We start from the raw sequence: 56,866 nt of genomic DNA on the forward strand, positions 1-56,866 counted from the left end.
GCAAGGCGAGGACATCGCCCTGGTCAGCAGCGCGCTGACATCGCTGCAGAGCGAGGTGGCGGACAAGGCGAGCGGCTCGGTGGTCGCCGCTCTGTCGCAAGAGGTCGACCAACAAGGCGAGGCCATCGCCCTGGTCAACAGCGCGGTGACGTCGCTGCAGGGCGAGGTGGACGGCAAGGCGAGCGGCTCGGTGGTCGCCGCCCTGTCGCAGGAGGTCGACCAACAAGGCGAGGCCATCGCCCTGGTCAACAGTGCGGTGACGTCGCTGCAGGGCGAGGTGGACGGCAAGGCGGACGGCTCGGTGGTGGCTGCCCTGTCGCAGGCGGTGACGGAGCAGGGCGACAATATCGCAACCAACGCCGCGGCGATCACCTCGGCCAACAGCGCGATTGCCGGCAAGGCTTCGTCTTCGGCGCTCGATACGCTGTCGGCCACCGTCACGGCCCAAGGCGGCAGCATTGCGTCCCAGGCGGACCGGCTGTCGGCCGTCGAGACCAACGTCGGCGACGTGTCGGCGAGTTCGCGGTTTCGCACGGTGGTCAAATCGCAGCCCTCGGGATCCGAGGCGACGATGGCGATGCAGGTGCGCGCCGGCTCGGGCAGCGCCTGGCGGGAGGCCGGGATCTTCCTCAGGGCAGCCAGTGACGGATCGGCCGATGTCATCGTCGCGGCCGATCGCTTCGCCGTGACGGACGCCGGTGGCGAGAGCGTGCCCTTCGCGGTCCAGAATGGCGAAGTGGCGCTGGCGCTGGCGCGGTTTCAGCAACTGACGTCGTTCAACGGCAAGCTGGTGATCGACGGCATCAACGGGACGATTTCGGTCTATGACTAGGCGTCTCTACCTCGCGCAAAACCGCATGGTGATCAGCCTACCCGGCTATGAGGCTGGGCCGGCCACACCGTTTGAAGGCGTCAGCTTCGACAGCGATACGGCGTTCGGCGGATTGATTCTATCGCGCGGCGTCGTGGTCGATACGTCTCCGATTGCAGACGACAACCCGCTGCGAACAAATGATGTTCTGTTTGATATGCCCTGTCCCAACTTGCGGCCGGGTTACAGCACGATCTTGTTCTTAACCTACACATCCCCGGACTTAATTGACGACAGGCAGGGAATCAGACCGCAATTATTAATGGAGGCCAGCTATCTGGATCCTCTAACTTTGCGGATCAAACGCACCCGAAACGTCGGTGATACCTACAGCAGATTTGTGGAATTTAATGGCAACGATATGTACTTCATGGTGCTGGCGTCATGAAGCGTATCGAGTTGGGAGCCTTGACCGGCGGGGGGTTCGGGTTGCGCATCTCGCGCCCGGGCTTCGATGTAACCGACCCTGCCGCCCCATTGTTGTTCGACAGCGCTGTCTCGCCCGCGAGTGTGATTTTCAAGGGGTCTATGCCAGCCGAAGGAACAGAGCGGATTGTCCAGAACGGATCGCTGCCAGGATACCCAAGTAGCACGAATACAACGTTGCGAAGTTGGGCGACCTTCGTTTTCCCGGAGCCGTTACCCTTCGTGCCTTTCGTCAGGGTCTTCAAGCGATACCGGATCGGAAATGACGACTATTACCGAGACGAGTTTCAGCAATACGGAGGTGCTGGTTGTAGCACCTCCGATTGTTCTGCGACTCTGACCGAACAATACGCCGGCAGCTCTCCGAGCTATCAGGATACGCCGACGCACTATTTTCTCATCATGAACGTTCCGGCGAGGTGAGTCATGTCGAAACGGTTCTCAGCCAGCGCCGAGGGCGTCAAGGTGAGCCCGCCGGGTTTTGACGTCGACACTACGCAAGAGTACTTGCTGTTGTTCTCATCCGACCGCTACGCCCTTTCGGGAGCCCTTCGTGGAAGCTTTTTCGTCGAAGAAGGCGAGTGGGATGACGGATGGCCGACGAAGACCTTTCTCATAGATCTGCCGCCCGGATCGGGGGCGCTGATTTCATGGACGTGGACTGTCAAAGCCGACACACTCGCCCCTCTCGGGGCGAGTGGCGCGTCGCTTTTCCAAGACGACATAACAAACCAGCTGGTTTGTACAATCCAGAGGGGGTCGACCGAAAAGATCTTCCACTACCTCATCTATCGAAATCGGACCTGACATGATCCTGATCATCTACGACGATGCGGGCCGCCTGATCCAATCGATCCATGAGCCGATCCCGAAAGGCTACTCTGAGCAGCTGACGGAGCGCGGAACGCCGCACCTGCTGTTGGGCGAGGCTGGCGAGCCGACCCCAGACGTTCACGCGATGTACCGATCAAAGTGGGTCGAAGACGGCGAACTCAGGAACCGCCCCTATCTGCCGGCCTCGCTAGATCGTCAGACGATCGCCGCCGATGGGCAGGACGAGGCCCGACTGACCGGTCTGCCGGTGCCGTGCGATGTGACGATTACCGGGCCGGACGGGCGATCCATCCTGACGGTCGAGGACGGCGAGCTGGCGCTGACCGCCGACGTCGCCGCGACCTATGCGATCGCCATCGACCACTGGCCGCATCTGCCCTGGCGCGCGGAGGTGATCGCGACATGAAGCACCGCCTGACATCCGACCTCGGCGCGCTGCGACTGGCGGCCCGCGACCAGCTCGACGCGGCCTATGCGGCTCTGCTGCCGGATCCTCGCATCCAGGCGATCCGCGACGCCAAGGCCGAGGAGGCCAGGCGGGTTCTCGCCGGCGACGACGATGCGCCGCTGCTGGTGGCCGAGGCAGCGTCGCGAGGCCTCACGCTCGATGCCCTCGCGACGCTGGTGCTCGATCGCCAGCGCAGCGAGCGAGGCAGACGAGCCCACGTCGAGACGGCCCGCCAGACGCTGCAGGCGGCGATCGAGGCGGCCGGGTCGCCGGCTGAGATCGAAAGCATCGTCACGAAATTCCAACGGACGGAGACATCATGAGTGCCACCCAATCGCCGCCGATCCAACTCGACATGGTCGGGTCTGTTCTGCAGGCGCGGATGAACCATGCCGAGCAGATGTCCCTGCATCTGGCCGACCGATGCCGGCAGCTGCAGGCAGAGCGCGACGCGGCCGTCGACGAACTGAGAGAGGCCCGGGCGGAACTGGCCGCCACGACGGCCAAGGAAGGAGAAGACCATGGCAACGGGTGATCCCTACAGCACCGGCACGGCATCTGTCGGCGCCGGCTCGACCACCGTCACCGGCACCGGCACGTCCTGGGTCGCCGCCGGCGTGCGAGCGGGCGACTATTTCGCGGCGAACGGCCTCTCGGTCCGGATCGCCTCGGTCAACTCCAACACCTCGATCACGCTGGCGACCTCCTGGCCGGGAACGGCGCTCAGTTCGGGCAATTACGAGGTCCGGTTCACCTCCGAGCCGACGCGGGTGACCGGGGCTCTCAATTCGCTGATCCAACTCCTCGGCAACGGCCTTCTGCAGTCACTCGCCGGCGTCACCGCCGCGTCCGACAAGCTGCCGTATTTCACCGGAGCGGGCACCTTCGGCGTCGCCACTTTGACGAGCTTCGCTCGGTCGCTGCTCGACGATGCCGACGCGGCTGCGGCCCGGGCGACGCTCGGCGCAAACAACGCCAGCAACCTCAACGCCGGCACCGTGCCGGACGGGCAGTTACCGGTACGACTGCAAGCCAACTCGACGAATGTCACCGACTGGAACCAGGTGTTCGATAACGGCTGGTATCGCGGCAACGGTGCGGTCAACGGGCCTGCGGATATCAGCCCTTCATTCACGATGGGGCACGTCCAACGTTGGGACCGGTTCGTCACACAGACCGCATGGCACATCTCTTTGAGCGGGGCGGCAAACACCACCCTCTACAGGCGGCAGGGCGATTCCACGACGGGCGTCTGGTCTGCTTGGTACAAGGTGCTGATGTCGCAGACCGAGATCGACGCCCGTTATTTGCGCCGCGACGCAGCGGCGACGCCTGCGACGGACAACGCCTACACCCTCGGCGCCTCGGGTGCCCGCTTCTCGGCCATTTGGGCAGCGACCGGGACGATCCAGACGTCGGACGAGCGCGACAAGCTCGTGGACGGGGCCGTCGATCCGGCGGCCGCCGGCGCGATCGTCGACGCCGTCGAGCCGCAACTCTTCCGCTTCAAGGTGGGCGGGCAGACGGTCGAGACAATCCAGGAAGAGGACGGGTCCGTCACCGAGATCGTGACACCCCATCCGGGCGAGCGCCTTCATAGCGGCTTCATCGCCCAGGACGTGAAGGCGGCGTTCGACACGGCCGGGGTCGATTGCGGCGCCTGGGGCCTCGACGACAAGGACGATCCCGAAAGCCGGCAGTGGATCCGGCCGGACGAGCTGCTGCCCATCCTGTGGGCCGAGGTGCGCAGCCTGCGGGCCCGCGTCGCGGCGATGGAGGCCGGCTCGTAGACGACGGGGGCCGGCCGAAGCCGGCTGCGGGGGCTCAACTTGGCCGAAGAACCCCGCATGACGCGTCCAGAGATAACGTCACCGCCGCCGCTGCCCGAAGGCAGGCGGCGAAGGTGGCCGATATCTCTCAAGGAAAGATTGATGGAAACCGAATTCCGGACGGTCGAGCCCGTGCAGCCGGCCGCCGGCTACATTGGCGGCAAGCGCCATCTGGCGCGCCGCCTGATCGAGCGGATCGAGACGGTTCCGCACGATGCCTATGCCGAGCCCTTTGTCGGGATGGGCGGCGTCTTCCTCCGGCGCCGGTCGGCGCCGCGGCACGAGGTGATCAACGACCTGTCCGGCGACGTCGCGACCTTCTTCCGCATCCTGCAGCGGCACTACACCCACTTCATGGAGATGCTGCGGTTTCAGATCGCCAGCCGCCGGGAGTTCGAGCGTCTCGTTCGGGCCGATCCGACCACTCTAACCGACCTGGAGCGGGCGGCGCGGTTCCTCTACCTCCAGCGCCTGGCCTTCGGCGGCAAGGTGGCCGGCCGCACCTTCGGCGTCTCGACCACGACCGCCAGCCGGTTCAATGTCACCAAGCTCGGTCCGACGCTTGAGGCAATCCACGAGCGGCTTGCCGGCGTCGTCATCGAGCAGCTGCCCTGGCGGGCCTTCATCGACCGCTACGACCGGCCGGGCATGCTGTTCTACCTCGACCCGCCTTATTACGGCTCGGAGGGGGACTACGGCCGGGAGGCATTCAGCCGGGAGGAGTTCGCCGAGCTCGCCGAAAGGCTCAAGGGTCTGAAGGGGACATTCCTGCTGTCGATCAACGATCGGCCAGAGGTTCGAAGCCTCTTTGAAGGGCTTTCGATGGAGCCGGTCTCGACGAGCTATTCGATCAGTCAGAAGGGCAATGCGAGGGTGGGGGAGTTGCTGATCTCCGGCCTTGGTGCTTCAGCGTAGACACTGCTTGATCGTCTCATTGGCCTCTCCGAGAGCATCGACATAGGCCTGCAGTGCAGGGAGCAAGGCGCGTCGCTTGTCCTCCAGGGCGAGCAGTGCGGCTCGTTCCGCGCCAGACATGTCATAGGCCACGCTTCCGAAGCCGAGGTCCTCTTGCGATCGGGCAAAGCCGCCAACGGCCTTGAAAGCGTTATCGAGCGGCTGCGAAAGAATCTCGCACAGCTGCTGCCGGCTTTGCGCGGTAGCCGGGCCGGTAAGTGCGACGAGGCAGACTGAAACGGCAAGGGGGACGCGGATCATACGGACTCCGATGGAAGAACTAGGCACCTTGAACTTGGAGCTCGCAGTCCCCTGGAGTCAACGCAAGGTGCCGGGTAAAACTGCCGCCATTTGATGTTGCGCGGCCCGCCATATGATTTTGCGCGCTACACGTGCCGACGGTGTGGCTCTGTCGCTCGGCACTATGAATCAGCCTATTCGGCAAAGTTTCAGGCACGAGTAAAATTCGCTTTTAAAAAGCTGATTTGATTGAGAAATCTTGGCGGAGAGGGAGGGATTCGAACCCTCGATACGCTTGCACGTATGCCGCATTTCGAGTGCGGTGCATTCGACCACTCTGCCACCTCTCCAAAGGTGTTTCCGAAATCTGGATGGCAACTGATCGCTCAGGGCCAGACAGTTCGGAGCGGCTGACTCGTCGAACGACGCGCCAACGGTCTGATGGCTCGCAATGGGCAAGCCGAGAATCCCGCCGGGACGGGGTCGACGTCGCCAGCGCGTCGGTCTCTTATCAAAGGGACCTTTCCCGTGACAAGTCAAAAGCGGCAGCGCGCGTCGGTTTTATCTGCGCCGGAGCAGATCGGTGCCGGAACGCGCGTGTGGTCCATCGCGGCGGACAGGGGCGCGTCTGCGTCCTTGCCCGCCGATTTCGGCGGAAGCTCTACTCCGCCGCAACGCCCATGCGCATCTTTTCCATCTCCAAGAGCGCCCGGCGATATTCGACCGGCATCACCTTCACGAAGCGCGGGCGAAAGCTCTCCCAGTGATCGAGCATGTCCTTTGCCCGGCCCGAGCCGGTGTAGTGGAAATGGTTGGAGATCAGCTGGAACAGCCGCTCGTCGTCGTGACGGGTCATGTCGGATGAAACGTCGACCCGCCCCTTGTATTGCAGGTCGCCGCCGTGGTGGTGGAGCTTCTCCAGGAGGTCGTCCTCCTCGGGAACCGGCTCGAGATCGACCATCGCCATGTTGCAGCGTTCGGCGAAGTCGCCGAGCTCGTCATAGACATAGGCGACACCGCCCGACATGCCGGCGGCGAAGTTCCGCCCGGTGGTGCCGAGAATGACGACGACACCGCCGGTCATGTATTCGCAGCCATGGTCGCCGGCTCCTTCGACGACAGCAAGCGCCCCGGAGTTGCGGACGGCGAAGCGCTCGCCGGCGACGCCGCGGAAATAGCACTCGCCGGAGATCGCGCCGTAAAGCACCGTGTTGCCGACGATGATTGATTCCTCCGGTACGATCTGCGATTCGGGCTTCGGCTTGACGATCAGCTTGCCGCCGGACAGGCCCTTGCCGACATAGTCGTTGGCCTCGCCGGTGAGCTCGAAGGTGATGCCTCTAGCGAGGAAGGCGCCGAAGCTCTGGCCGGCGGTCCCGGTCAGCTTCACCGTGATCGTGTCGTCGCGCAGCCCCTTCAGGCCGAAGCGCTTGGCGAGTTCGCCCGACAGCATCGCGCCGGCCGAACGGTCGACATTGGTGATCTTCGTCTCGATCTCGACCTTCTGGCGAGCGGTCAGCGCCGGCTCGGCTTCTGTGATCAGCCTGCGATCGAGGACGTCGTCGATCGGATGCTTCTGCCGCTCGGTCCAGCGCAGGCTTTCGGGCGCACCCTCCGGCTTGAAGAACACGCCGGAAAAGTCGAGGCCCCGCGCCTTCCAGTGGTCGATCATCTCACGCCGGTCGAGCAGCTGGGTCTCGCCGATCAGCTCGGCGAGGTGCCTGACGCCGAGGGACGCCATGATCTGGCGGACCTCTTCGGCAACGTAGAAGAAGTAGTTGATGACGTGCTCGGGCGTGCCCTTGAAGCGCTTGCGCAGGACAGGGTCCTGCGTCGCCACGCCGACCGGGCAGGTGTTGAGGTGGCACTTCCTCATCATGATGCAGCCGGCGGCGATCAGCGGCGCGGTGGCGAAGCCGAACTCGTCGGCGCCGAGCAGTGCACCGACGATGACGTCCCGGCCGGTCCTGAGGCCGCCGTCGACCTGCAGGCAGACCCGGCTGCGCAGCCCGTTGAGTACCAGCGTCTGCTGGGTTTCGGCAAGGCCCATCTCCCAGGGGGAGCCGGCATGCTTAATCGAGGTCAGTGGCGAGGCGCCGGTGCCGCCGTCATAGCCGGCGATGATGATGTGGTCGGCCCGCGCCTTGGCGACGCCGGCCGCGACCGTGCCGCAGCCGACCTCGGAGACGAGCTTGACCGAGATGTCGGCCTCGGGGTTGACGTTCTTCAGATCGTAGATGAGCTGGGCGAGATCCTCGATCGAATAGATGTCATGGTGGGGCGGCGGCGAGATCAGGCCGACGCCCGGCGTCGAATGCCGGGTCTTGGCGATCGTGGCATCCACCTTATGGCCGGGCAGCTGGCCGCCCTCGCCGGGCTTTGCCCCTTGCGCCACCTTGATCTGCAGCATGTCGGCATTGACGAGATATTCTGTCGTCACGCCGAACCGCCCCGAGGCGATCTGCTTGATCGCCGAGCGCTCGGGATTGGCCGAGCCGTCGCGCAGCGGCAGGAAGCGGTCCGATTCCTCGCCGCCCTCGCCGGTGTTCGACTTGCCGCCGATGGCGTTCATGGCTCTTGCGAGCGTCGTGTGGGCCTCGCGGGAGATCGAGCCGAAGGACATGGCGCCGGTGCAGAAGCGCTTGACGATCTCCCTGGCCGGCTCGACCTCGTCGAGCGGAACCGGCGCGCGGCCGGCCTCCTCGGCCGACTTGATGCGGAAGAGGCCGCGGATGGTCGAGGTCTCGACCGCCGCGTCGTTCACCATCTTCGCGTAGTCCTGATACTTCTCGAACGAGCCGGTGCGCACCGCATGCTGCAGGGTCGCCACGGCATCGGGCGACCACATGTGGCTCTCGCCGCGCATGCGGTAGACATATTCGCCGCCGACGGCCAGCGAGCGCTGCAGCACCGGATCGTCGGAGAATGCGAGAAGATGACGCTCGGCGCTTTCGCGGGCGATCTCCTCCAGGCCGACGCCCTCGATGGTGGTCGCCGTGCCGGTGAAGTAGCGGTTGACGAATTCGGTCTTCAGCCCGACGATGTCGAAGATCTGAGCGCCGCAATAGGACTGGTAGGTCGAGATGCCCATCTTGGACATGACCTTCAGGATGCCCTTGCCGATCGACTTGATGTAGCGCGTCACCACCTCGCTCGGATCGACCTCCGGCGGGAAGTTGCCGCGCCGGTGCATCTCGAGCAGCGTGTCGAAGGCGAGATAGGGGTTGATCGCCTCGGCGCCGTAGCCGGCGAGACAGGCGAAGTGATGGATCTCGCGCGGCTCGCCGCTCTCGATGACGAGGCCGGCGGCTGTGCGCAGACCCTTGCGGATCAGGTGATGGTGGACGGCCGCGCAGGCGAGCAGCGCCGGGATCGGCAGCCGGTCGGCGCCCACCTGGCGGTCCGACAGGATGATGATGTTGTAGCCGCCGACGACGGCCGCCTCGGCGCGCTCGCACAGACGGTCGAGCGCCCCCGCCATGCCGGCTCCGCCCTGTTCGGCCGGATAGGTCATGTCGATGGTCTTGGTGTCGAACCGGTCCTCGGTGTGGCCGATGTTGCGGATCTTTTCCAGATCGCCATTGGTCAGGATCGGCTGGCGCACCTCGAGCCGCTTCTTGCGGGAGGAGCCTTCCAGATCGAAGATGTTCGGCCGCGGCCCGATGAAGGAGACGAGGCTCATCACCAGCTCCTCGCGGATCGGATCGATCGGCGGATTGGTGACCTGGGCGAAGTTCTGCTTGAAATAGGTGTAGAGCAGTTTCGACTGCAGCGACATCGCCGAGATCGGCGTGTCGGTGCCCATCGAGCCGATCGCCTCCTGGCCGGTGGTCGCCATCGGCGACATCAGCGTGCGGGTGTCCTCGATGGTGTAGCCGAAGGCCTGCTGGCGATCCAAGAGCGAGACGTCCGAGCGCGAGGCACGGGGCGCCACGGGCTTCAGGTCTTCCAGGATGATCTGGGTGTTCTTCAGCCAGTCGCGATAGGGGTTCGCCCCGGCGATCTCGTGCTTGATCTCCTCGTCGTCGACGATGCGGCCCTTTTCGAGGTCGATCAGAAGCATGCGGCCCGGCTGCAGCCGCCACTTCTTGACGATCTTGGCCTCGTCGATGGCGAGCGTTCCCGCCTCCGACGCCATGATGACGAGATCGTCGTCGGTGACGACGTAGCGGGCGGGGCGCAGGCCGTTGCGGTCGAGGGTCGCGCCGATCTGGCGGCCGTCGGTGAAGGCGACCGCGGCCGGACCGTCCCAGGGCTCCATCAGGGCGGCGTGATATTCGTAGAAGGCCTTGGTGTCGGCGGCCATCTGCTTGTTGCCCGACCAGGCTTCCGGGATCAGCATCATCATCGCATGGGTCAGCGAATAGCCGCCCTGGACGAGGAATTCGAGCGCGTTGTCGAAGCAGGCGGTATCCGACTGGCCCTCGTAGGAGATCGGCCAGAGCTTGGAGATGTCGTTGCCGAGGAGCTCGGAATCGACCGATGCCTGGCGCGCCGCCATCCAGTTGACGTTGCCGCGCAGCGTGTTGATCTCGCCGTTATGGGCGACCATGCGGTAGGGATGGGCGAGCTTCCACGACGGGAAGGTGTTGGTCGAGAACCGCTGGTGGACGAGGGCGAGCGCCGATTCGAAGCGCGGATCGGCGAGGTCCTTGTAATAGGCGCCGAGCTGGTAGGAGAGGAACATTCCCTTGTAGACGATGGTCGAGGCCGAGAGCGAGACGACGTAGAAGCCGATGTCCTCGCCTCCGGTTTCCGCCTGGATGCGGTTCGAAACGACCTTGCGCAGGATGTAGAGCCGCCGCTCGAACGCTTCCTCGCTGGCGATCGAAGCCGAACGGCCGATGAAGATCTGCCGGTGCACCGGCTCGGTGGCGACGATCTCCGGCGCCTTCGACAGGCTCTCGTTCGACACCGGCACGTCGCGCCAGCCGAGCACCGTCTGGCCCTCTTCGCGCACCACATCCTCGAACACCTGTTCGATATGGGCGCGCTTCCCGGCGTCCTGCGGCATGAAGATGTGGCCGACGCCGTAGTGGCCGGGCTCCGGCAGGGTCACGTCCTGCGCCGCCATTTCCTCGGAAAAGAAGCGGTGGGGAATCTGCACCAGCATGCCCGCGCCGTCGCCCATCAGCGGGTCGGCGCCGACGGCGCCGCGATGGGTGAGGTTCTGGACGATCTCAATGCCCTTCTCGACGATGGCATGAGACTTGACGTTCTTCATATGGGCGATGAAGCCGACGCCGCAGGCGTCGTGCTCGTTCCTCGGATCGTAGAGGCCGATTCTTTTCGGCAGGCCGATCCGGTGAGGCGCGGCCGCCCCGGCCACGGCTTTGGCGTCTGATGGCGTCAGCATGGGCTTCGCATTCGTCATCGCGTCATCTCCCCGTCGGTGCCCGGCCAAGCTGCAGCCGCGCGAACTGGACCCGCCGCAGTCCGTTGCCGCATGGCGATTGCCGCAAAGCCGAACTGCCGGATCTTTCTCTCGAACGCGCCTTTTGCCACGCTCGGCTCTGTCAGGATAGGACCCTTGCCGCGCCATGCCGGCGCAGCACCGTCGTTTTCGATCTATTGGCGCCAATTTATGGCAGCACTACTGTCCTATCTGGCTCAATATGACAGATGTCGAGGCCGGCAGCAAGATGGGGCGATTTCCGCCAGGAAGGATCCCATCTCATCACGGAGGTCGAGGACATGCGGCGCTTTCCGGTCAGTCGATGCGCATCTGCGGTCCCGCCGGTGGCGCGCACCGCCCGATCGGGCCGCACAATCCGCGTGAGCTCGAAATCTCGCTTGGCGTCCGTCCCGCCGCCGGCGGTCGGTCACTCCATGTTGGTGTGATTGCTCCGCATCGTCTCCGGCGAGACGGCCATGAGGTCCCGCAGTTTCAGCACCATCACCTCGAAGAGGACGAACAGCGCCCCCTCGTAGAGCGAGCCCATGGGGAGAACGGAGGTGGCCGCGCCGCCCTGGTCGTTGGCCATCGTCTGGGCCGGAACCGTCAGGACGAAGTCGGCAAGCTGGGCGCCGCGGCCGCCTGGCTGGGCGGTGATGAAGAGGATCTTCGCGCCGTCCTTCTTGGCGACGCCCATCAAAGCGAGGGCGGTGGAGATCTCGCCCGGGCCGACGGAGACGACGAAGAGATCGCCGTTCCCGAGCGCCGGCATCGTCATGTCGCCGACGACGCCGACATGGGCTCCGAGATGGAAGAGCCGCATGGCGAAGCCCTTGATCTGCAGGCCCTCGCGGCCGCCGGCATAGGTGCCGATGCGTCGTGCGCTTGCGATCATCCGGCAGGCTTCGTCGACCGCCGCGTCGTCGATCCCGTCCATGACCGTGCCGAGTTCGGCGAGTGCCGTCCGGTAAAGATCGCTCATGCTTCGATGTCTCCAAATCCTGACGTGTGTTCAACGAGCCGACGCGCTGGCGTCTTGGCTTGTTCTTATGACTTTGTCCGATCAGACGATGCCGCCGCCTGATCCCTTGCTGGCGGGCCGCTCGGCCGCAACCTTGGCGCGATAGCCGCTCGCCCGGTAGGCGGCGATCGGGTCGATCGCGCCGCCGTCGCGGCGCCGCGCCTCGGCGAGGATCGGCGTGACGTCGGTGCGGAAGGCCCGCTTGAGGCACTCCGACGCCATCATCGCGTCGTTGGCGTCCTGATGGCCGCGCAACGCCTTGCGATCGACGAGCAGCGCCTGGGCGTAGGCTCGGCGGATCTCGTCCGCCGAGCGGATCAGGCTCTCGATCGGATCGGTGACGTTGTGGGACTGGTCGATCATGTGCGCCGGGTGGAGCCGCTCCAGGGCCTCGCCGGCCTCGACCAGCTCGTTGAAGACCAGGAACAGCCGGAACGGATCGACCGAGCCGGCATCGAGGTCGTCGTCGCCATATTTCGCGTCGTTGAAGTGAAAGCCGCCGAGTTTCTGCGCAAAGATCAACCGCGAGACGATCTGCTCGATGTTGACGTTCGGCGCATGGTGGCCGAGATCGACGAGGCAGAAGGCTTGTGGCCCCAGTTCCTGGGCGATCAGGAGGTTGGTGCCCCAGTCCTGTACGACGGTCGAATAGAAGGCCGGCTCGTACATCTTGTGTTCGGAAAACAGCCGCCAGTCCTCGGGAAGGCCGGCATAGATCGCCTTTGCCGATTCCAGATAGCGCTCGAAGCTGCGGGACAGATCCGCCTGGCCGGGAAAGTTCGAGCCGTCGCCGATCCAAACGGTGATCGCCCTGGAGCCGATCGCCTGGCCGAATTCGACGACGTCGAGATTGTGCTCGACAGCCTGGGCGCGCACCGCCGGATCGGCATGGCTGAGCGAGCCGAATTTGTAGGAGAGCGGCTGCTTCGGATCGTCGGGATGATCCTGGAAGGTATTGGAATTCATCGCGTCGAAGGACAGGCCGAGGCTTGCCGCCTTCTCCTTCAGGGCGGACGGATCGGCGCGATCCCAGGGAATGTGCAGCGAGACCGCTGGCGTCGCCCGGCCGAGCTGTTGGATCACCGCGCAGTCGTCGAGCTTTTCCATGATGCCGCGCGGCTCGCCGGGGCCGGGAAAGCGGGCAAAGCGCGTGCCCCCCGTGCCGACGCCCCAGGAGGGGACGGCGACGGTGAAGCCGCGGACTTTTTCCACGACCGCGTCGATGGCGACGCCGCGCCTGTCGAGGCTCTCGCCGAGCGCGGCGAAGTCGCTCGCAAGCTCCTTCTGCCGCTTCTCGTTTTCGGTTTCGACGACCTCCTGATCGATCGGTCGATCGCTCATGGCCTTTTCCTCCCAGATTGGCCCGCTGACGATGTCACTCGTCCCACAACCCTCAGCGCGTAAACGATTGGGCGTTGCCGGCGTCGACATTGACGATGTTGCCGGTCGATTTCGCCGAGGCGTCGCCGGCGAGGAAGGCAACGGCTTCGGCGACGTCGGACGGCAGCACCGACCGCTTCAGCATCGAGCGCTTGCGGTAATGCTCCTCCAACTCGTCGGGCGCCATGTTGTAGGCGGCGGCGCGCTGCTCGCGCCATTCGCCTGTCCAGATCTTCGAGCCCTGCAGCACCGCATCCGGATTGACGACATTGACCCTTATGCCGGCGTCGGCGCCTTCAAGCGCCAGGCACCGGGCGAGGTGGATCTCTGCGGCCTTGGCGGTGCAGTAGGCGGCGGCGCCCGGCGAGGCGGCGAGGCCGTTCTTCGAGGCGATGAACACCACCGCGCCGCCGAGCTGCTGGCGCCGGAACAGCCGGAAGGCCTCGCGCGAGACGAGGAAATAGCCGGTGGCGAGAATGTCGATGTTGCGGTTCCACATCGACAGTTCGGTCGTCTCGATCGGCGCCGAGGACGAGATGCCGGCATTGGAGACGAGGATGTCGGCGCCGCCATATTCGACCGCCATTTCCGCGAAGCTCGCGATCACGCCCGCCTCCTCGGTGACGTTGAGGGGGACGGCGCGGACCATGTCGGCGGAAAAGCGCTCCGACATCTCGGTCTTCACCCGTTCGAGCGCCTCGACGTCGATGTCGGCGAGGACGACGCAGGCGCCGTCGGAAAGCAGCCGCTCGGCCGTCGCCCGGCCGATGCCGCCGCCGCCGCCGGTGATGAAGGCGATGCGGCCGGCGAGCGATTTCGGTTTCGGCATGCGCTGCAGCTTGGCCTCTTCCAGAAGCCAGTATTCGATGTCGAAGGCCTCCTGCTCGGGCAGGCCGCGATAGGTGCCGACGGCTTGCGCCCCGCGCATGACGTTGATGGCGTTGACGTAGAACTCGCCGGCGATCCGCGCCGTCGCCTTGTCCTTGGCGAAGGTCATCATGCCGACGCCGGGGACGAGATAGACGACGGGGTTCGGGTCGCGCATCGCCGGGCTGTCGTCATGCCGGCAGCTTTCGTAGTAGCGGGTATAGTCGGCCCGGTAGGCGGCGATCGCATCGTCGAGCCCGGCCAGAACGGCGTCGACGTCGCCCTTGGCAGGATCGAAGTCCAGCACCAGCGGCCGGATCTTGGTGCGCAGGAAATGGTCGGGGCAGGAGGTGCCGAGCGGGGCGAGTTTCGCAAGGTCGTTGGAGCCGACGAAGGTCAGCACCGCGTCCCCGTCGTCGAAATGGCCGATCTTGCGCTCGTCCCGGCCGATCCGGGCGCGGATTTCCGGCATCAGCCGCGCTGCGATCTCGCGCCGGGCGGCCGCGTCGAGAGGCTCGACCCGTGCGCCGCCGAAGGCTGCGACGCCGGCGGTCTTCTCGTCGAGGAAGGCGATGGCGGTGTTGATGATTCTGAGCGTCGTCTCGTAGCAGTCCCGCGCCGTCTCGCCCCAGGTGAAGAGCCCGTGGCTTTCGAGGACGATGCCCTTGGCATCCGGGTTTTCGCGGGCGAAGGCGGAGAGGTCGAGGCCGAGCTGGAAGCCGGGCCGGCGCCAGGGCAGCCAGCCGATCTCGTCGCCAAAGATCTGCCGCGTCATCTCCCGGCTGTTGTCGCTCGCGGCGATCGCGATCACCGCGTCGGGATGCATGTGGTCGACATGGGTGTAGGGCAGATAGGCGTGCAGCGGCGTGTCGATCGAGGCGGCGCGCGGATTGAGGTTAAAGGTGCAGTGCGGCAGATAGCCGACCATCTCGTCCTCGAAGTCGGCGCCGCGATAAAGGCTCTTCAGCGCTTCCAGCTTGTCCTGATAGAGCGTCGAAAAGCCGTCGCGCTTCATCGTGCCGACGTCGCCGCCCGACCCCTTGACCCAGAGCACCGTCACGTCCCGCCCGGTCAGCGGGTCCTTCTCGATCACCTTCGCCGAGGTGTTGCCACCGCCGTAATTGGTGATCCGCTTGTCGGCGCCGAGAAGGTTCGAGCGGTAGAGCAGGCGCCCCGGCTCGTCGAGGCCCGCTGCATGGGCCTCGTCCCAGAGCGAGGGCAGGAGAGTGGAACCGCTCGTCTGCGGACCTGTCGGCATGATCGACCTCGTTTCGGCTTCGTCAGGGTGTCGGGCAGGGCCGGAACGCCGGTTGCGACCGCCCGGGATGCAATCCACGCCTTGCACGGCAACGCACCGAAAGGCTGCGGCCGCAGGCTGGCTTCGTCTGCAGCATTGGCCAAAACGGCGCAAACGTCAATCAAAACGATCATGAACAGTCATGTTGCACTGCAATATGATCGAACTTGATCGAAGATGATTGACATTCGCCTGTGCTTCGATCAGCATCCTCCCTCGGGAGAAACGCCAAACATGCACGAACGCGAGAGACAGAGGATCATCCTCTCCGTGGTTCAGGCCCGCTCGGTCGCCACCGTGCAGGAACTGTCGCGGCTGACCGAGGCGTCGGAGGCGACGACCCGGCGCGACATCGCGGCGCTGGCTTTGCAGAAGAAGGTGAAGCGAGTGCGCGGCGGCGCCGAGGCGCTGAAATCCCCGCCCTTCGGCGAGATATCCAGCCTGCCCTTCGAGACCGCCAGGACGATCAACGAAATCCAGAAGCGGGCGATCGCGCGCGAGGCCGCCAAGCTCTGCGAGGACGGCGACGCCATCATCCTCAATGGCGGCACGACGACCTTCCAGATGGTCCATCACATCGCCGGCGCGCGGCTGCAGGTGCTGACCAACTCCTTTTCCATCGCCAACCACCTGATCGATCATTCCGAATGCACGGTGATGCTGCCGGCCGGCGCGATCTACCGCGACCAGGCGCTGATCCTTTCACCCTTCGAAACCGACGGCATCGCGCATTTTCGGGCGCGGCGGATGTTCATGGGGGCGCAGGGGGTTTCGCATTACGGCATCGCCGAGACCGATCCCTTGATCATCCAGTCCGAGCAGCGGCTGATGCGCCAGGCCGACGAACTCGTCCTCCTCGCCGATTCCTCGAAGTTCCAGCGCCCGTCGAGCATGATCATCGCGCCGCTCGAACGGGCCGACATGCTGATCACCGACGAGGGGATTTCCGAAAAGGACGCCGCGATGGTCGAGGCGGCCGGGGTGCGCCTCATGGTGGCCGAGCTTGCGCAGGAAGGGAGCGAGCGCGATGTCGCGTGACGAGACGCTGCCGGGCGGCGACACGGACGAGGCCTTCGAGCGCGTCGCCTTCCGCATGCGGCTTCATCCGGGCAAGGCGGAGGAATACCGTCGCCGCCACGACGAGATATGGCCGGAGCTCGTTGAGCTTCTCCGGGAGGCGGGCGTTCGCGACTATGCGATCTTCCTCGATCCCGAGGCCAACGCGCTCTTCGCCACTCTGGAACGGCGCCGCGACCACCGGATGGACGCGTTACCGGATCATCCGGTGATGCGGCGCTGGTGGGCGATGATGGCCGACATCATGGAGACCGAAGCCGACGACGAGCCGGTCTCGGTGCCCCTTCAGCCGATGTTCCGGATGGCCTGAGCGATGGAGAGCCATATCCATAACGTTGCCGTCGTCGACATCGGCAAGACCAACGCCAAGGTCGTCGTCTACGATCTCGACCGCCAGTGCGAGGTCGCGGCGCAGACGACGCCGAACCGTGTGTCGAACGACGGTGCCTATCCCCATTTCGACACCGACGGCCTTTGGGATTTCGTCCTGACGTCCCTTGCGGAGCTGTCGCGCGACCATCCGGTCGACGCCATATCGGTCACCACCCACGGCGCCTCGATCACCCTCGTCGAGGGGGATGATCTGGCGCTGCCGGTGATGGATTACGAATTTCCTCTCGATCCGCGGACGCTCGCCGATTACCGCGCGATCCGCCCGGACTTTGCCGAGAGCCAGTCGCCGGCCCTGCCGGGCGGGCTGAACGTCGGGGCGCAGCTGTTCTATCTGGAGCGGCATTTCCCGCAGGAATTCGCCGCGTCGGGGATCCTCACCTATCCGCAGTTCTGGGCGTGGAAGCTCTGCGGGGTAGAGGCCTGCGAGGTCACCCAGCTCGGCGCCCACACCGATCTCTGGTGCCCATCCGAACGCCGCTTCTCCTCCCTCGTCGACGGGCAGGGATGGGGTGAGAAGTTCGCGCCGCTGCGATCCGCCTTTGATCGGCTCGGCGACCTGAAGTCGGAGATCCGCGCGGCGATGCCGGGGCAAGACCCCATTCCGGTGTTTTGCGGCATTCACGATTCCAACGCCTCGCTGCTGCCGCATCTCGTCGGTCGGCAGGGTGCCTTCACGGTCGTCTCGACCGGCACCTGGGCGATCGTCTTCGCCGTCGGGGGGAGGGCGATGGAGCTCGACGAGACCCGTGACACGCTGGCGAACGTCGATGCCTTCGCACGGCCCGTGCCCTCGGCCCGCTTCATGGCCGGCCGCGAATTTGCGGCAATGGCCGGCGACGCGCCCGGCGAGGCGGACCACGCGAGCGCCGAGGCCGTCATCGCCAAGGGCATCATGGCGCTGCCGAGCTTTGCCAGGGGGACGGGGCCTTTTGCCGAGCGAGAAGGCGAGTGGACGGTCGATCCGGAAGACCTCTCGCAAGCCGAGCGGACCGCCGCGGCGAGCCTTGCGACGGCGTTGACCACTTCGGTCTGCCTCGAACTCGTCGGCGCCGAGGGGCCGATCATCGTCGAGGGGCCGTTCGGCCGCAATGCCGTCTATTGCGACGCGCTGGCCGAGCTGTCCGGGCGATCCGTCGAGGCGAAGACCGGTCTTTCGGGCACCTCGGCCGGCGCCGCTCTGCTGGCGCGCGGGCAGAATGCGCCGCCGCCGTCCGGCGCGGCTGTGCCCGCAGCGGCGGAGGCTTCGGCCCGGCCGCCGATCCGCGGCCTTGCGGCCTATGCGGACACTTGGCGGCGCCGTGTGGCGGAGCGGGGACAGGCCGAAATGCCGGAACCATCGAGGGGAGCGAGCGGGTGACAGCGTATCTGGGAGGAGCCGCCAGCGTGGGAGAGCGCCGGATGGGGCGGATATGACGCCGATTCTCGAACTGAAGAACATCTCCAAGGCCTTCGGGCCGGTGAAGGTGCTGACCGGTGTCGATTTTGACCTGCGCCCCGGCGAGGTTCATGCCCTGATGGGAGAGAACGGCGCCGGCAAGTCGACGATGATCCGCATCGCCGCCGGCGATCACCGCGCCGAGGAAGGCGAGATCCGCCTCGATGGGAAGCCCCGCCGCTTTGCCGGCCCGCGCGAGGCGCAAGGCGAGGGCATCATCGTCGTCCATCAGGAACTGCTGTTGTTCCCGGCCCTCAGCGTCGCGGAGAACGTCTTTCTCGGCCACCAGCCGAAGACCGCCGCCGGCCTCGTCGACTGGGGCCGGATGCGGCGCGAGGCCCGCGATCTGCTCGACCGGCTCGACTGCCCCAATCTCGACGTCGACCAGCGGGTCTCGCGGCTTTCCGTCGCCGATCGCCAGCGCGTCGAGATCGCCAGGGCCCTGTCGCGCAACGCCCGCGTCCTGATCATGGACGAGCCGACGGCGGCGCTGGCCGAAGCCGACGTCCGGCGGCTGCTCGAGGTCGTCCGGCGGCTGCGCAGCGAGGGCGTCGCGATCGTCTACGTCTCCCACCGGATGAACGAGATCTTCGAGATCGCCGACCGGGTGACGGTGCTGCGCGACGGCGTATCCGTCGGCACCAGGCCGATCGCGGAGGTGACCGAGGCGTCGCTGGTCTCGATGATGGTCGGCCGCGACATCCACCAGCTGTTTCCCAAGGAGGACATCCCGCGCGGCGAAAAGCGGCTGGAGCTGCGCGGCGTCTCGCTGGCCGGCGTCGTCGAGGACATCTCCTTCGATCTTCATGCCGGCGAGATCCTCGGCATCGCCGGCCTCGTCGGCTCCGGCCGCACCGAACTCGCCCAGACGATCTTCGGCGTGACGCCGGCGACGTCCGGCGAGATCCTCGTCGACGGTAAGCCGCAGAAGATCGCTTCGGTACGCGAGGCGATCGATGCCGGCATCGCCTATGTTCCCGAAGACCGGGGCTCGCACGGCATCATCCGCGCCCAGCCTTTGCGCGAGAACGTCTCCATGGCGATCCTCGACCGGCTGACGAAGTTCTCGGTCGTCGACACGGGCCGAGAGCAGAGCCTCGCGACGGACGCCATCAAGCGGTTTTCGATCAGGGCGCGGGATGCGCGCCAAAGGGTGGGCCAGCTGTCCGGCGGCAACCAGCAAAAGGTGGTGCTGGCGAAATGGCTCGCCACCGAGCCGAAGATCCTCATCCTCGACGAGCCGACCCGCGGCGTCGACGTCGGCGCCAAGACCGAGATCCATCGGCTGATGGGCGAACTCGCCAAGAAGGGCCTTGCCATCCTGATGATCTCCTCAGAACTGCCCGAAGTGCTCGGGATGAGCGACCGCGTCCTCGTCATGCGGGAAGGGCGGCTGTCGGCGATCGTCGATCGCAAGGACGCGAGCCCCGCCGCCGTCGGCGCCGCAATGATGCAGGGGCGGCGCGAGCCGGCCCGGGCGGGAGCCGCCCGATGAGCCGGCGCCTCACCCATACGCTCGGCTCGCTCGGCCAGGAGATCCTCCTCGTCGTCGTCATCCTGGCGCTCTTCGCCTTCGTCGGGGTCTACAATCCGCGTTTCCTGTCGGAGAACAACCTCACCTCTATCTTCGTCGGCAACGCCTATATCGCGGTCGCCGCGATCGGCATGTCGCTGGTGATCATCTCGGGCAACATCGACGTGTCGATCGGCGCCTTGATCGGCGTCCTCGCCGTCATCTCCGGCCTGCTCGTCACCAACGGCTATCCGATCTGGGTCGCCTGGCTGGCGCCGCTCGTCGTCGGCGCGGCGATCAACGCCGTCGTCGGCTGTCTCATCGCCTATGCCCGGGTGCCGTCGATCATCGCCACCCTCGCCATGCTGTCGATCCTCTCCGGCGGGCTGATCACCTTCACCGGCGGCCAGTGGATCAGCGGCCTGCCGGCGGGCTACCAGCTCGCCCAGTTCCGCCTTTTCAACGTGCCCTCGCCGGTCTGGTTCATGATCGGCATGACCATCCTCGCCGGCTTCCTCATGCGCTACACCACCTTCGGCCGCTCGGTCTACGCGGTCGGCAGCAATCCGGAAGCGGCGCGGGCGACCGGCATCTCCTACAAGGCGACGGTGGTGAAGGTCTTCGCCATTCACGGCGCCATCGGCGGCGTCGCGGCGGTGCTCTTTGCCACGCAGCTGCAGGTCATCCAGTCGACGGTTCCGGTCGGCCTCGAACTCGTCATCATCACCGCCTCGGTGGTCGGCGGCGTGTCGATCCTCGGCGGCGTCGGCACGGTGTTCGGCTCGACGCTCGCGGCGATCCTCTTCGCGGCGATCGGCTCGTCGCTGATCTTCCTCAACGTCTCGGCATACTGGCTGCGGGCGGTGCAGGGCATCCTGATCCTCGCGACGGTGCTGGCCGACATGGCCCGCCGCAGAAGAACCGGCTGAGGAAAGGGACCGGCCATGACCGCCATGACACGCATCCTGATCCGCCACGAGGCCATTCTCGGCATTCTCTTCGTCGTCGTCCTCATTGCCATGGCGTCGCAGAACGACCGCTTTCTGACGACGGCGAACCTTCTCAACCAGGCCCGGCTGATGACCGAGGTCGGGCTGATCGCCATCCCGATGACCTTCGTCATCGTCACCGGCGGCATCGATCTCTCGGTCGGCTCGATCCTCGGACTCTGCGCCATATTGCTCGGCGTCTTCTGGCAGAATCTCGGCCTGCCGCTGCCGGCGGCGATTGGCCTGTCGCTTGCCGCCGGCACCGCGGCGGGCTTTGCCAACGGCCTGATCGTCACGCGGTTTCGCGTGCCGCCGCTGATCGCGACGCTCGCCACGCTGGCGCTCTATCGGGGGCTGGCGGAAGGCATCAGCCAGGCGCGCTCGGTGCGCGGCTATCCGGATTGGTTCGCAGTGCTCGGGCGGGGCGATTTCCTCGGCATTCCGACGCAGCTCTGGCTGTTCGCCCTCGTCGCCGCACTCGGCATCTTCATCCTGCGCTTCACCACCTTCGGCCGGACCACCTACGCCATCGGCAACAACGAGGCGGCGGCGGAATTCTCCGGCCTGCCGGTCGAGCGGACAAAGCTTCTGATCTACACTGCCTCGGGCTTCATCTCGGCCTTGGCGGCGATCGTCTTCGTCTCACGCGTCTCGACGACGCGCTCGGACATGGGCAGTGGCATCGAGCTCGAGGTGATCACCGCCGTCGTTCTCGGCGGCACCTCGATCTTCGGCGGCCGCGGCATGGTGATCGGCACCTTGATCGGTCTGTGCCTCATGCAGATCCTTCAGAACGGCCTGTCGCTTTCGGGCGTGCGCGGCGACGGCACCACCGTCGTGATCGGCGCGGTCCTGATCGTCGCCGTCCTGATCAGCAATCTTCTCAGCCGCTTTTCCAGTGACTGAGAATTGGGAGGGGCGCCATGACGGCGCCAACTTAAGAGGAGGAAAATTCCATGAAGAAACTCATCACGGCGCTGCTCGGCGCCAGCCTTTTGTCCGCCCCGGCCTTCGCCCAGTCGGCCTGGACGGGCGGCGACGATCAGCCGACCAATCCGCTCGCCTGCACCGGTGAATCGCCGGCGCCCGAGCCCGGCGAGTACAATGGCGGCACGCCGACGGGTGCGCCCGACCGCAACGGCAAGGACCTGAAGGTCGTCGACATTCCGAAGCTCGTCGGCGTCGGCTATTTCGCCAGCACCGCGTCCGGCATGCAGGAAGCGGCCAAGGAACTCGGCAACATCACCGTCAACACCGATGGCCCGACCCGAGCGAACATCGACGAACAGATCACCTTCGTCGACAACTACATCACCTCGGGCGTCGACGGCATCCTGTTCGCCGCCAACGACCCGGTGGCGATCGCGCCGGTCCTGAAGAAGGCCCTCGACGCCGGCATCAACGTCGTCGGCTACGACGCCGACGCCGAAGCCGATGCGCGCCAGTGGTTCGTCAACCAGGCGCTGCCAAACGGCGTCGCGAAATCGATGATGGACCAGCTCGCTTCCGAGATCGGCGAGGAGGGCAGCTTCGCCATCGTCACCTCGACCTTCACCACGCCGAACCAGGCGCGGTGGATCTCGGAGATGCAGGCCTATACGGAGAAGTGCCATCCGAATCTGAAGTTCCTCGAGACCGTCGAGGCCCAGGAGGACAACATCCTGTCCTTCAACCAAGCCCAGACGCTGATCAACAAATATGGCGACGAACTGAAGGGCATTCTCGGCATGACGAGCGTCGCGACGCCCGCGGCCGCCGAGGCGGTCCAGCAGAACGGCCTGTGCGGCAAGGTCTCGGTGGTCGGCCTGGCGCTGCCCAACGCCATGAAGCCCTACATCAACTCCGACTGCATCCAGTCGACGATCCTCTGGAACACCGTCGATCTCGGCTATGCGGCGGTCGAGGTGATGCGGCAGGTGGCCGACGGCACGCTGAAGCCCGGCGACAAGACGGTGAAGGCCGGCCGCCTCGGCGAACTGCCGATCGTCAACCAGAGCCAGGTGCTGCTTGGCCAGCCGAAGGTGTTCACCAAGGCCGACATCAACGACTTCGACTTCTGAGAATGAGAAGCAGGCGGCGGGTTTCGGCCCGCCGCCCGAAGGCCCGAAAGGTTGCGGCTAAAATCTCGCTCTTGTGTCGCAGCAAGGGGCTACGAGGCACCTATGACTCCACAACTGCGGGAAATCCGGCTAGGTATGCGCGATGCATCTTCCTCGCTTGAATTCCGCAAGATCGATCCTGGTGTTACTGGGATTTTTCGTCCTGGACCGCGTTATAACGGTTTTCAATTGGGAAACCGAAGAAGCGTGGCAGGCTATTACGCGCGACAACGCCGGAAACATTCGATTGCCCCCAGCGGCACTTATGTTGGAGATGGGATTTTTAACACCGTACCTCATTGGTGCGGCAGCAGCATTGGTAGTCTGGTTCATATCTGAATTAATTCGATTTCGGGACGGACGAAAAAGTGATGGATTCGCTCGAATCGATCAGAATGCCGGTCTGTTGTCGATTCTGCAGCGTCCACCCAACGAACAGATTGCGGACCTAGAGTCTCACAATCGAGACTTGCAGGCCGAACGGAATAGTCTTCGAGTCAGGCTGCAGAATCTGCTCGCTGGTGGAACAGCCATTGCTACCGAAATCGAAATTAAACGATCGAACGATGTGACTGGGCGCTATTGGTTAAGCTTCCGGATTGCACGGACGCAACCTGTTGTTTATGTTTGTCTTGATCTTCAAATAGGCATCTGGGATGGCTCAGAGCAGAAAAGGTTTAGATGGGGCAAGAGGACCCGGCACATTATTAAAAACATATCGCCTGCTGTTGTAGGACGGACTCAATCGATATTGATTGTTGATGATCAATTAGTAAGTCCATTCGAAAAAAATGCGCCCCACTGGAATGTCGGCCAAACAACCGAAACAGGATTTATTGATGCGCCGCCAAGTTTTCAAAAAGCAGCGATCGTTTTTGTTGCAGACGAGGTCGAGCAAGAATATAAAATGCTTGTGATGCCACGCGAGTACGGAAAAGCGATTTCGATCATAGATGAAAGATTTTTTGCGAGAGACAATTTCTGGGGGCAGCATGTTCCAAATGTTGATCTACGGCTCACGCGAGGCCTCCGGGAATTGACAACACCTGAAGCAAGAACTTATCGTTGAATTCTTTCGATTTTTCACTCTGAAATTTGCGTTGTTCGCAAGCTCTATCAGAAAAATCCGCGCCACCGGAGTATTGGTATGCCATGGAGCGCCAATTGTCTTTATAATTTCCGTCTTAGCGTGAGCGTTACTATTCCCCTCACCGTACCGTATACCCCCCATCGGCCATCAGCGTCGCGCCGTTGACGATGCCGGCCTCTGCCGAGGCGAGATAGAGAGCGGCGGCGGCGATTTCCGAGGGCTTGGCGAAACGTCCCACCGGGATGTCCCGCCGCGCCTTTTCGCCCTTTTCGCCGGACCAGCCGACGAGGGCCATTGGCGTCTCGACCACCGTCGGGGCGATGGCATTGGCGGTGATGCCGTAGCGCGCCCATTCGATCGCCATGACCTTGGTGAGGTTGATCAGCGCCGCCTTGCTCGCGCCGTAGGCCGCATGCTCCTCGATGGCGATGACGCCGGCCTGGGAGGAGACGTTGACGATCCGCCCGCGGCCGGACGCCTTGAGGAAGGGGAGGGCGGCGGCGGCCATCAGCCAGGGCGCCCGGAGGTTGATCCGCATGGTGCGGTCCCAGGCGTCGACTTCGGTCTTCTCGGCCGGAAAGACGATGCCCAGGCCGGCATTGTTGATCAGGATGTCGATGCCGGTTTCGCGGCCGATCGCTGCGACGCCCGCCGCGATTGCCGCGGGGTCTTCCAGGTCGATGACGGCGTGGCGATTGTCCGGCCCGAGGCGTGTCGCAAGCTCCGACGCGTCGGCGATGTCGACGAGGACGAGCCGTGCGCCGGCCTTGGCGAAAGCCTCCGCCATGGCGACGCCGATGCCGCCGGCGGCCCCGGTGATCAAGGCCGTCAGGCCCGACAGATCGCTCATGCTGCTTCCTCCCGAAGTTTCCCGTGGAACGCGCCGGCGACGATCCTGCTGCGACGCCGGCGCGTCTTGCCTCAGATGTCGAAGTTGGTCGGCAGGACGACCATGTCGCGGATGGTGACGTTTCTGGAACGCGTCAGCATGTAGATGATCGCGTCCGACACCTCGGTCGGCTCGATCAGGCTGCCTGAGTCCTTGGCCGCCTGGAGCCGGTCGGCCGGCCAGTCGGCGAGGAGGGCGGAGACGACCGGGCCCGGCGAGACCTGGCCGACGCGGATGCCGTGCTTGTTCAACTGGCGGCGCATGGTCTGGACGAAGCAGGTGATCGCCCATTTCGAGCCGGAATAGACCGGCTCCCACTGGATCGGCATGTGGCCGGCGACCGAACAGGTGACGACGATGTCGCCGGTCTTACGCTCGATCATGTGGGGGATGACGTCGCGCACGTTCTTCATGACGGCGTTGACGTTGAGATTGAGCATCCGGTCGATGGTCGCCGTGTCGGTCTCGGTGAGATCGCCGCCGATATAGGTGCCGGCATTGCAGTGGAGGATGTCGATCCGCCCGGTCTTGGCGAGGATCTCCGGCACCATGGCGGCGCAGCTCGCCGCATCGAGGAGGTCGGTGACCTGGGCGATCGCCTTGTCGCCGAGCCGCTCGGTGATTTTCGCAAGCGCCGCCGCGTCGCGATCGACCATCACCACGCTCGCCCCTTGGGCAATCAGCGCCTCGGTGGTGGCAAGTCCGATGCCCGACGCCGCACCGGTGACGGCGGCGACCTTGCCGTTCAATAATTCAGCCATGTTCTTCTTCCTTCGATAGTCTGTTCGATCGCGCGTCTCAGACGCTCATGAACCCGCCTTCGACCGGCAGGACGGCGCCGGTCACCATCGCCGCATCCGCCGACAGCAGCATCGCGATCATCGACGCGACGTCCTCGACCTCGGCGAAGCGGCCGATCGGCGTGCGCGCCATCATCGGCTCGCTCTTTTCCGGGTCGCTCCAGGCGGCCGCGGCCAGCTCGGTCAGGGTGATGCCGGGGGCAACGGCGTTGACGCGGATGCCGTGCGGTCCGAGCTCCTTGGCGAGGACGCGCGTCGCGCCTTCCAGCCCGGCCTTGGAGGCGGCGTAGCAGAGGTGGTTCGCAAAGCCTCTGTGGCCGGCGAGCGAGGTGACGTTGACGATGGCGCCGCCGCCGCCCGCCGCGATGCGCGCCCGGGCAAATTCCTGGGCGCAGATCAGCGCCGCTCGCAGATTGATGCCGAGGACCGTCTCGTAGCCGTCCTCGGTGAATTCCAGCGTGCTTTCGAGGACGTTGGTGCCGGCGCAGTTGACGAGGTGATCGGCGGTTCCCGCCTCCTGCATGGCGGCGCGGGCGACCTTCGGGTCGAGAAGATCGGCCTTGATCGTCCGACACCCCGTCTCTTCGGCAAGGCTCGCAAGGTCGGAGTCGGTGCGGGCGATGGCGACGACCTTGGCGCACCGCTCGCTGACGAACTTCGCGGTGGCGCGGCCGATGCCCTTGCCGGCGCCGGTGATGATGACGGTCTGGCCGTCGAAGCTGTTCGGCATATCTCGCTCTCCCATTGTCGCATTCGTGTCGCGCCCGGCGCCCTGCCGGTCGCGGATCTTCTCTGTCCCGGACCCATTCCTCGGCCGAATTGCGGCTCAGGGCCCAGCGCGGCCCGTCGCGGCAATGAAGGCGTCGAGTTCGGCGCGGGTGCCGGCGCCCTCCATCGGGCCGCGGACCGTGACGTTGCGGGCGCCGGCCGCGCAGGCATAGGTGAGGGCCTCTTCGATGCTCGAGCCGAGACGCCGGCAGGCGACATAGGCGCCGCCGAAACAGTCGCCCGCGCCGGTCGGATCGACCTCGGGGACGGCGAAGGCGGCGACGTGCAGTGGTTCGGCGCCGGGGGTGAAGACGCTCGCGCCGCGGGCACCTTCCTTCAGCGCGATTTCCGGAATGCCCATCGAAAGGAGCCTGTCGATCGCCGCCTCGCGTCCCGCGACACCCGCGGCACGTTCCAGTTCCTCGCCCGACGGCAACAGCAGATCGGCCATGGCGACGAGTTCGGAAAAGCGCCGTTCGGTGTCGTCGTCGTATTTCAATTCCTTGCGAAGGTTCGGATCGAACGACAGCGACCCGCCCCGCTCCTTGACGATCCGGACCGCGCGATCGATCACCGCCACCGCGCTCGGCATCGACAGCGCCGAGCCCATGACGTGGAGGTGTCCGGCCTTCGCCACCAGCGTCTCGACCGCTTCCGACCAGCCGAAGCGGGCCGCTGCGGAGGTGGCGATGTTGTAGACGAAGTCGCGCGTGCCGTCTGCCCGGTAGCGCACGAAGGCGCTGCCGGTCGGATAGGTCGGATCGACGGCGATGGCCGAGACGTCGGCGCCGTCGCGGGCGAGGCGGTCGACGTTCAGTCGGCCGAAATCATCCGCGCCGACGGCGCCGACGATCGCCGCCGAGCCGCCGATCCTGGCGCACTGGTCGGTGAAGATCGCCGGTGCGCCGCTGGCAAACGGCCCGACGAGATCGATCGGCTGGCGAAAGCCCTCGCCGACAGACGTCGCCATGATCTCGACGAGGATCTCGCCGACGGTGATCGTCGGGCCGAGATGGTCCGGAGCGAGCGCCATGGTTCAGGCGTCTGCGTTGATCTGGCGGGCGATCGTCGCCTCTTGCCACTTCGCTTCGATGAAGGTCTTGGCATGGGCGGCGAGCTGGTCGTTGTCGGTCCAGGTGTCGCGCCAGATGCCGCAGGCGACCGACAGCGCCTCGTCGACGATCGCGCCGGAGAAGCTCTCGAAGGTGATGTCGCGGGCATAGCCGATGTCGGCCAGCGCCCGGAACGAGGCGGAGAAATCGATGGTTCCGGTGCCGAGGAAGCCGCGATAGTTCTCGCCGATGTGGAAGTAGCCCAGCTTGTCGCCGGCCAGGCGGATCGCCGCGGCGGGATCGGCCTCCTCGATGTTCATGTGAAACGTGTCGAGATGCAGGCGCACGTCGTCGCGGCCGGTATCGGCGATGAATTTCAGCCCCTGTGCCGTCGTGTTGAGGAGGTTCGATTCGAACCGGTTGACGATCTCGAGGACGATCTCGACGCCGCAGGTCTTGGCGATCTCGGCCGTCGCCGCGATCGTCTCGGCGCTGTTCATCCAGCCGTCGCGGCTCGGCATCGAATCGTATTTGCCGTGCTTGGAGAAGATGATGCCGCCGAGCCGGATGCCGCCGACGTCGCGGACCGTCTTGACCACGTCGGACAACAGCGCCCGGCCCCTGGCGACGACATCGGTGTCCTCGCTGGAGACGTCGCAATCGGCTGGCAGGCCCATGGTCACGACGACTTCGAGGTCGAGGGAGCGGGCTTTCTTCGCCAGCCTGTCGAGGTCGTAGCGGCCGGGAAAGAGATAGGCGATCTCGACCATCCGGTAGCCGTGCTCGGCGGATTTTTCGAGCGCCGTCTCCAGGCCGTCCTGGGTCTTGCCGTCGGTCCAGACGAAGGTGTGAATGCCAAGGCGTCGCATGAAGTGTTCCTCCCATATGTTCGCTCTCGCCGTCGCTTCCCCGGCGAGGCGATTCTCTCAAGGTGTCAGCCGGCTCGCTGTTCGGCCGCCTGCCTTGCTGTTTTACGCCCTTCCGACGGTTCGACGAGAAGCTCGGCGGTGACGTCGTCGGTGATCAGCGTGTCGATGAGACCGCGCCGCGCGGCGGCGCGGATGATTTCGACCTTGTGGGGCCCGGCCGCCGCCAGGATCTTTTCGGGCGTTTTCTCGACGACGTCCAGATCGACGCCGATCGTGCGCCTGTCGAGCGGATGGTCGATCGTCCGACCGTCCTCGTCGAGAAACCGGCCGAGGACGTCGCCGATCGCGCCGGCATTTCTGATCGCCGACGGTGGAAACTCCTCCGGCAGCCCGTTGGCGACGAGATAGGATCTGGACGAGATGTCGCTCGCGGTCAAAATGGCGGCGTCGAGTTCTTCGAATTTGGCGAAATGATCGGCGAAGATCTGCTGGGAGAGGAAGATGGCGCGGTCGACCCCCTCCGACAGGAAGATCGGCGCCGCCAGCAGCGAATAGCTCGCGCCGAGCTGCGCCGCGAAACCCGAGGCGATGCTGAAGGAATTGAAGGAGGCGCCCTGCATCGTGCCGCCCAGCATCGAGACGATCTCGACGTCGGGATTGGCGAGCTGCGGCAGCTTCTGGATCCCCGCCTCGAGCGTCATTCCCCACGACACGCCGATCTTCCGCCAGGCCTTGGCACGAAGCCGCTCGGTGACGACGGCCGCCAGCGCCGCCCCGACGGAGCCGTGGTAGTCGTAAGCGTCGCGGCGGGCCGGAGCGGCGATCACGCGCTCGATGCCGAGCTGCCGGCGCAGCCTGTCCTGGAGTTCGATCCGGGCGACGAAGGGGGACTCGATCCGGACCTTCACCATGCCCAGCGACTTCGCCCGCTGGATCGCCTGGTTCACGCGCAGGCGCGTGGTGTCGAGAAACTTCGCGATCTCGGCCTGGGTCATGCCGTTCACGTAATAGTGCCAGCAGACCTCGGTCGCGAACGCGTCGCTCTCGTCCTGTCCCTCCCGCACCATCCAAGCCTCGTCAGCACCCCCGCCACGGATGGGAAGCTATGGCATGGATTACAAATGGAAGACAACGCATACATCTGTAAAAAAATCACTTGCATCATGCACCATACATTTGCATCCTTCCGTCGGAGGCATTGCGGCGCGCCCACGGGGTCATGTCGCTGCGGCCCCGCGACCGAACGGGAGGAAGTCCATGAAGTTTGCCTACAAGCTCAGTGTATCCGCCATCGCCCTGGCGATGATGACGGGCGCGTCCTTCGCGCAGGACATTCAGATCAAGAACCCGGAATGGTGGCAGGAGGCCGGCAAGAAGTTCGACGGCGCCACCCTGCGCGGCGTCACCGAATCGACGCCGGCTTCGAACTACGTCGCCGACGTCCTCGCCCCGAAGTTCGAGGAGCTGACCGGAATCGACGTGCAGATCGAGACCACCTCCTGGGATCAGATGTACGACAAGGCCATCAAGGACATGGAGGCCAAGACCGGCATCTATGACATGGTCTATATCGAGCAGGACATCGTCTACGCCTATCTGGCGCGCAACTTCCTGGTCAACCTCACCAAGGCACTCGACGAGAATGCCGAGTTGAAGGCGCCGGAATACTCCGAAGACAATTTCACCACCTTCGCCGAGAACTTCCGCGGATCCGACGGTGGCCTGTACGGCGTGCCGATGGAGGCCTTCATCAAGGTCTATCTCTATCGGACCGACCTTTTCAACGATCCGAAGATCCAGGCCGAATTCAAGGAGAAGACCGGCAAGGATCTGAAGCCCGCCAAGACCCACGCCGAATACACCGAGATCGCCAAGTTCTTCACCGAATACGGCAAGGCCAACGGCATGGATCTCTGGGGCACGACCGCCCAGGCGCATACCGGCCATCCGGCCTCGTGGTACGAGTATTTCGAGTCCGTCGCGCCGACCTACGGCGTCTACAACTGGGGCATCGACGCAAACAACAACTATGCCGCGACCGTCGAGAATGGCGGCACGATGAACTCGCCCGAGGCCAAGGAAGCGCTGAAGTGGTGGCTGTCGATGCGTGACATTGCCCCGCCGGAATCGGTGCAGTCGACCTGGACCGAGGTCGCGACCACCTTCGCCGCCGGCAGAGCAGCGCAGGGTCTCGTCTATGGCGAGAACGCCGCCTGGATCGCCACGGACGAGGAGAAGTCGCGTGTCGTCGGCGAAGTCGGCGTGGCACTGCCGCCGCTGGAGCCCGGCGTCCTGGAAGAGGCCGAGAGCGGCAAGGGCTACATCGGCTACTATGACGGCGGCGCCTTCGGCCTGCCGGTGACCTCCAAGAGCCAGGACGCCGCGCTCCTGTTCATGCAGTTCATGGCGCTGCCCGAGATCCAGGAAGACTGGGCCGCGGCCGGCTCGCGCATCACCCTGACTTCGACCTACGACACCCCGAAGGTGAAGGAAGTCGACAAGGAGCTCGGCGGCTACTACTCGATGCTCCGCGACGACGGCAAGCTGTTCAAGGGCGCGCCGGAATATCCGTTCCACCGGCAGGTCATCGAGGCGACGTCGCCGACCTTCTACGAGATCCTCACCGGCTCGATCGGCCCGGACGAAGGCCTCGACATGATGGCGCAGAAGGCCGAAGAGGAACTGAAGAACCTCGGCTACCGCAAGTAACTTCGCGGGTTCGCCACTAGCGACGACGGCGGGCCGCTCTTAGAGCGTGGCCCGCCGTTTCGGCCCCTTCGGCCGATCGTCCGCCGCAAGCTGCCCCCGAGATCGCTCCGTCGATGGCCGGATACCCTGCCGTTGCTGCCGCGCGACGAGGCGGCGAATCCGGGCTGTTTGCTCAGGGCATGCGGACGGGCCCTTCTTCGACAACGACACGCCTCGACGAAAGATGGCTCGATGCAATCCAACAGATTAGGCTGGATTCTCCTCGCTCCGACGCTGGTGATCCTGTTCTTCTTCGGCGTCGTGCCGTTCTTCTACGTGCTGTGGTTGTCGTTCCATCAATGGAACCCGTTCGCGCTCGACCCGGCGGTTGTCTATAACGGCGCCGACAATTTTCGCGCCTTGGTGTTCGACAGCGGCTTTCTGGCCTCGCTCGGCGTCACCCTCGCCTTCGTCTTCTTCGCCGTCCTCTCCGAGCTGATCGTCGGCTACCTCCTTGCCCAGGCCTTCCTGAAGGACTTCCCCGGCAAGGCGATCTTCCGGACGATCCACACGCTTCCCCTGATCATGGCGCCGATCATCGTCGGCTCGATCTGGAAGCTGATGACGACGCCCTCGATCGGGATCATTCCCTCGCTGCTCGACAGCTGGTTCGGCTTCGACCTCAACATCGGCACCAGCGCCGTCGCGGCCTTCACCGTCACCGTCGTCATGGACATCTGGCACTGGACGCCGCTGGTCACCCTGACCTTGATCGCCGCGCTCGTCTCGCTGCCGGCCGACCCGTTCGAACAGGCGCAGATCGACGGTGCCAACAAGCGCCAGATCTTCTGGCACATCACCCTGCCGATGATCGCCCCGGCACTGCTCGCCACCGTCTTCATCCGGCTGATGGACGCGCTGCGCACCGTCGACGAGGTCTTGATGCTGACCGGCGGCGGGCCGGGCTCGGCGACCCGCTATCTCGGCGTCCACATCTTCAAGGAAGTCTTCCCGAGGACGAATTACGGCTACGGCTCGGCGGTCTCGATCATCGTCCTCTATCTGACGATCGTTTCCTGCTGGCTGCTCTACGTCGCGCTGATCGCGCCGCGCAACAAGAAGGCCTGATCCGATGAGACGTCAACGAACCTGGCTGTACCTTCTGTTCTGGACCGTGGTCAGCTTCTTCACCCTGTTCCCCATCTACTGGCTGTTCGTCATCTCGGTGAAGCCGGCCGTCGAGTTGTTCTCGACCCCCGAGGTGATCCTCTCCTCGGTCTACTGGAAGAACTACGTCGACGTCCTCAACGACGAGACGCTGCGCGGTTACATGGTCAATTCGCTGATCATCTCGACCGGCAACGCCTTTCTCGTCACCGTGCTCGGCTTTCTCGCCTGCTATGCACTGAGCCGCTTCAATCTCGGCGGCAAGGAATCGATCTTCTTCTGGACGATCACCAACCGCATGGCGCCGCCGGCGGTGTTCCTCCTGCCGCTCTTCCTCCTGCTCACGCAGGTCTACCGGTTCGGCGATTTTACGCTTCTCGATACCAAGATCGGCATGATCCTCGTCTATTGCACCTTCAACCTGCCCTTCGCGATCTGGACGCTGCGGCCGACCATCGATGGCATCCCGAAGGAGCTCGACGAGGCGGCCTTCGTCGACGGGGCGAGCGCCTGGACGGTGATCACCGAGATCGTCCTGCCGCTGGCAAGGCCCGGCCTCGCCGTCACCTTGATCCTCACCTGGGTCTTCGCCTGGAACGAATATCTGCTCGCCGCGACGCTGACCAACTTCAACGCCCGCACGTTGACGACCGGCCTCTCCGAATATGTCACGACGACCGGCACCGAATGGGGCGTGATGGCGGCGATCTCGATGTTCACTCTGATCCCGGCGCTGATCGTCTTCAGCCTGGTCCAGCGCCACATCGTCGCCGGCCTGACCTTCGGCGCCGTGAAAGGATGACGCGATGACCCGGACCGATCCGCAGGACGTCGAAACCCCGATCAACATCTACGAGGAGCAGGAAGAGGGCCGGCAGTCGCCGCTCGACCGCAAGGAGCGCGACGGCTTCCTGCCGATCCAGACCAACTGGTTCGACAGGATCTTCATCTCCGTCATCATCTGGGTGGCGCTGTCGCTGTTCTGGCTCCGGTTCATGGAGCCGGCTGGGCTGCCGCTCACGATCTCCAACGTCGTCGCCGTTCTCCTCGGCGTCTACATCGTCTGGAAAGGCTGAATTCCATGAAATCCCTGGTCCTCGAGCGCAAGGACGAACTGTCGCTGCGCGACTTTCCGATCGACAAGGACGAGGCGGTGCTCGGCCCGCGCGACGTGCGGATCAAGCTCCACACCGTCGGCATCTGCGGCTCGGACGTCCATTACTACACCCACGGACGCATCGGCCCCTTCGTCGTCAACGAGCCGATGATCCTCGGCCACGAGGCCTCCGGCACGGTGATCGAGACCGGCTCCGACGTCACCACGCTGAAGGCCGGCGACCGCGTCTGCATGGAGCCGGGCATTCCCGATCCGAATTCCAAGGCGACCCGGCTCGGCATGTATAATGTCGATCCCGCGGTGCGCTTCTGGGCAACGCCGCCGGTCCACGGCATCCTCCGTCCGACCTGCGTCCACCCGGAAGCCTTCACCTTCAAGCTGCCGGACAATGTGAGCTTCGCCGAGGCCGCGATGGTCGAGCCTCTGGCAGTGGGCGTTCACGCGGCCACCAAGGCCAAGATCAAGCCCGGCGACATCGCCGTGGTGCTGGGGGCCGGGCCGATCGGCCTCGTCACGGCGCTCTCGGCGCTGGCGGGCGGCTGCGCGCGGGTCTACGTCACCGATCTCGCCGAAAAGAAGCTGGAGATCGCCGAGAGCCTCTCACCGGCGATCGTCGGCGTCGATGCCGGCAAGGAAAGCCTCGTCGACCGGATCAAGGCCGATACCGACAGCTGGGGCTGCGACGTCGTCTTCGAGGCGACGGGCTCGCCCAAGGCAGCCGCCAAGGTGTTCGAGCCGCTGGCGCCCGGCGGCTGCGTGGTGATGATCGGCGGCCAGTCCGAGCCGATCGCCTACGACGCCGGCGCGGCGATGATCCGCGAGGCGCGGGTCGAGAACATCTTCCGCTATGCCCACGTCTTTCCCCGCTGCGTCGCCATGCTCTCCTCGGGAACCATCGACGTGAAGCCGCTGATCACCCGGACCTTCGACTTTGCGGAGAGCGTCAGGGCGTTCGAGATCGCCGCCTCGGCTCCGGCCGGGGACGTGAAGATGCAGATCGAACTGCCGCAGTGAAGGGAATGTTGAAGTGGCTGGCGTAAACATCGACGACGTATTCAAGCGCTATGGCTCGGTCCAGGTCATGCACGGGGTGTCGATCGACATCGAGGACGGCGAGTTCGTCGTCCTGGTCGGGCCGTCGGGCTGCGGCAAGTCGACCCTCCTCAGGATGCTCGCCGGCCTCGAGCCGATCAGCCAGGGGACGATCCGGATTGGCGAGAAGGTCGTCAACGACGTCCTGCCGAAGGACCGGGACATCGCCATGGTGTTCCAGTCCTACGCGCTCTATCCGCACAAGACGGTGGCGCAGAACATCGGCTTTCCGTTGAAGATGGCGAAACGCCCGAAGGCGGAGATCGACGAGAAGGTCGGCCGGGCGGCCGACATCCTCGACCTGACGAAATATCTCGATCGCTACCCCAAGGCGCTGTCCGGCGGCCAGCGCCAGCGCGTCGCCATGGGCCGGGCGATCGTCCGGGACCCCAAGGTGTTCCTGTTCGACGAGCCGCTGTCGAACCTCGACGCCAAGCTGCGCGTCTCGATGCGCATGGAGATCAAGGAACTTCACCAGCGCCTCAAGACCACCATCGTCTACGTCACCCACGATCAGATCGAGGCGATGACCATGGCCGACAAGATCGTCGTCATGCGCGACGGCAAGGTCGAGCAGATCGGCGCGCCGCTCGATCTCTACGACAATCCGCAGAACGTCTTCGTCGCCGGCTTCATCGGCTCGCCCTCCATGAATTTCGTCAAGGGGCGGATTCGCGGGGCGTCTGGGGCGCGCGAATTCGTCTCCGAGGGCGGTCTCGTCCTGCCCGTGCCGGCGGAGGCGAGCGTCGCCGACGGTCATGAGGTAGTCTACGGCATCCGGCCCGAGCACATTTCCATCGGCGAGGGCGGCGTTCCGATGGATGTCGTGGTGGTCGAGCCGACCGGATCGGAGACCCAGGTCTTCGCGCGGTCTGGCACCGATCTCATCGACACCGTGGTCAAGGACCGGATTTCGGCGCGGCCGGGGGAAAAGCTCGGCTTCCACATCGATCTGAGCCGCGTTCATCTCTTCGACGCGAAGACGCAGCAGCGTCTCTAGCTGCCCCCGAGTTCGGGCCGTCCCCAAAGCCGGATCCGGCCCGGTCGCGGGTTTCGCCGCGCAATCAGGCGGTCAGCCGCTCGGTGGCGCGGGTGTTGCGGCGGCGGCCTTCGAGGACGCCGAGGACGGCCATCGCGGCCTGCAGGACGTTGGTGCCGGGCCCGAAGATTTCGGCGACGCCGGCATCGAGGAGCGCCTGGTAGTCCTGCGAGGGAATGACGCCGCCGCAGACGACGTGGATGTCCGCGCGGTTCTTCTCCGCCAGGGCGGCGATCAGTTCGGGCACCAGCGTCATGTGGCCGGCCGCATGGGACGAGACGCCGACGACGTCGACCTTCCTGTCGATCGCCAGACTGGCGACCTCCTGCGGCGTCTCGAACAGCGGGCCGAGATGGACGGCAAAGCCGAGATCGGCAAAGGCGGTGGCGATCACCTTCGAGCCGCGGTCGTGGCCGTCCTGGCCGAGCTTGGCGACGAGGATCGAGGGCTTGCGGCCCTTCTCCTCGGCATAGTCGGCAATGCGCTGTCGGATGGTGGCAAATTCCGGGTCGCTCTCATGCGCCGAGGCGAAGACGCCGGAGATCAGCGAGGTCGATGGTTGGTGCCGGCCGCCGAAGCCGTCCTCCATCGCCTGTGAGATCTCACCCAGCGTGGCCCTGGCACGCGCCGCTTCGACGGCAGCGGCCAGGAGATTGCCGTCCTTGCCGCTCGCGCAATCCCGCAGGGCGGCGAGGGCGCTCTCGCAGGCTTCCTTGCTGCGTGTCCGTCGCACCTCCTCGAGCCGGGCGATCTGGGACTTTCGAACGGCCGCCGTGTCGATGTTCAGGATCTCGACCGGCGCCTCTTCCTCCAGCCGGAAGCGGTTGACGCCGACGACGACGTCCTCGCCCTTGTCGATGCGCGCCTGGCGCAGCGCCGCCGCCTCCTCGATCCGCCGCTTCGGCAGGCCTTCCGCGACGGCCTTGGTCATGCCGCCGGCGGCCTCGACCTCGGCGATCAGTTCGAAGGCCCTGTCGGCAAGGTCCTTCGTCAGCGCCTCGACATAATAGGAGCCGCCCAGCGGATCGACGACGTTGGTGACGCCTGTCTCGTGGGCGAGGATCAGCTGGGTGTTGCGGGCGATGCGGGCCGATGTCTCGCTCGGCAGCGCCATCGCCTCGTCGAAGGCATTGGTGTGAAGCGACTGGGTGCCGCCGAGCACCGCCGACATCGCCTCGTAGGCGGTGCGCACGACGTTGTTCATCGGGTCCTGCTCGGTCAGCGAGACGCCCGAGGTCTGGCAGTGGGTGCGCAGCATCTTCGAGCGCTCGTCGGTGGCGCCGAAGTCCGTCATGATCTTCGCCCACATCTGCCGCGCCGCACGCAGCTTGGCGACTTCCATGAAGAAGTTCATGCCGATGCAGAAGAAGAAGGAGAGGCGGGGCGCGAACTTGTCGACGGACAGGCCCCGGGCCATCGCGGCGCGGACATATTCCATCCCGTCGGCCAGCGTATAGGCGAGCTCCTGGGCGAGCGTCGCGCCGGCTTCCTGCATGTGATAGCCGGAGATCGAGATCGAGTTGAAGCGCGGCATCTCTACGGCGGTATAGCCGATGATGTCGGCAACGATGCGCATCGATGGCTCAGGCGGATAGATGTAGGTGTTGCGGACCATGAACTCCTTCAGAATGTCGTTCTGAACGGTTCCGGTGAGCTGCCTCCGGTCGACGCCCTGCTCCTCGGCTGCGACGACGAACATCGCCAGCACCGGGATGATCGCGCCGTTCATGGTCATAGACACGCTCATCGTGTCGAGCGGAATGCCGTCGAAGAGGATCTTCATGTCCTCGACAGTATCGATGGCGACGCCCGCCTTGCCGACATCGCCGGCGACCCGCGGATGGTCGGAATCGTAGCCGCGATGGGTGGCGAGGTCGAAGGCGACCGAGAGGCCCTTCTGACCGGCGGCGAGGTTCTTGCGGTAGAAGGCGTTGGAAGCTTCGGCCGTCGAGAAGCCGGCATACTGGCGGATTGTCCAGGGCTGGCCGGCATACATCGTAGCCCGCGGCCCGCGGGTGAAGGGGGCAACGCCGGGGAGGGCGCTCGTGGCATCCTGCGGCAGATCCTCGGCGGTATAGACCGGCTTGATGGCGATCCCCTCGGCGGTCTGCCAGGTGAGGTCCTCGACCTCGCGGCCCTTCAGCTCCTTCGTCGCCAGATCGAGCCAGTCCCGCGGAAAATTCTCGCTCATGTCTCGAACTCCATGATGACCGCGTCGACGGCGAGGCTGTCGCCCGCCTTGACCGGAATGGATTTCACCACTGCCTTGTGCTCGGCCCTGAGGACGTTTTCCATCTTCATCGCCTCGACGATGGCAAGCGTCTGGCCGGCCTCGACCTGTTCGCCCTCCGCGACCGCGATCTGGACGACGACGCCGGGCATCGGGCAGAGCAGGAGGTTGGAGGTATCCGGCGCTTCCTTCACCGGCATCAGCTCGGCGAGCCGCGCCAGATGCGGCTCGTAGACCTTGGCATCGACGTCGATGCCCTTCAACCGCAGCCGGAAGCCGCTGACGATCGGATCGACCCGCGGGGTCAGCGTCTCGCCGCCGAACCGCAGCCGGGCGGTCTGCCGCCCCCGCTGCCAGTCCATCTCGACCGGGCCGAGATCGGCGCCGTCGACGGTGACGCCCGTCTCACCGAGATCGACCGTCAGCCGGTGTTCGCCGATGAAGACGATGCGCCGTCCGCTTTCTTTGCTCAAAGCGAGGTTTTCGCCGAGGCTGGGTGCCTTGCTGGCGCTGCGCCGCTTCGACGCCCTGGCGAGCAGCGCCGCCGCCGCGGCGAGCTTGCCCCGCATCGCTCCGTCCGCCTCGGTGCCGTTAAAGCCGTCCGGATATTCCTCCGCAATGAAGCCGGTGGAGATTTCGCCGGAGCGCCAGCGCGGATGCTGCATGATCGCCGAGACGAAGGGGACGTTGTGGCCGATGCCGTCGATGACGAAGCGGTCGAGCGCCTCGGCCATGGCGTCGGTCGCCGCCTCCCGGGTCTCGCCCCAGCTGCAGAGCTTGGCGATCATCGGATCGTAGAACATCGAGATCTCCGAGCCCTCGGAAACGCCGGTGTCGTTGCGCAGGACCGGCGCGCCGCCGCCGATGGCGCGGCCGGAAGGGCCCATGCCCGAGGCGCGAGAGCCGTCCAGAGGCCCTTCGTCCGGCGGATAATAGCGCTTCAGTCGGCCGATCGAGGGCAGGAAGCCGCGATAGGGATCCTCGGCATAGACGCGGGATTCGATCGCCCAGCCGTCGATCTTCACGTCCTCCTGGGCGAAGGGCAGCCTCTCGCCATGGGCGACGCGGATCATCTGTTCGACGAGGTCGACGCCGGTGATCAGCTCGGTCACCGGATGCTCGACCTGCAGCCGGGTGTTCATCTCGAGAAAGTAGAAATTCCGGTTCTTGTCGACGATGAACTCGACGGTCCCGGCGCTCTCGTAGTCGACGGCCTTGGCCAGCGCCACGGACTGCTCGCCCATGGCTTGCCGCGTCTCTGCGTCGAGGAAGGCGGAGGGCGCCTCCTCAACGACCTTCTGGTTGCGCCGCTGGATGGAGCATTCTCGCTCGTTCAGATAGACGCAGTTGCCGAATGAATCCGCCAGCACCTGGATCTCGATATGGCGGGGCTCCTCGACGAATTTCTCGATGAAGATCCGGTCGTCGCCGAAGGAGCTTTTGGCCTCCGAGCGCGAGCGGTCGAAGCCGTCACGGGCTTCCGCGTCGTTCCAGGCGATGCGCATGCCCTTGCCGCCGCCGCCGGCCGACGCCTTGATCATCACGGGATAGCCGACTTCCGCGGCGATCTTGGCGGCATGCGAAGCGTCCTCGATCAGCCCCATATAGCCTGGCACGGTCGAGACGCCGGCTTCCGCGGCAAGCTTCTTCGAGGTGATCTTGTCGCCCATGGCGCGGATCGCCCTCGGCTTCGGGCCGATGAAGACGATGCCGGCATTTTCGAGCTTTTCGCAGAAGTCGGCGTTTTCGGAGAGGAAGCCGTAGCCGGGATGGACGGCCTCGGCGCCGGTCTCCTTGCAGGCCGCAATGATCCGATCACCGAGGAGATAGGACTGGTTCGCCTGGGGCGGGCCGATATGCACCGCCTCGTCGGCCATGCGCACATGCATCGCGTCCCGGTCGGCGTCCGAATAGACCGCCACCGTGGCGATGCCCATGCGCCGCGCCGTCTTGATGACCCGGCAGGCGATCTCGCCGCGATTGGCGATGAGGATTTTCTTGAACAAGTCCCGTCTCTCTCCCTTGCGCCAGGGCCGGCCATGCCCTCGCATGCTTCTTCTTATCCGCCTGCGCCCCGCCGCGTCACGATGCTCGTCTTCCGAAGGCACACTCAGAAGCGCATCCCGCCGGCTCCTCTTCGGCGGGTCAGTCTCACCGCGTCGCTTGCGGGGAACGCCCGGGCTACTCAAGCTTCGTCATTCTCGGGCCCCGTTCCACTGCTGTCCGGTTAAATTTTCTGGACGCAGCGCATGACATTGATTCTACTCGGTTCCAGACGTTTCGCCGCGTTTGGGACACGAGTTGGAGATCAATGTCATGCGCCACCAGAATACAGTTTTTCACACGCTGCAGAAGTTCATTCCCTGGAATGATTTCGAGACGCTTGTGGAGAAGTGCGGCGCCGACCATCGGGTGCGCAGCTTCGGGACCAAGAGCCAGTTCCTGGCGCTGTTGTTCGGTCAGTTGTCGGGTGCGGCGAGCCTGCGCGAGATCGTCGACAGCCTGCAGAGCCAGTCGTCGCGCCTTTATCACGTGGGGATGAAGGCGTCGGCGCGCTCGACCTTCTGCGACGCCAACCGGCTGCGGCCGTCGGCGCTGTTCGCCGATCTCTTCGCCAAGATGGCACAGAGGGCCTGCCGCGCCACGCGCCGGCAGATGAGCGGCGCTGACACCACCTTGCTGCTCGATTCCACGCAGATGCAACTGAGCTCTTTGTCCCGCGGCTGGCTGAGTGCCAAGGCCGATGGCAGCCGGGCCATCAAGCTGCATGTCGTGCACGATCTTTCGAGCCGAACGCCGATGAAGGCGACGATCAGCGACCAGCGGGTCAACGACATCACGCCGGCCCAGGACCTCGTGGTCGAACCCGGCGCAACCTACGTCTTCGACCTCGGCTATTACGACTTTGCCTGGTGGGCGGCCTTCGACGCGGCCGGGTGCCGCTTCGTCACGCGGCTGAAGAGCCATACCAAGCTCACCGTTACCGCCGAGGCGCGCGTCGAGCCGGGCGGGGCGGTTCTCAGCGATCGCATCGGCCTGTTGACGCAGCGCACCGCCAAGTCCCGCACCCCCGCCTTCGCCGATCCGGTTCGCGAGATCGTCGTGACGATCTCGACGGGCAGGACCATCCGGGTCGTCACCAACGACCTCGACGCGCCGGCCGAGGAGATCGCTCATCTCTACACGCAGCGCTGGCAGATCGAGCTGTTCTTCAAGTGGATCAAGCAGAACCTGAAGATCAAGACATTCGTCGGCACCAGCGAGAACGCCATCCGCATCCAGATCTTCGTCGCCCTCATCGCCTATATTCTGCTGCGACTGGCCCATGACGCCCAAAATGCCATCGAACGCCCCATGAGCTTCCGACGCCTCGTGCGGCTCAACCTCATGGAAAAACGGGATGTTGCCGCCCTGAACAAGCCAAAACCGCCGCTCCAAACAGACCCAAGACAGGCCAGCTTTGATCTTCAAGTAATCTAAGCCGGACAGCAGTGGGACGGGGCCGAGAATGACGAAGCGTTGGGGTTGCCGCCTCCTTAGGTTCGCTCCCATGTCCCTTATGACATGAAGCCAGAGCGCGACGGTTCCGCCGCGTTGGCGGCTACAGGGTCGGCGCCATCAGGTCTGGCTGTCCGGCCTTCACACCTCCAGTACCTCCTGAAACGCCTCCGGATAGCTCTTCCTCGCCACCTCCTCGTCGATCATCAGCATCGCCTCGTAGGAAGCCGGATCGAACGGCTTTTCCGCCGGCACGATCTCGCGGTTGAACAGCCAGGAGATGCGCCCCGCATCGAGATTGCCGCGCTCGAAGGGCTCGGGGCCGAACATGTGCCAGATCGCGTGCAGGAAGGCCGCGTCGGCGAGCTTTTCGGTCGGCGTGCGGTCGTTGAACCGCTTGCGCTCGATGATCTTGGTCGCGCCCTTCGGGTTGGCGCGGCGCACGGTGAACTGGAAACCGGTCCCCGGCAGCCCCGAGGGAAATCCGCGATGCTTGGTCATGTCAGGGAGATTGGCCATCAGGCGGCGGCCTCCTTGGGGGGCGTGGCGCCGGGGGCTGCACCTCCGACGATCAGCGCCTTCGCGCTGATATATTCGTCGATCGCTTCCCAACCGACGGCGTCGCCGAAGGGCAGGATCTGCCAGCTCTTACGCTGCTCCACGCTCGCGGCGGCAAGCCGTGGGTACCACCAGAGGGGGGCCTCGATGCGTCGTCCGTCGGCCATCACGAACATGATTCGGTCGGCCGTCACGGACACGTCGGAGACGGTGAGCTGACGATCGTCAATTTCCAAAATAATCATCCCAGGCCTCCAGAAACCGGTCTTGGTTCTCCGCGACGATTTTCATGATCGCATTGATCTCGTGACCAGCGAAACCGGCATTGCGGGCCAGACGCAGATCCCGCAGCCAAACTTTCATTTGCTTTGCGTCCTTGAGAACATGGATATGCGGCGGTTCGCCGATCTCCTTCGAATAGAACAGGAACCGATGGCCTCGCCATTGCAGAACCGTCGGCACCTCGTGGCCCCCGTCGTCGAACTTTCGTCGCGTATCCAAAATATAGCATCGCTACCGCCATTCTGCACCGCAGGCACGCGAACGAGAGTGCCGACACGCTTCGCCATCACGCCAACCGCCGCCGCCGCGTAACGACATAGGCGATGATCCCCGCATGGATGGCGATCGCCACCGCGAGGCCGACGACGTGGTGGCCGGCACCGACGCCGGGCTCGGCGCCGACGATCAGAGCCCCCGCGATGCCGACCGGCAGGAACAGGACGAGGGCCGTCGCGAGGCCGGGATTGTAGGCCCGCAGCCGGATCGCCTGGCCGATATGAGCGAGGGCGTTGACGAGGGTGAGGTAGACGCCGATCAGGCCCCAGCCGATGCCAACACTCCAGGCGAGCCAGATCGAGACGAGGTTGACGCCCCAGACGCCGGGAATGTTGATGACGAAGACCGCGGCGTCGTCGAGGACGATCTTGCCCTTGCCGATCATGGCATTGATGGCCGCCGCGAAGCGGCCATCGTCGTGTTCCTCGTACTGGTGGACCATGTAGACGGGCAGCTGCAGGAAGACCAGCGTCAGCGCAGTCGTCCACGTCGCAGCGATGATCGGCGTGAAGGCGAGGATCAGCAGCCCCGCCAGGAACCCGCCATAGACCCAGTGTGCCACCAGACGGGCGAACATCAGCCGGCGTCGCCGATCTTGTCCTGCGTCTTCGTCTCGAAGTCGCCGGCGTCGTGGCGCTCGTGCAGCTGGGTCGAGGGATCGCCGGTCACCGAATTGACCATCGAGCCGCGCCGGGCGCCCTTGCGCTCGCCGATCTGCTTTCGCCAGCGCTGGACGTTGGCGTAGTCGTCGACGGACAGGAAGGTGCCGGCATCGCCATAGGCGTCATGGGCGGCGATGCGGCCATACCAGGGCCAGATCGCCATGTCGGCGATCGTGTATTCGCTGCCCGCGATATACTCGTTTTCCTTCAGCTGCTTGTCGAGAACGTCAAGCTGGCGCTTCACCTCCATGGCGTAGCGGTCGATGGCGTACTGGATCTTCATCGGCGCATAGGCGTAGAAATGCCCGAAGCCGCCGCCGAGGAAGGGCGCCGAGCCCATCTGCCAGAACAGCCAGTTCATCACCTCGGCGCGGGCCCGCGCATCGGTCGGCAGGAAAGCGCCGAACTTGTCGGCAAGATAGGTCAGGATCGAGCCGGATTCGAACAGCCGGATCGGCGCTCCGCCGTCCTTCGGCTTGTGATCCATCATCGCCGGGATCTTCGAGTTCGGATTGACCGAGACGAAGCCGGAGCCGAACTGGTCGCCCTTGTTGATGCGGATCAGCCAGGCGTCGTATTCGGCCTCGGAGTGGCCGGCTTCGAGCAGCTCCTCCAGCATGATCGTCACCTTGACGCCATTGGGCGTGCCCAGGGAATAGAGCTGCAGCGGATGCTGGCCGACCGGCAGGTCCCTCTCGTATTGCGCGCCGGCCGTCGGCTTGTTGATCGAGGCGAAGGCCCCGCCGGATTCGGTATCCGGCTTCCAGATCTTCGGCGGGACGTAGCCGGCGGGCAGGTTGTTTTCGGGCGAGAACTTGTTGTCGTCGCTCATGGTATCGAGCCTTCTGTCGAGAGAATTCCGGATCGGCGCCAAGCGCCGCGGGACCGAAGATAACGAGGGTTTCCCCTGCGGCGAGCCGCGACGGACCGTTCGCGATCGGTGCCGTCGCCGCGAGACCCTGCCGGTCTCAGAGGGGAATGTTGTCGTGCTTGCGCAGCGGCGCGGCGACCGTCTTGGTCTTCAGCATCTCGAAGGCCCGGATCACCCGGCGCCGCGTCGAATGGGGCAGGATTACCTCGTCGATGAAGCCGCGCTGCGCCGCGATGAAGGGATTGGCGAAGCGGTCTTCATACTCTTTCGTATGCTGGGCGAGCCGCTCCGCGTCGCCGGCGTCCTTGCGATGGATGATCTCGGCGGCGCCCTTGGCGCCCATCACGGCGATCTGGGCGCTCGGCCAGGCATAGTTGACGTCTGCGCGGATGTGCTTCGACGACATGACGTCATAGGCGCCGCCATAGGCCTTGCGGGTGATCACGGTCACCTTCGGGACGGTCGCTTCGGCATAGGCGAACAAGAGTTTCGCCCCATGCTTGATGATGCCGCCGAGCTCCTGGGTGACGCCGGGCAGGAAGCCCGGCACGTCGACGAGGGTGAGGATCGGGATGTTGAAGGCGTCGCAGAACCGCACGAAGCGGGCGGCCTTGCGCGAGGAATCGATGTCGAGGCAGCCGGCGAGCACCATCGGCTGGTTGGCAACGACGCCCACCGTCGAGCCGTTCAGCCGGATGAAGGCGGTGATGATGTTGGCCGCGAAGTCCTTCTGGATCTCGAAGACGTCGCCCTCGTCGGCGACCTTCTCGATCAGTTCGGCCATGTCGTAGGGCTTGTTCGGATTGTCGGGGATCAGCGTGTCGAGGGACGCTTCGGTGCGCGTCGGATCGTCCAGGGTCTCGTAGACCGGCGGCTTGTCGCGCGAGGAGAGCGGCAGGAAGGAAAACAGCCGGCGCATCTCGGCGAGCGCCTCGACGTCGTTCTCGAAGGCGCCGTCGGCGACCGAGCTCTTCTTCGAATGGGTGCCGGCGCCGCCGAGTTCTTCGGCCGTGACGACCTCGCCGGTGACGGTCTTCACCACGTCCGGGCCGGTGACGAACATGTAGGCGGTGTCGCGGACCATGTAGACGAAGTCGGTCATCGCCGGGGAATAGACCGCGCCGCCGGCGCAGGGGCCCATGATGACGGAAATCTGCGGGATGACGCCCGACGCCTGGACGTTGCGCCAGAACACTTCGGCATAGCCGCCGAGCGAGGCGACGCCTTCCTGGATGCGCGCGCCGCCGGAATCGTTGAGGCCGATCAGGGGGACACCGTTCTGCACGGCGAGGTCCATGATCTTGCAGATCTTCTCGGCGTGGGTCTCGGACAGGGAGCCGCCGAAGACGGTGAAGTCCTGGGAGAAGACGTAAACTGGGCGGCCCTCGATCGTGCCCCAGCCGGTGACGACGCCGTCGCCGGGGATCTGCTGGCTCGCCATGCCGAAATCGGTGGATCGATGGGTCTTGAAGGTGTCGTATTCCTCGAAGGAGCCGGGATCGAGCAGGGCGTCGATGCGCTCTCTTGCCGTGAGTTTGCCCTTGGCATGCTGGGCGGCGATGCGTTTTTCGCCACCGCCGAGCCGGGCCTCCTCGCGCCGTGCTTCCAGTTGCTGGATGATGTCGAGCATCGGCTTTCCCTCCTCCTTCACGCGCACACCCGTCGACGGCCCTGAAGAATCACGCCGACGCGCGAACATCCTAGATGAAACGGTGGCCGGCAATGTCCAGAAACTTGGCGGCGATCGCCGGTGTGCAGGGCGGACGATCATCCGTCCGGCTCTGTCCGTGAGTGCAGCCCGTGGCTCCTCTCCGGGAGGATGCCGCCGCGCCTCATGCGCACCCGCCTGCGAGCGGCATCGTTCGTAGGCTTGCCAAACGATTCGGCTTCGGCTATCCGATGTCCCATCCTGACACGACGCCAACCGAAGGGAGGGCCATGATGACATTTACCGGTACCGCCCTCCCAGGGGTTATGCACTCCTGATCCGCGCCTAGCGCGTGCGTCTTCCAACGGGCCGCCTTCCACGTTCGTCGCGCCGGCCTGCCGTCAGTCTCCTCCAGCCACATCGATCGCCTTCGGCCGGCTTTGAGTCGTCGATCGGGCGTTGTGCGGAGGATCGTCAGGGGACCGATCGATCGGTCGAATTGCCATGTCGTTCCGTTTCTTCCAATGGCGTCAGTCGGCGTTCGCCGAGGCGTTTTCCTTCGCCTTCCTTCATTGGCGGCGCCAGAAGCTGCGGATGGCCGCCGTCTGCGGGACGATCACGCTCGGAACGCTCGCGGACGTTCTGACGCCGCTCTATTCCGGCCGGCTGGTCGACGCGATCGCGTCGAGCTCGGATGCCGACGGCGCGCTCGACGCCGCGCTCGGTGCGCTGGCGATGCTGGCTGCTCTCGCCCTGGTCGGCGTCGTCTGCCGCTTCGTCAGCTTCATGGCGATCATTCCCTTCACGCTGCGGATGATCAGCGAGGTGATGCGGGAGGCCTTCGCGCGCGTCCAGCGCTTCTCGACGGACTGGCACGCCAACAGCTTCGCCGGCTCGACGGTGCGCAAGATCACCCGCGGCATGTGGGCGCGCGATCTTCTCAACGACACGGTGCTCGTGGCGCTGTTGCCGTCCTTCGTCATGCTGCTCGGCACCACCGCGCTGCTCGGCTGGCACTGGCCGGTGATGGGGCTCCTCATCGGCCTCGGCGCGCTCGCCTATCTGGCGCTCACGGTGTCCTTGTCGCTCGGCTATGTCGCGCCCTCGGCCCGGCTTGCGAACGTCTGGGACACGAGGCTCGGCGGCGCGCTTGCCGATGCCATCTCCTGCAATGCGGTGGTCAAGGCTTTCGGCGGCGAGACGCGCGAGGAGGCGATCCTCGAGCGCGTGTCGCGGAAGTGGCAGTCGCGGGCGGGACGCTCGTGGAAGCGCGGCACGATCAATGGCACGGTCCAGAACGCCATGCTGTTCCTGCTTCGCGTCGGCGTCATCGGCCTTGCCATCCTGCTCTGGGCGCAAGGCTCGGCGGGGCCGGGCGACATCACCTACGTGCTCACCGCATTCTTCGTCATGCAGGGCTACTTGCGCGAGGTCGGCCAGCACGTGCGCAACGTCCAGCGCTCGGTGAACGACATGGAAGAACTCGTCGCCCTTTCCGCGCTTTCGATCGGCGTCGACGACCGGGCGGATGCCCGCGAGGCGGCGATCGGCGGCGGGGAGATCGTCTTCGACCGCGTGTCGTTCCACTACGGCTCCCATGCCGCGCCGCTCTACCGCGACCTGTCGCTGACCATTGCGGCGGGAGAGCGGGTGGGTCTCGTCGGCCATTCGGGCTCGGGCAAGTCGACCCTCGTCAAGCTGATCCAGCGTCTCTACGACGTGTCCGGCGGCGCGATCAGGATCGACGGTCAGGACATCGCCGGGGTGAGGCAGGCCTCGTTGCGCTCGCAGATCGCCATCGTGCAGCAGGAGCCGATCCTGTTCCACCGTTCCCTGGCCGACAACATCGCCTATGGCCGGCCGGGCGCCACGATGGGCGAGATCGTCGAGGCGGCGCGGCTCGCCGGTGCCGACGGCTTCATCACCCGCCTGCCGAAGGGCTACCAGACCCTCGTCGGCGAGCGCGGCGTGAAGCTTTCGGGCGGCGAGCGGCAAAGGGTGGCGATCGCGCGGGCCTTCCTCGCCGACGCGCCGATCCTGATCCTCGACGAGGCGACGTCCAGCCTCGATTCGGAATCGGAGATTCTGATCCAGCGGGCAATGGAGCGGCTGATGGCGGGGCGGACGACCCTCGTCGTCGCCCACCGGCTATCGACGGTCAAATCGCTCGACCGGCTCCTGGTCTTCGATCGCGGCCGGATCGTCGAGGAGGGCGACCACGCGGCGCTGATCGCGCGGCCGGACGGCATCTATCGCCGGCTGTTCCAGCGCCAGGCGGTGGAACTGATGTGCGGCCTGCCGGCGGAGGCGACGGCGCTGGACATGGCGCTGTAAGACGACGAGAGGCGGCGGTTCCGGAAGACGGAACCGCCGCCTCTCGCATCGGCCTCTTACGGCCGGTACGCGACCTTCATTCGTCGCCGCGCCGCGAGTTCGGCGAGGGCGTGGGCCGCCAGCGTCGCGACGATCAGCGCACCGCCGACAAGGGACAAGGGCGAGGGGCGCTCGGTAAAGATCATCCACATCCAGATCGGCGCGAGCACGGTTTCGATCAGATATCCCATCGAGACCAGGGGCGAGGGCACGAACGTCGGCCCCGCGGCCAGGCAGATGAGCGCGAGCGGCATGACGATCGCGCCGTTGACGACGAGCCAGCCGATCGCCTCGGATTGAACGCCGCCTCCCGAGGCCACGAAGGGAAGCGCGACGATTGCCGGCACGATCGCCGCGATCGCGGAGGCATAGCGCATGTCCCGGCGGCTGCGGCGGGCGAGGGTGAGGGCGAGCGCGATGAGGAAGGCGGTCGCCAGCGCGGCCAGGTCGCCCAGCCAGTTCCCGGCCTCGAGCCCGGCGCCGATGATCAGAAGAACGCCGAGGAGCGTCACCGGAATGGCGATCAGCGTGGCGCGCGAGGGCTTTTCGCCGGCGATCGCCCAGGAGAGCAGTGCCGCGAACATCGGATTGAGGGCGAGGATGAAGACGACGTTGGCGGCCTTCGTCTCGTAGACGGCAACGAGGAAGAGGATCGTCGCGAGCGCATAGATGCCGGTGACGAGAAGACCGAGCCGGCCGGCGATCAGCGGTCCGGTTCCCCGTCCGAGTCGCCTCGCGACCCACCAGATCAGCGCCGCGGCAAGGGACGACAGAAGCCCGCGCACCAGGATGACGGTGAAGAAGCTGCTGTCGGACAGCCGGATGAGGGGAATGTCGACCGAGAGGACGAGCCCGCCGAAGCCGACCAGCGTCATGCCGGTGGCGTATTGGCGGGCGTGGTCGGGCTCGGCGCTCGCGAGAGACGGCGTGGTCATGACGTTCGGTGCGTTGGGAATTTCAGGCCGGCGAGCCGTCGCATGATCGGCCGGCGAAGTCACCTGTTGGCGGGAATTATCGTCAGGTCGTTGGATCGCCGGCGCGCTGGAACACATCCAAAGCGTGCCGCCGCCGCACCTCGCGCTTCCATGCCTTACCCCTGGTAGAGCTCCCAGCCGTTCGGGGCGAGATGTTCCTGGGGTTGGAAGCGGATCTTGTAGGCCATCTTCTTCGAGCCATCGACCCAATAGCCGAGATAGAGATAGGCGAGGCCGAGCTTTCTCGTCCGCTCGATGTGGTCGAGGATCATGTAGGTGCCGAGGCTGCGCTCGTCCTCGTAGGGGTCGAAGAAGGAATAGACCATCGACATGCCGTCGGCCATGACGTCCGACAGGGCGACGGCGACGAGATCGCCGTCCGAGGCGGCGGAGAAGCTGGAATCCGGGCCTCGGCGGCGATATTCGATCAGCCGCGTGTCGACCTGGCTGTCCTCGACCATCATCGCATAGTCGAGGACGCTCATTTCGGCCATGCCGCCGCTGGCGTGGCGGTGGTCGATGTAGCGGCGAAACAGCGAGTACTGCTCGCTCGAGGGGCTCGGGGAGGACATCCGGCCGACGAGGTCGCGATTCTTCGACAGCACCCGCTTCATCGACTTGCCGGGCGAAAACTCGTCGACCAGGATGCGCACCGAGACGCAGGCCCGGCAGCGCTCGCAGGCCGGGCGATAGGCGATGTTCTGGCTGCGGCGGAAGCCGCCCTGGCTGAGCAGGTCGAGAAGGCCGGGCGCGCGCTCGCCGAGGAGGTGGGTGAAGACCTTCCGTTCGGCGCGTCCGGGCAGATACGGACAGGGGGAAGGCGACGTCAGGAAGAACTGCGGCGTCTGCGGGTGGTGGACGGTCACGTGCTGTCCCGAATAGTCAAAGCCCGTAATACCATGGTGCGACAAGGGTGAATGTTAACCACACCAGGAGGACGAGGGGAACTCCCGCTTTCACGAAGTCGACGAAACGATAGCGTCCCGGCCCCATGACGAGGAGATTGGTCTGATAGCCGATCGGCGTGGCGAAGGAAGCGTTGGCTCCGAAAATGACGCAGGCGAGCCACGGTTCCGGCGAAACGCCGAGGCGTCTTGAAATGTCGAGGGCGATCGGCGTGAACAACACCGCCGTCGCGTTGTTCGACAGGAAGTTGGTGAAGATCGCCACCACCAGGAAGAGGCCCGACAGGAGCACCACCGGCGAGGCGCCGTCGAGGGCCGTCAGGGCGCCGTCGGCGATGAGGCGGGCGCCGCCGGTGCGTTCCAGAGCGGTCGCAGCGGCGATCGCGGCGCCGACCAGCATGAAGATCGACCGGTCGAACGAGCGCGCCGCCTCGCCGATGGTGAGGCACCCGGTCGCGACCATGGCAATGGCGCCGCAGACCGACAGCACCTCGATCGGCAGAATGCCGGCCGCCGACAACGAGACGATGGCGACGAAGATCAGCGTTGCGAGCAACGCTTTCGCCGATTGCGGGATGGCTTGCGCGGAATATTCCAGAAGCAGGAGATCGTGATTGCCGCGCAGCGCCGAGATGTTCGCCTCGCGCCCGCACAGGAGGAGGGTGTCGCCCGGCTCCAGGCGGATCTCGGAAAACGCCGCCCGGGCCATGCGGCTCTTTCTCTGCAGGCCGAAGAGGGTGATGCCAAACTGGGTCCTGAGGCCGGAGAACTGCATGGTCCGGCCGGCATAGCGCGAGCCCGGCGCCACCACCGCTTCGGCCATCACCATGTCCGGGCCGATCTTGTTGGTCGTGCCGGCCTGCTCGCCGCCCGACGGGTCCAGCGTCTTCACCTTGAGATTGCCGCGTGACAGCGCCCGCGAGAAGGCCCGGCGCGTCGCCGTGACGATCAGCCTGTCGCCAATGGCGAGTTCGATGTCGTCGAAAGGCGGCAGGATCGTCTCGTCGTTGCGGATGATCATCCGCGGCGTCAGCTCGCCGAGCCCGCGAAACAGCCCCGATCGCGCCTTCAGCCCGAGGAAGGCGTGCTCCTCGGTCACGTCGATCTCGCCGAGGAACTGCTTGCCGCCAGGGTCGAGGACGCGGCCGCCCTGCGCCTCGCGCGGCGTCAGGATCCGCGGCATCACCCGGATGACGTAGAATGCCCCGACGAGGGCGATGGCGAGGCCCGGGACCGTGATGTCGAAGAAGCCGATCTCGATCCCCGAGCGCAAGGCGACGCCGGCGACGAGCAGGTTGGTAGAGGAGCCGATCAGCGTCGTCATGCCGCCGAGGATCGACAGGAAGGACAGCGGCATGAAGACGTGGTTGGGCGAGATGCCGCGCTGGGTGGCGAGCATCGTCAGGATCGGAATGAAGATGACGACGACCGGGGTGTTGTTGAGAAAGGCCGAAAGCGTCGCCGCGGAAATCAGCACGATGGCGACCGCTGCCGCCCCGACATTGCCGCCGAGTTTCGTCAGCCAGGCCGTCGGCCTCGACATGGCATCAGTCGCGAACAGACCCTGGCCGACGATGAGCAGCGCCATCACGGTGATCAGCGCCGGATTGGCGAATCCGGAGAGGAGATCCGACGTGGTGACCGGGGCGCCGGACGCGTCGGTGTAGGGAAACGCCGAGAACAGGACCAGGAAGGCAGCGAGCGATGCTGCGGCGACCCCCTCGATCGGCCAGCGTTCCAGGGCGTAGCCGACCATGCTCACCAGGATGAGAAGGTAGGTGAGCCAGATGTGCAAGAGATCCATGAAACGACGCGAGCTGTTGTCCCCGCGCCGTTATCTCCGGCCGAACGCCGGGTGACAACCCGGTCGATCGGGATTCGTCCGCCCGGCGCGGCTCCGCTCGTGAACGGGGCCGTCTCGGCCTGCTCCGGCCGCGCCTTGCCGGCTCCGGCCGAAGGTGCGGAGGATCGGCTCAGAAGTCCCGATCGCGGATGACGACGGTGCCGAGCAGAAGGTCGTGCAGCAGCTGCTTGCGCTGCGTGAACAGGGCGACGAGCAGCACGAACGGCGTCAGGACGGCGTTGGCCGCCCAGAACAGGACGCCGTGAAGCACCGCCAGCGTCGGATCGACCCTGCCGCCGTCGAGCCTGGCGACGCTGACGCCGGCGAACCGCATGCCGGGGGTCGCCTGCTTGCTGCCGCCCATGGTGAAGGCGATGTAGAAGATCGCGACGAGCGGAAACAAGACAGCATAGAGCCCCCAGGCAAAGCCGAAGGAGACGATGCCGAGGAGAAAGATCACGACGGCCGCCGGTACGCAGAGCAGGAGAACCAGCGTGTAGTCGAACACGAAGGCCAGCATGCGCCGGGACCGAACGCCGCGATAGGCGCGGGGCGCGTCGAGATGATCCATGCGCGGTGCGGTGAACGTGGTCTCGGTCATGGTCTTTCGTACTCCATGAAGACGTTGCCGGACCATCCGTCCGGCTGCGATATCGGAGATGGGAATTGCAGGGCGAAGCTGCAATGACGCGCCCTCCCGGCGGCCGGTTCGCCGCTGGCAGGGGTCAGCCCTGCCGCTTCAACGCCGCGACATGGGCCTTCAGGTCGAAGCCTTCGCGCGCCACCTCGGCTCTGGCGACGACGAGGTCTTCGGCGAGGAGGCGCCGCCCGAGCATGTGTTCGCCCGGCCGGTTGACCGTCTCGATGCCGAGCAGCCTCTCGCCTTTGAAACAATAGGCGACGAGCTTTCCGGCCTCGCCGAGGCTCGCCATCTCGACATGGTCCGCCCCCGCCGTCAGTCCGACGATCTGCAGCTTGAACGGGCCCTGGTCGCTCCAGAACCAGGGAACGGCGCGGTAGGGCGGGATCGCTCCGGCCGCATCCCCGGCGATGATCCTTTCGGCGACGAGCTTGGCCTGGTCGACGGCGTTCTGCACCGATTCCAGTCGGACGATCCTGTCGGCGAAGGGCGAATGGAAGGCGGCGCAGTCGCCGATGGCGAAGATCTGCGGATCGGCCGTCGCCATGTGATGGTCGACGAGGATGCCGTTGTCGGTGGCGAGCCCCGCCTCGGCGGCGAGCCGGTCGTTCGGCGTGACGCCGGCGGCGATGAGGACGAGATCGGCCGGCAGTTCCTCGCCGTCCGCAAGCCGGACGGCCCGGACGCGGTCCTCGCCGAGCACCGCCGCGACGGCGGAGCCGAGGCGGATCTCGATGCCCATCCTGCGATGCTCGGCCAGGAAGAAGCCGGAAACCTGCCGCGAGACCGTCCGGCCCATCAGCCGATCGGCCGCCTCGACGACGGTGACCCGTTTTTCCAGGGCGCGAAGGGCGGCCGCCACTTCGAGGCCGATGAACCCGCCACCGACGATGACGACGCGCGCGGAACCCGCAAGACCGGCGCGCAGACGTTCCGCTTCCTCGGCGGTCCGCAGCTGGTGGACGCCGGCAAGCGCGTGTCCGGGGATCGGCAGCACGCGGTTCGAGGCGCCGACGGCCAGGACGAGATGGTCGTAGGCAAGGTTTTCGCCGTTCGTCAGCCTGACCGCGCCGGCCCGCCGGTCGATCGCGGCGACCGCTTCCCCCGCCTGGACCGAGATGGCGTTCTTTTCGTAAAAGCTCTCGGGCTTCAGCAGCAGGCTGTCGAAGGCCGCATCCGTCTTGATGTAGGTCTTCGACAAGGGCGGGCGCTGATAGGGGAGCCGCGGCTCTTGCGCGACGATGGTGAGAGGGCCGCCGTAGCCGCCCAGCCTGAGGCTCGCCGCCACCTGAAAGCCGGCCTGGCCGCCGCCGGCGACGACGACGCCTTTCTTGCCGCTGGCAGTCTTTTCGCTCGTCTCGCTCATTCGCCCCCTCCTGTCCTTTGCCGCCGACGCGGCACTCCTCCACCGCGATACCCGGTAACACCCGGCCGCCGCTTCGGCCACGGCGGCGTCCCGACCGGCGAGCCGAGTCGCGCCAGCTTCGAAGAGTGACCTTTTGACAGGTCGATCGCAATCGATGAAGGCTCATCACATACGCCCTGCCGCGCATTCGGCCGGCGGCGCGAACCGTTCGCCGGATCGGCGATGCTGGGAGCCCGATCGATGCAGACACCACAAGCGCTGAATGCCGCCTTCGCTTCGGGTAGGCCGCACGACGTCATCGTCGAAACACTGCGGTTTGCCGGTGCGAAGGGGATTCTCGACGTCGGATGCGGCGAGGGGCGGCTGGTCGCTCGACTGATCGAAGAGGGTTTCGAGGCGGTCGGCGCCGATCCCAATCCGCAAGTCCTCGAAACGGCGCGGGCGAATGCGCCCGGAGCTCGCTTCGCGGATGCCGGCGCCGAGATGCTTCCCTTCGAGGACGGCGGTTTCGACGCCGTGGTCTTTCTCAATTCCCTCCATCACGTTCCTGTGGGCAGCATGGCGCGGGCACTCGGCGAGGCAAGGCGGATCGGCCGCGAGGGTGGCCCCGTCGTGATCGTCGAGCCGCTGGCCGAGGGAAGCTATTTCGAGGCGATGCAGCCGGTGGAGGACGAGACGGCGATTCGCCACGCCGCCGGCGTGGCGATCGCCGATGCGGTTCGGGCCGGCTGGTTCGGGCTGAAGGGCAACGTCGTCTTCGCGGCAACCAGCCGTTTCGCGAATGCAGAAGAATTCGTCGCCTCCCTCATTGCCGTCGATCCGGCGAGAACGGCCTCCGCCGAACGTCGCAGGGCCGAGGTCGAGCGGCGGTTTCGCGAATGTTCTCAGAAGGATGAAGGCGGCTTCCGGTTGGTACAGCCACTGCGAATCTACTGGCTCGCCATCCAGAAGAATTAAAACAATTCCAAATTCTGCGCGCGTGAAGGAGTTCTCGCGACATTTTGCAATCATTCCGTTGTCGCGCAGGGGATCTTCCCGGCCTATAATGCTTGTGACTGCTTAACGGCGGTCATGTGAAGTGAAGGGGCACCTTGGTACGACATGACGGAGACTGACTCAACGGAACTGCTCACAGGGCTTTTCGAGCAGGTGGCGCGACGCCTGCACTCGAATGGCTATGCAGCTCATCTCTTTCCGGCGCAGTGGTCGGCATTGCGGTACATCCACCACGCCGACGCGGACAAACGCACGGCGATCGATCTCGCCCGCCATCAGGGGCTGGCTTCAGGGGCCGTCGCCCGGACGGTCCGAACCTTGATCGAAAAGGGTCTGGTGACGAAGATGGGCACCATCGGCCGCGGCCGGGCCGAACGGCTGGAGTTGACGGAGGAGGGCCATCAACTCCTGAAACTCGATCCGCTGCGCTCCATCCGCAAGGCGATGGAGGAACTCTCGACCTACGAGCGGACCGTTCTTGCCAAGGGCCTCGAGACGGCGATCGACGCGACGCGCCTTCCGAACGGCCGGGCCTGACCGCGGCGGCGCGGCGGCTGCGTCCTAATCGGCCAGAGTCGCGTCGGCGGCGTCCAGTTCCGCGCGCATGCGCGTGACCAGAAGGCTCTCGTCCGGCGAGCAGTTCTCGTAAGTGAGAAGCTCGCCGGCGGCGATCGGCCGGGTGACGCGCGAGCCTTCGGCAAGACCGAGGGGTAGAACCCGCTTTTCCCGCGCGTCGCGCCATTCCATGGCGTAGCCGCGATAGTCGGCCGTGCCGATGCGGTCGAGCGTCTCGCCCGGCTGCAAGGCCCGCTTGGCCCGCGCGCCGCATTCGGCGACCGGGCGATCGACCGGCACCATGTCCGGCCGGCGGTGCATCACCACCCGCGCCGCCGATAGGGGCGTTTCCAGGCTGGTCAGATGGAACGGTCGGACGAGAGCGAAACAGGGGCCGGGACCGACCTTCAGGTCGGCCATGCGTTCGATGGCGCGCGGATGGCGCGGCTTCACCACGCAGAACACGCCGGGGGCGACACCCTTGCCGATCGTGTAGTCGACGCGCCCCGCCTTCGACAGGACGCCGCCATCCTCCTGCGCGCAGAGGATCTGGGCGAGGTTCTGAAGGCTCGCCTCGGGCCCATGCATGCCGGGCACGTCCGGCACCAGGCCGGTGGAATTGGCGATCGCCGTCATCTCCACCATGGTCTTCGAGCCGTCGATGAATTCGACCAGCATCCTGGCGTTCATGTTGCGCTCGCGCGCCTCGGCTTCGTATTCCTCGGGGACGGCGTCGTGGCGCAGCGGATTGTTCTTGCCCTTGCCTGCGGCGACGACCTCCATGCCGAGGGATTGGGCGAAGGCGATCAATTCCAGCGTCGCGGCCGGCTCGTCGCCGGCCGAGCCGGTGTAGACGGTGCCGGCGGCCTTGGCCTTTCGCGCCAAGAGGCGACCCACGGTGATGTCGGCCTCGACGTTCAGCATGACGATGTGCTTGCCGTTCTCGATGGCGAGCAGCGCCAGCCGGGTGCCGATCTCCGGGCTGCCCGTCGCGTCGACGATGACGTCGACCCGGCCGCTGGCGCAGAGCGCGGCGATGTCGTCGGTGACGGCGATGCGTCCCGCCTCGATCGCCGCGTCGATGGTTGCGGGCGACGCGGCGAGGACGCCGTGGTCCTCCGAGTGACCGGCCATGGCGATCGCCTCGAGCGGCCTGCGGGGGCTGTTGGCGGCGATGGCGCCGACCCGGACCCCGGTCATCAACGCCGCCTGCACGACGATGTCCGTGCCCATCTGGCCGGCACCGGCAAGACCGATGGTCACCGGGCCGTGGCGCTCGGTGTAGGCGGCGAGCTCGGCGGCAAAGCCGATGCGGTCGATCATGATGTCTGCTTCCCCCCGGCCTTCGCCGCTCGCGCCCTGGCGACCTGTCGCGCCGCCTTGCGTCTTGAACGCCGATGTACCGGTTTCGATGCGCGTTTGTCACCTCTTCGGTCGATGGTGATGGCAATCGCGAAGCCACGACCGCGACGGATGCGATTCCAACCCTGGTTTTTCCACTTTGGAATCGATAGATGCCGGCGATGACCAAGGCACCGTCGGACCAAGCC

The 56,866-nt window shown here is 65.5% G+C and carries 51 protein-coding genes, 1 tRNA gene and 2 pseudogenes (1 of these 54 only partly in view); 28 read left to right on the forward strand and 26 right to left on the reverse strand.

Annotated features, from left to right (window positions below; all coding sequences use genetic code 11):
* The 9 genes and pseudogenes from GTK09_RS06515 to GTK09_RS06555 all read left to right on the forward strand — a co-directional run.
* A pseudogene (locus GTK09_RS06515) lies at positions 1-832 on the forward strand (hypothetical protein); the annotation flags it as partial.
* A complete protein-coding gene (locus GTK09_RS06520) occupies positions 825-1,259 on the forward strand; it encodes a hypothetical protein (RefSeq protein ID WP_163462103.1) in 435 nt (144 codons plus the stop codon). The pseudogene GTK09_RS06515 and the gene GTK09_RS06520, both read left to right, overlap by 8 nt.
* The gene (locus GTK09_RS06525; protein ID WP_163462106.1) at positions 1,256-1,720 is read left to right on the forward strand and encodes a hypothetical protein; all 465 of its coding nucleotides are present in this window, start codon (positions 1,256-1,258) and stop codon (positions 1,718-1,720) included. The genes GTK09_RS06520 and GTK09_RS06525 overlap by 4 nt, the downstream gene beginning before the upstream one ends.
* Before the next feature lie 3 nt (positions 1,721-1,723).
* Complete coding sequence (locus GTK09_RS06530) at positions 1,724-2,104, forward strand: hypothetical protein (RefSeq protein ID WP_163462108.1); 381 nt, start codon at positions 1,724-1,726, stop codon at positions 2,102-2,104.
* A gap of 1 nt (position 2,105) precedes the next feature.
* A complete protein-coding gene (locus tag GTK09_RS06535; RefSeq protein ID WP_163462109.1) occupies positions 2,106-2,537 on the forward strand; it encodes a hypothetical protein in 432 nt (143 codons plus the stop codon).
* Positions 2,534-2,902: a hypothetical protein gene (locus GTK09_RS06540; RefSeq protein ID WP_163462111.1), complete on the forward strand. Its 369-nt coding sequence runs from the start codon at positions 2,534-2,536 to the stop codon at positions 2,900-2,902. The genes GTK09_RS06535 and GTK09_RS06540 overlap by 4 nt, the downstream gene beginning before the upstream one ends.
* Complete coding sequence (locus GTK09_RS06545) at positions 2,899-3,114, forward strand: hypothetical protein (protein ID WP_163462113.1); 216 nt, start codon at positions 2,899-2,901, stop codon at positions 3,112-3,114. The genes GTK09_RS06540 and GTK09_RS06545 overlap by 4 nt, the downstream gene beginning before the upstream one ends.
* Complete coding sequence (locus GTK09_RS06550; RefSeq protein ID WP_163462115.1) at positions 3,101-4,369, forward strand: tail fiber domain-containing protein; 1,269 nt, start codon at positions 3,101-3,103, stop codon at positions 4,367-4,369. Before GTK09_RS06545 ends, GTK09_RS06550 begins: the two co-directional genes overlap by 14 nt.
* Positions 4,370-4,510: 141 nt before the next feature.
* Positions 4,511-5,323, forward strand: coding sequence for a DNA adenine methylase (locus GTK09_RS06555; protein WP_163462117.1), 813 nt, complete (start codon positions 4,511-4,513; stop codon positions 5,321-5,323).
* On the opposite strand, the gene GTK09_RS06560 is transcribed toward GTK09_RS06555, so the two are convergent.
* The 6 genes and pseudogenes from GTK09_RS06560 to GTK09_RS06585 form a co-directional block, all read right to left on the reverse strand.
* The gene (locus tag GTK09_RS06560; RefSeq protein WP_163462119.1) at positions 5,315-5,623 is read right to left on the reverse strand and encodes a hypothetical protein; all 309 of its coding nucleotides are present in this window, start codon (positions 5,621-5,623) and stop codon (positions 5,315-5,317) included. The two genes, GTK09_RS06555 and GTK09_RS06560, sit on opposite strands and share 9 nt — an antisense overlap.
* A 239-nt stretch (positions 5,624-5,862) precedes the next feature.
* Positions 5,863-5,952, reverse strand: a tRNA-Ser gene (locus GTK09_RS06565).
* 311 nt (positions 5,953-6,263) lie between these two features.
* Positions 6,264-10,901 (reverse strand): annotated as a pseudogene (gltB, locus tag GTK09_RS06570) (glutamate synthase large subunit); the annotation flags it as partial.
* 523 nt (positions 10,902-11,424) lie between these two features.
* The gene (locus GTK09_RS06575; RefSeq protein ID WP_163462122.1) at positions 11,425-11,979 is read right to left on the reverse strand and encodes an SIS domain-containing protein; all 555 of its coding nucleotides are present in this window, start codon (positions 11,977-11,979) and stop codon (positions 11,425-11,427) included.
* An 81-nt stretch (positions 11,980-12,060) separates the two neighbouring features.
* Entirely contained in the window at positions 12,061-13,359 is a 1,299-nt protein-coding gene (gene rhaI, locus GTK09_RS06580; protein WP_163462123.1) for an L-rhamnose catabolism isomerase, read from the reverse strand.
* Positions 13,360-13,411: 52 nt separating this feature from the next.
* On the reverse strand, positions 13,412-15,523 hold the full coding sequence (locus GTK09_RS06585; RefSeq protein ID WP_163462124.1) for a bifunctional rhamnulose-1-phosphate aldolase/short-chain dehydrogenase: 2,112 nt from the start codon (positions 15,521-15,523) through the stop codon (positions 13,412-13,414).
* 273 nt (positions 15,524-15,796) lie between these two features.
* Here GTK09_RS06585 and GTK09_RS06590 point away from each other — a divergent pair, with 273 nt between their 5' ends.
* From GTK09_RS06590 to GTK09_RS06625, 8 genes are all read left to right on the forward strand, one after another.
* Positions 15,797-16,600: a DeoR/GlpR family DNA-binding transcription regulator gene (locus tag GTK09_RS06590; protein ID WP_163462125.1), complete on the forward strand. Its 804-nt coding sequence runs from the start codon at positions 15,797-15,799 to the stop codon at positions 16,598-16,600.
* Entirely contained in the window at positions 16,590-16,949 is a 360-nt protein-coding gene (gene rhaM, locus GTK09_RS06595) for an L-rhamnose mutarotase (RefSeq protein ID WP_163462126.1), read from the forward strand. The genes GTK09_RS06590 and rhaM overlap by 11 nt, the downstream gene beginning before the upstream one ends.
* A gap of 3 nt (positions 16,950-16,952) precedes the next feature.
* The gene (locus GTK09_RS06600; RefSeq protein WP_163462127.1) at positions 16,953-18,389 is read left to right on the forward strand and encodes an FGGY-family carbohydrate kinase; all 1,437 of its coding nucleotides are present in this window, start codon (positions 16,953-16,955) and stop codon (positions 18,387-18,389) included.
* A 52-nt stretch (positions 18,390-18,441) separates the two neighbouring features.
* Positions 18,442-19,962, forward strand: coding sequence for a sugar ABC transporter ATP-binding protein (locus GTK09_RS06605; protein ID WP_163462128.1), 1,521 nt, complete (start codon positions 18,442-18,444; stop codon positions 19,960-19,962).
* Positions 19,959-20,909 (forward strand): ABC transporter permease, encoded by a 951-nt coding sequence (locus tag GTK09_RS06610; RefSeq protein ID WP_163462129.1) that lies wholly within the window; start codon positions 19,959-19,961, stop codon positions 20,907-20,909. Before GTK09_RS06605 ends, GTK09_RS06610 begins: the two co-directional genes overlap by 4 nt.
* Positions 20,910-20,924: 15 nt before the next feature.
* Positions 20,925-21,875, forward strand: a complete 951-nt coding sequence (locus tag GTK09_RS06615) for an ABC transporter permease (RefSeq protein WP_163462131.1) — start codon at positions 20,925-20,927, stop codon at positions 21,873-21,875.
* 50 nt (positions 21,876-21,925) lie between these two features.
* Positions 21,926-23,029, forward strand: a complete 1,104-nt coding sequence (locus tag GTK09_RS06620; RefSeq protein ID WP_163462133.1) for an autoinducer 2 ABC transporter substrate-binding protein — start codon at positions 21,926-21,928, stop codon at positions 23,027-23,029.
* A 142-nt stretch (positions 23,030-23,171) separates the two neighbouring features.
* Positions 23,172-24,137, forward strand: coding sequence for a hypothetical protein (locus GTK09_RS06625; protein ID WP_163462135.1), 966 nt, complete (start codon positions 23,172-23,174; stop codon positions 24,135-24,137).
* 139 nt (positions 24,138-24,276) lie between these two features.
* Here GTK09_RS06625 and GTK09_RS06630 read toward each other — a convergent pair whose 3' ends face one another.
* The 6 genes from GTK09_RS06630 to GTK09_RS06655 all read right to left on the reverse strand — a co-directional run bounded on the left by GTK09_RS06630 (position 24,277) and on the right by GTK09_RS06655 (position 29,603).
* Positions 24,277-25,008 (reverse strand): SDR family oxidoreductase, encoded by a 732-nt coding sequence (locus GTK09_RS06630; protein WP_163462137.1) that lies wholly within the window; start codon positions 25,006-25,008, stop codon positions 24,277-24,279.
* Positions 25,009-25,079: 71 nt separating this feature from the next.
* Positions 25,080-25,808, reverse strand: coding sequence for an SDR family oxidoreductase (locus tag GTK09_RS06635; protein ID WP_163462139.1), 729 nt, complete (start codon positions 25,806-25,808; stop codon positions 25,080-25,082).
* Between the two features lie 37 nt (positions 25,809-25,845).
* A complete protein-coding gene (locus tag GTK09_RS06640) occupies positions 25,846-26,577 on the reverse strand; it encodes an SDR family oxidoreductase (protein ID WP_163462141.1) in 732 nt (243 codons plus the stop codon).
* A 96-nt stretch (positions 26,578-26,673) separates the two neighbouring features.
* Positions 26,674-27,648, reverse strand: coding sequence for a tagatose kinase (locus tag GTK09_RS06645; RefSeq protein WP_163462143.1), 975 nt, complete (start codon positions 27,646-27,648; stop codon positions 26,674-26,676).
* 3 nt (positions 27,649-27,651) lie between these two features.
* A complete protein-coding gene (locus GTK09_RS06650; protein ID WP_163462145.1) occupies positions 27,652-28,536 on the reverse strand; it encodes a sugar phosphate isomerase/epimerase family protein in 885 nt (294 codons plus the stop codon).
* 65 nt (positions 28,537-28,601) lie between these two features.
* Complete coding sequence (locus GTK09_RS06655; RefSeq protein ID WP_163462147.1) at positions 28,602-29,603, reverse strand: sugar-binding transcriptional regulator; 1,002 nt, start codon at positions 29,601-29,603, stop codon at positions 28,602-28,604.
* Between the two features lie 190 nt (positions 29,604-29,793).
* Here GTK09_RS06655 and GTK09_RS06660 point away from each other — a divergent pair, with 190 nt between their 5' ends.
* The 6 genes from GTK09_RS06660 (at position 29,794) to GTK09_RS06685 (ending at position 35,600) form a co-directional block, all read left to right on the forward strand.
* Positions 29,794-31,245, forward strand: coding sequence for an extracellular solute-binding protein (locus GTK09_RS06660; protein WP_163462149.1), 1,452 nt, complete (start codon positions 29,794-29,796; stop codon positions 31,243-31,245).
* Positions 31,246-31,476: 231 nt separating this feature from the next.
* On the forward strand, positions 31,477-32,352 hold the full coding sequence (locus tag GTK09_RS06665) for a carbohydrate ABC transporter permease (RefSeq protein ID WP_163462151.1): 876 nt from the start codon (positions 31,477-31,479) through the stop codon (positions 32,350-32,352).
* A gap of 4 nt (positions 32,353-32,356) precedes the next feature.
* Entirely contained in the window at positions 32,357-33,193 is an 837-nt protein-coding gene (locus GTK09_RS06670; protein ID WP_163462153.1) for a carbohydrate ABC transporter permease, read from the forward strand.
* A 4-nt stretch (positions 33,194-33,197) separates the two neighbouring features.
* Positions 33,198-33,467 carry a DUF2160 family membrane protein gene (locus tag GTK09_RS27365; protein ID WP_163462154.1) on the forward strand — a complete coding sequence of 90 codons (270 nt, stop codon included), beginning with the start codon at positions 33,198-33,200 and terminating at the stop codon, positions 33,465-33,467.
* A 5-nt stretch (positions 33,468-33,472) separates the two neighbouring features.
* A complete protein-coding gene (locus GTK09_RS06680) occupies positions 33,473-34,522 on the forward strand; it encodes an NAD(P)-dependent alcohol dehydrogenase (protein ID WP_163462156.1) in 1,050 nt (349 codons plus the stop codon).
* Positions 34,523-34,535: 13 nt separating this feature from the next.
* Positions 34,536-35,600, forward strand: coding sequence for an ABC transporter ATP-binding protein (locus GTK09_RS06685; protein ID WP_163462159.1), 1,065 nt, complete (start codon positions 34,536-34,538; stop codon positions 35,598-35,600).
* Between the two features lie 64 nt (positions 35,601-35,664).
* On the opposite strand, the gene scpA is transcribed toward GTK09_RS06685, so the two are convergent.
* Together scpA and GTK09_RS06695 are read right to left on the reverse strand one after the other, a co-directional pair.
* Entirely contained in the window at positions 35,665-37,830 is a 2,166-nt protein-coding gene (scpA, locus tag GTK09_RS06690) for a methylmalonyl-CoA mutase (RefSeq protein ID WP_163462160.1), read from the reverse strand.
* The gene (locus GTK09_RS06695) at positions 37,827-39,875 is read right to left on the reverse strand and encodes an acetyl-CoA carboxylase biotin carboxylase subunit (protein WP_163462162.1); all 2,049 of its coding nucleotides are present in this window, start codon (positions 39,873-39,875) and stop codon (positions 37,827-37,829) included. Before GTK09_RS06695 ends, scpA begins: the two co-directional genes overlap by 4 nt.
* A gap of 310 nt (positions 39,876-40,185) precedes the next feature.
* On the opposite strand from GTK09_RS06695, the gene GTK09_RS06700 reads away from it, so the two are divergent.
* Complete coding sequence (locus GTK09_RS06700; RefSeq protein WP_163462164.1) at positions 40,186-41,349, forward strand: IS4 family transposase; 1,164 nt, start codon at positions 40,186-40,188, stop codon at positions 41,347-41,349.
* Positions 41,350-41,508: 159 nt separating this feature from the next.
* Here the strand turns inward: GTK09_RS06700 and GTK09_RS06705 are convergent, their stop codons facing one another.
* The 6 genes from GTK09_RS06705 to GTK09_RS06730 form a co-directional block, all read right to left on the reverse strand.
* Positions 41,509-41,886, reverse strand: a complete 378-nt coding sequence (locus tag GTK09_RS06705; protein ID WP_163462166.1) for a hypothetical protein — start codon at positions 41,884-41,886, stop codon at positions 41,509-41,511.
* Positions 41,886-42,170 (reverse strand): DUF2442 domain-containing protein, encoded by a 285-nt coding sequence (locus tag GTK09_RS06710; RefSeq protein ID WP_163462168.1) that lies wholly within the window; start codon positions 42,168-42,170, stop codon positions 41,886-41,888. Before GTK09_RS06710 ends, GTK09_RS06705 begins: the two co-directional genes overlap by 1 nt.
* Positions 42,151-42,426 carry a DUF4160 domain-containing protein gene (locus GTK09_RS06715; protein ID WP_203560911.1) on the reverse strand — a complete coding sequence of 92 codons (276 nt, stop codon included), beginning with the start codon at positions 42,424-42,426 and terminating at the stop codon, positions 42,151-42,153. The genes GTK09_RS06710 and GTK09_RS06715 overlap by 20 nt, the downstream gene beginning before the upstream one ends.
* A gap of 67 nt (positions 42,427-42,493) precedes the next feature.
* Positions 42,494-43,060 (reverse strand): HXXEE domain-containing protein, encoded by a 567-nt coding sequence (locus tag GTK09_RS06720; protein ID WP_163462169.1) that lies wholly within the window; start codon positions 43,058-43,060, stop codon positions 42,494-42,496.
* Positions 43,060-43,977: a glutathione-dependent disulfide-bond oxidoreductase gene (yghU, locus tag GTK09_RS06725; RefSeq protein WP_163462170.1), complete on the reverse strand. Its 918-nt coding sequence runs from the start codon at positions 43,975-43,977 to the stop codon at positions 43,060-43,062. Before yghU ends, GTK09_RS06720 begins: the two co-directional genes overlap by 1 nt.
* A gap of 136 nt (positions 43,978-44,113) precedes the next feature.
* Positions 44,114-45,646 (reverse strand): acyl-CoA carboxylase subunit beta, encoded by a 1,533-nt coding sequence (locus GTK09_RS06730; protein WP_163462171.1) that lies wholly within the window; start codon positions 45,644-45,646, stop codon positions 44,114-44,116.
* 522 nt (positions 45,647-46,168) lie between these two features.
* On the opposite strand from GTK09_RS06730, the gene GTK09_RS06735 reads away from it, so the two are divergent.
* Positions 46,169-47,998 carry an ABC transporter ATP-binding protein gene (locus tag GTK09_RS06735; protein WP_163462172.1) on the forward strand — a complete coding sequence of 610 codons (1,830 nt, stop codon included), beginning with the start codon at positions 46,169-46,171 and terminating at the stop codon, positions 47,996-47,998.
* A gap of 56 nt (positions 47,999-48,054) precedes the next feature.
* Here the strand turns inward: GTK09_RS06735 and GTK09_RS06740 are convergent, their stop codons facing one another.
* The 5 genes from GTK09_RS06740 to GTK09_RS06760 all read right to left on the reverse strand — a co-directional run bounded on the left by GTK09_RS06740 (position 48,055) and on the right by GTK09_RS06760 (position 53,765).
* Positions 48,055-48,972, reverse strand: coding sequence for a DMT family transporter (locus GTK09_RS06740; protein WP_163462173.1), 918 nt, complete (start codon positions 48,970-48,972; stop codon positions 48,055-48,057).
* Positions 48,973-49,127: 155 nt separating this feature from the next.
* Positions 49,128-49,877 carry an arginyltransferase gene (locus GTK09_RS06745; protein WP_163462174.1) on the reverse strand — a complete coding sequence of 250 codons (750 nt, stop codon included), beginning with the start codon at positions 49,875-49,877 and terminating at the stop codon, positions 49,128-49,130.
* Positions 49,878-49,893: 16 nt separating this feature from the next.
* Positions 49,894-51,720, reverse strand: a complete 1,827-nt coding sequence (locus GTK09_RS06750) for an SLC13 family permease (RefSeq protein ID WP_163462175.1) — start codon at positions 51,718-51,720, stop codon at positions 49,894-49,896.
* 169 nt (positions 51,721-51,889) lie between these two features.
* A complete protein-coding gene (locus GTK09_RS06755; protein WP_163462176.1) occupies positions 51,890-52,360 on the reverse strand; it encodes an RDD family protein in 471 nt (156 codons plus the stop codon).
* Positions 52,361-52,484: 124 nt separating this feature from the next.
* Positions 52,485-53,765: an NAD(P)/FAD-dependent oxidoreductase gene (locus GTK09_RS06760; RefSeq protein ID WP_163462177.1), complete on the reverse strand. Its 1,281-nt coding sequence runs from the start codon at positions 53,763-53,765 to the stop codon at positions 52,485-52,487.
* A 240-nt stretch (positions 53,766-54,005) separates the two neighbouring features.
* Between GTK09_RS06760 and GTK09_RS06765 the strand changes: the two genes are divergently transcribed.
* Complete coding sequence (locus GTK09_RS06765; protein ID WP_246217748.1) at positions 54,006-54,722, forward strand: class I SAM-dependent methyltransferase; 717 nt, start codon at positions 54,006-54,008, stop codon at positions 54,720-54,722.
* A gap of 144 nt (positions 54,723-54,866) precedes the next feature.
* A complete protein-coding gene (locus GTK09_RS06770) occupies positions 54,867-55,298 on the forward strand; it encodes a MarR family winged helix-turn-helix transcriptional regulator (RefSeq protein ID WP_163462179.1) in 432 nt (143 codons plus the stop codon).
* Between the two features lie 24 nt (positions 55,299-55,322).
* On the opposite strand, the gene GTK09_RS06775 is transcribed toward GTK09_RS06770, so the two are convergent.
* Positions 55,323-56,639, reverse strand: a complete 1,317-nt coding sequence (locus GTK09_RS06775; RefSeq protein ID WP_163462180.1) for an NAD(P)H-dependent oxidoreductase — start codon at positions 56,637-56,639, stop codon at positions 55,323-55,325.
* A 200-nt stretch (positions 56,640-56,839) separates the two neighbouring features.
* Between GTK09_RS06775 and GTK09_RS06780 the strand changes: the two genes are divergently transcribed.
* Positions 56,840-56,866: the 5' end (the start) of a hypothetical protein gene (locus GTK09_RS06780; RefSeq protein ID WP_163461992.1), read on the forward strand. The gene runs 225 nt beyond the window's last position; 27 of the gene's 252 nt are visible here — the first part of the coding sequence; it begins with the start codon at positions 56,840-56,842; its stop codon lies beyond the right edge, outside the window.

This window comes from Jiella pacifica (assembly GCF_010500815.1).
Classification (GTDB): domain Bacteria; phylum Pseudomonadota; class Alphaproteobacteria; order Rhizobiales; family Rhizobiaceae; genus Jiella; species Jiella pacifica.

Coding starts and splice junctions, on each gene's coding strand:
- GTK09_RS06605 (WP_163462128.1), top strand. CDS start 18,442: ATGACGCCGATTCTCGAACTGAAGAACATCTCCAAGGCCTTCGGGCCG.
- GTK09_RS06720 (WP_163462169.1), bottom strand. CDS start 43,060: ATGTTCGCCCGTCTGGTGGCACACTGGGTCTATGGCGGGTTCCTGGCG.
- rhaI (WP_163462123.1), bottom strand. CDS start 13,359: ATGAGCGATCGACCGATCGATCAGGAGGTCGTCGAAACCGAAAACGAG.
- GTK09_RS06730 (WP_163462171.1), bottom strand. CDS start 45,646: ATGCTCGACATCATCCAGCAACTGGAAGCACGGCGCGAGGAGGCCCGG.
- GTK09_RS06655 (WP_163462147.1), bottom strand. CDS start 29,603: ATGGTGCGGGAGGGACAGGACGAGAGCGACGCGTTCGCGACCGAGGTC.
- GTK09_RS06765 (WP_246217748.1), top strand. CDS start 54,006: ATGCAGACACCACAAGCGCTGAATGCCGCCTTCGCTTCGGGTAGGCCG.
- GTK09_RS06650 (WP_163462145.1), bottom strand. CDS start 28,536: ATGCGACGCCTTGGCATTCACACCTTCGTCTGGACCGACGGCAAGACC.
- scpA (WP_163462160.1), bottom strand. CDS start 37,830: ATGAGCGAGAATTTTCCGCGGGACTGGCTCGATCTGGCGACGAAGGAG.
- GTK09_RS06700 (WP_163462164.1), top strand. CDS start 40,186: ATGCGCCACCAGAATACAGTTTTTCACACGCTGCAGAAGTTCATTCCC.
- GTK09_RS06575 (WP_163462122.1), bottom strand. CDS start 11,979: ATGAGCGATCTTTACCGGACGGCACTCGCCGAACTCGGCACGGTCATG.
- GTK09_RS06615 (WP_163462131.1), top strand. CDS start 20,925: ATGACCGCCATGACACGCATCCTGATCCGCCACGAGGCCATTCTCGGC.
- GTK09_RS06610 (WP_163462129.1), top strand. CDS start 19,959: ATGAGCCGGCGCCTCACCCATACGCTCGGCTCGCTCGGCCAGGAGATC.
- GTK09_RS06660 (WP_163462149.1), top strand. CDS start 29,794: ATGAAGTTTGCCTACAAGCTCAGTGTATCCGCCATCGCCCTGGCGATG.
- GTK09_RS06545 (WP_163462113.1), top strand. CDS start 2,899: ATGAGTGCCACCCAATCGCCGCCGATCCAACTCGACATGGTCGGGTCT.
- GTK09_RS06670 (WP_163462153.1), top strand. CDS start 32,357: ATGAGACGTCAACGAACCTGGCTGTACCTTCTGTTCTGGACCGTGGTC.
- GTK09_RS06630 (WP_163462137.1), bottom strand. CDS start 25,008: ATGAGCGATCTGTCGGGCCTGACGGCCTTGATCACCGGGGCCGCCGGC.
- GTK09_RS06680 (WP_163462156.1), top strand. CDS start 33,473: ATGAAATCCCTGGTCCTCGAGCGCAAGGACGAACTGTCGCTGCGCGAC.
- GTK09_RS06645 (WP_163462143.1), bottom strand. CDS start 27,648: ATGGCGCTCGCTCCGGACCATCTCGGCCCGACGATCACCGTCGGCGAG.
- GTK09_RS06760 (WP_163462177.1), bottom strand. CDS start 53,765: ATGAGCGAGACGAGCGAAAAGACTGCCAGCGGCAAGAAAGGCGTCGTC.
- GTK09_RS06550 (WP_163462115.1), top strand. CDS start 3,101: ATGGCAACGGGTGATCCCTACAGCACCGGCACGGCATCTGTCGGCGCC.
- GTK09_RS27365 (WP_163462154.1), top strand. CDS start 33,198: ATGACCCGGACCGATCCGCAGGACGTCGAAACCCCGATCAACATCTAC.
- yghU (WP_163462170.1), bottom strand. CDS start 43,977: ATGAGCGACGACAACAAGTTCTCGCCCGAAAACAACCTGCCCGCCGGC.
- GTK09_RS06535 (WP_163462109.1), top strand. CDS start 2,106: ATGATCCTGATCATCTACGACGATGCGGGCCGCCTGATCCAATCGATC.
- GTK09_RS06740 (WP_163462173.1), bottom strand. CDS start 48,972: ATGACCACGCCGTCTCTCGCGAGCGCCGAGCCCGACCACGCCCGCCAA.
- GTK09_RS06530 (WP_163462108.1), top strand. CDS start 1,724: ATGTCGAAACGGTTCTCAGCCAGCGCCGAGGGCGTCAAGGTGAGCCCG.
- GTK09_RS06750 (WP_163462175.1), bottom strand. CDS start 51,720: ATGGATCTCTTGCACATCTGGCTCACCTACCTTCTCATCCTGGTGAGC.
- GTK09_RS06540 (WP_163462111.1), top strand. CDS start 2,534: ATGAAGCACCGCCTGACATCCGACCTCGGCGCGCTGCGACTGGCGGCC.
- GTK09_RS06525 (WP_163462106.1), top strand. CDS start 1,256: ATGAAGCGTATCGAGTTGGGAGCCTTGACCGGCGGGGGGTTCGGGTTG.
- GTK09_RS06735 (WP_163462172.1), top strand. CDS start 46,169: ATGTCGTTCCGTTTCTTCCAATGGCGTCAGTCGGCGTTCGCCGAGGCG.
- GTK09_RS06640 (WP_163462141.1), bottom strand. CDS start 26,577: ATGCCGAACAGCTTCGACGGCCAGACCGTCATCATCACCGGCGCCGGC.
- GTK09_RS06560 (WP_163462119.1), bottom strand. CDS start 5,623: ATGATCCGCGTCCCCCTTGCCGTTTCAGTCTGCCTCGTCGCACTTACC.
- GTK09_RS06755 (WP_163462176.1), bottom strand. CDS start 52,360: ATGACCGAGACCACGTTCACCGCACCGCGCATGGATCATCTCGACGCG.
- GTK09_RS06520 (WP_163462103.1), top strand. CDS start 825: ATGACTAGGCGTCTCTACCTCGCGCAAAACCGCATGGTGATCAGCCTA.
- GTK09_RS06665 (WP_163462151.1), top strand. CDS start 31,477: ATGCAATCCAACAGATTAGGCTGGATTCTCCTCGCTCCGACGCTGGTG.
- GTK09_RS06705 (WP_163462166.1), bottom strand. CDS start 41,886: ATGGCCAATCTCCCTGACATGACCAAGCATCGCGGATTTCCCTCGGGG.
- GTK09_RS06710 (WP_163462168.1), bottom strand. CDS start 42,170: ATGATTATTTTGGAAATTGACGATCGTCAGCTCACCGTCTCCGACGTG.
- GTK09_RS06620 (WP_163462133.1), top strand. CDS start 21,926: ATGAAGAAACTCATCACGGCGCTGCTCGGCGCCAGCCTTTTGTCCGCC.
- GTK09_RS06635 (WP_163462139.1), bottom strand. CDS start 25,808: ATGGCTGAATTATTGAACGGCAAGGTCGCCGCCGTCACCGGTGCGGCG.
- GTK09_RS06590 (WP_163462125.1), top strand. CDS start 15,797: ATGCACGAACGCGAGAGACAGAGGATCATCCTCTCCGTGGTTCAGGCC.
- GTK09_RS06625 (WP_163462135.1), top strand. CDS start 23,172: ATGCATCTTCCTCGCTTGAATTCCGCAAGATCGATCCTGGTGTTACTG.
- GTK09_RS06585 (WP_163462124.1), bottom strand. CDS start 15,523: ATGCCGACAGGTCCGCAGACGAGCGGTTCCACTCTCCTGCCCTCGCTC.
- rhaM (WP_163462126.1), top strand. CDS start 16,590: ATGTCGCGTGACGAGACGCTGCCGGGCGGCGACACGGACGAGGCCTTC.
- GTK09_RS06600 (WP_163462127.1), top strand. CDS start 16,953: ATGGAGAGCCATATCCATAACGTTGCCGTCGTCGACATCGGCAAGACC.
- GTK09_RS06775 (WP_163462180.1), bottom strand. CDS start 56,639: ATGATCGACCGCATCGGCTTTGCCGCCGAGCTCGCCGCCTACACCGAG.
- GTK09_RS06555 (WP_163462117.1), top strand. CDS start 4,511: ATGGAAACCGAATTCCGGACGGTCGAGCCCGTGCAGCCGGCCGCCGGC.
- GTK09_RS06770 (WP_163462179.1), top strand. CDS start 54,867: ATGACGGAGACTGACTCAACGGAACTGCTCACAGGGCTTTTCGAGCAG.